Source organism: Porphyromonas sp. oral taxon 275, assembly GCF_018127745.1.
GTDB lineage: Bacteria > Bacteroidota > Bacteroidia > Bacteroidales > Porphyromonadaceae > Porphyromonas.
Map to the genome: position 1 here is coordinate 1,095,296 of NZ_CP072333.1, position 57,671 is coordinate 1,152,966.

At 61.3% G+C, this 57,671-nt stretch carries 48 protein-coding genes and 1 tRNA gene (2 of these 49 running past the window's edge); 17 read left to right on the top strand and 32 right to left on the bottom strand.

The genetic code is table 11. The annotated features are described in order from the left end of the window. The 5 genes from J4862_RS04360 to J4862_RS04380 form a co-directional block, all read left to right on the top strand. Positions 1-1,474, top strand: the final stretch of a protein-coding gene (locus J4862_RS04360; RefSeq protein WP_211787919.1) for a hypothetical protein. 2,297 nt of this gene lie to the left of the window's left edge; the window shows 1,474 of its 3,771 coding nt (coding positions 2,298-3,771); the start codon falls outside the window, past its left edge; its stop codon occupies positions 1,472-1,474. 116 nt (positions 1,475-1,590) lie between these two features. Beyond that, positions 1,591-2,100 carry a phage holin family protein gene (locus J4862_RS04365; protein WP_211787920.1) on the top strand — a complete coding sequence of 170 codons (510 nt, stop codon included), beginning with the start codon at positions 1,591-1,593 and terminating at the stop codon, positions 2,098-2,100. Next, entirely contained in the window at positions 2,090-2,503 is a 414-nt protein-coding gene (locus J4862_RS04370) for a D-Ala-D-Ala carboxypeptidase family metallohydrolase (RefSeq protein ID WP_211787921.1), read from the top strand. The genes J4862_RS04365 and J4862_RS04370 overlap by 11 nt, the downstream gene beginning before the upstream one ends. A 15-nt stretch (positions 2,504-2,518) precedes the next feature. Continuing rightward, positions 2,519-5,080, top strand: a complete 2,562-nt coding sequence (locus J4862_RS04375) for a hypothetical protein (protein WP_211787922.1) — start codon at positions 2,519-2,521, stop codon at positions 5,078-5,080. A 2-nt stretch (positions 5,081-5,082) separates the two neighbouring features. Continuing rightward, on the top strand, positions 5,083-5,517 hold the full coding sequence (locus tag J4862_RS04380; protein ID WP_211787923.1) for a hypothetical protein: 435 nt from the start codon (positions 5,083-5,085) through the stop codon (positions 5,515-5,517). Positions 5,518-5,637: 120 nt separating this feature from the next. Here the strand turns inward: J4862_RS04380 and J4862_RS04385 are convergent, their stop codons facing one another. The 4 genes from J4862_RS04385 to J4862_RS04400 all read right to left on the bottom strand — a co-directional run bounded on the left by J4862_RS04385 (position 5,638) and on the right by J4862_RS04400 (position 9,139). After that, positions 5,638-6,792 (bottom strand): site-specific integrase, encoded by a 1,155-nt coding sequence (locus J4862_RS04385; RefSeq protein WP_211787924.1) that lies wholly within the window; start codon positions 6,790-6,792, stop codon positions 5,638-5,640. A 195-nt stretch (positions 6,793-6,987) separates the two neighbouring features. Then, positions 6,988-7,061 (bottom strand) — tRNA-Arg (locus J4862_RS04390). A gap of 65 nt (positions 7,062-7,126) precedes the next feature. Next, positions 7,127-7,780 carry an MBL fold metallo-hydrolase gene (locus J4862_RS04395; RefSeq protein ID WP_211787925.1) on the bottom strand — a complete coding sequence of 218 codons (654 nt, stop codon included), beginning with the start codon at positions 7,778-7,780 and terminating at the stop codon, positions 7,127-7,129. A 30-nt stretch (positions 7,781-7,810) separates the two neighbouring features. Further along, a complete protein-coding gene (locus tag J4862_RS04400; RefSeq protein WP_211787926.1) occupies positions 7,811-9,139 on the bottom strand; it encodes a DUF4476 domain-containing protein in 1,329 nt (442 codons plus the stop codon). 585 nt (positions 9,140-9,724) lie between these two features. On the opposite strand from J4862_RS04400, the gene gltA reads away from it, so the two are divergent. Beyond that, positions 9,725-11,224 carry an NADPH-dependent glutamate synthase gene (gene gltA, locus J4862_RS04405; protein ID WP_211787927.1) on the top strand — a complete coding sequence of 500 codons (1,500 nt, stop codon included), beginning with the start codon at positions 9,725-9,727 and terminating at the stop codon, positions 11,222-11,224. A 107-nt stretch (positions 11,225-11,331) separates the two neighbouring features. Here gltA and J4862_RS04410 read toward each other — a convergent pair whose 3' ends face one another. From J4862_RS04410 to J4862_RS04450, 9 genes are all read right to left on the bottom strand, one after another. Further along, entirely contained in the window at positions 11,332-11,979 is a 648-nt protein-coding gene (locus J4862_RS04410; RefSeq protein ID WP_211787928.1) for an O-methyltransferase, read from the bottom strand. Next, positions 11,976-12,878 carry a 4-hydroxy-3-methylbut-2-enyl diphosphate reductase gene (locus J4862_RS04415; RefSeq protein WP_211787929.1) on the bottom strand — a complete coding sequence of 301 codons (903 nt, stop codon included), beginning with the start codon at positions 12,876-12,878 and terminating at the stop codon, positions 11,976-11,978. The genes J4862_RS04410 and J4862_RS04415 overlap by 4 nt, the downstream gene beginning before the upstream one ends. Positions 12,879-12,910: 32 nt before the next feature. Then, the gene (gene cmk, locus J4862_RS04420) at positions 12,911-13,612 is read right to left on the bottom strand and encodes a (d)CMP kinase (RefSeq protein WP_211787930.1); all 702 of its coding nucleotides are present in this window, start codon (positions 13,610-13,612) and stop codon (positions 12,911-12,913) included. A gap of 114 nt (positions 13,613-13,726) precedes the next feature. Then, positions 13,727-15,877, bottom strand: a complete 2,151-nt coding sequence (gene feoB, locus J4862_RS04425) for a ferrous iron transport protein B (protein WP_211787931.1) — start codon at positions 15,875-15,877, stop codon at positions 13,727-13,729. Beyond that, the gene (locus J4862_RS04430; protein ID WP_211787932.1) at positions 15,862-16,851 is read right to left on the bottom strand and encodes a metal-dependent transcriptional regulator; all 990 of its coding nucleotides are present in this window, start codon (positions 16,849-16,851) and stop codon (positions 15,862-15,864) included. Before J4862_RS04430 ends, feoB begins: the two co-directional genes overlap by 16 nt. 109 nt (positions 16,852-16,960) lie before the next feature. Beyond that, positions 16,961-17,824: an RNA polymerase sigma factor RpoD/SigA gene (locus tag J4862_RS04435; RefSeq protein ID WP_211787933.1), complete on the bottom strand. Its 864-nt coding sequence runs from the start codon at positions 17,822-17,824 to the stop codon at positions 16,961-16,963. A gap of 105 nt (positions 17,825-17,929) precedes the next feature. Beyond that, positions 17,930-19,219, bottom strand: coding sequence for a glycoside hydrolase family 57 protein (locus J4862_RS04440; protein ID WP_211787934.1), 1,290 nt, complete (start codon positions 19,217-19,219; stop codon positions 17,930-17,932). A gap of 28 nt (positions 19,220-19,247) precedes the next feature. After that, a complete protein-coding gene (locus J4862_RS04445) occupies positions 19,248-20,507 on the bottom strand; it encodes a glycosyltransferase family 4 protein (RefSeq protein WP_211787935.1) in 1,260 nt (419 codons plus the stop codon). After that, complete coding sequence (locus tag J4862_RS04450; protein ID WP_211787936.1) at positions 20,504-22,477, bottom strand: glycogen debranching enzyme N-terminal domain-containing protein; 1,974 nt, start codon at positions 22,475-22,477, stop codon at positions 20,504-20,506. The genes J4862_RS04445 and J4862_RS04450 overlap by 4 nt, the downstream gene beginning before the upstream one ends. Positions 22,478-23,040: 563 nt before the next feature. On the opposite strand from J4862_RS04450, the gene htpG reads away from it, so the two are divergent. Together htpG and fmt are read left to right on the top strand one after the other, a co-directional pair. Next, the gene (gene htpG, locus J4862_RS04455) at positions 23,041-25,098 is read left to right on the top strand and encodes a molecular chaperone HtpG (protein WP_211787937.1); all 2,058 of its coding nucleotides are present in this window, start codon (positions 23,041-23,043) and stop codon (positions 25,096-25,098) included. A gap of 114 nt (positions 25,099-25,212) precedes the next feature. After that, positions 25,213-26,172 carry a methionyl-tRNA formyltransferase gene (gene fmt / locus J4862_RS04460; protein ID WP_211787938.1) on the top strand — a complete coding sequence of 320 codons (960 nt, stop codon included), beginning with the start codon at positions 25,213-25,215 and terminating at the stop codon, positions 26,170-26,172. A 151-nt stretch (positions 26,173-26,323) separates the two neighbouring features. On the opposite strand, the gene fumC is transcribed toward fmt, so the two are convergent. The 11 genes from fumC to J4862_RS04515 form a co-directional block, all read right to left on the bottom strand. Then, entirely contained in the window at positions 26,324-27,721 is a 1,398-nt protein-coding gene (gene fumC / locus J4862_RS04465) for a class II fumarate hydratase (RefSeq protein WP_211787939.1), read from the bottom strand. A gap of 102 nt (positions 27,722-27,823) precedes the next feature. Then, a complete protein-coding gene (locus J4862_RS04470) occupies positions 27,824-28,549 on the bottom strand; it encodes a glycosyltransferase family 2 protein (protein WP_211787940.1) in 726 nt (241 codons plus the stop codon). 23 nt (positions 28,550-28,572) lie between these two features. Continuing rightward, the gene (locus J4862_RS04475; protein ID WP_211787941.1) at positions 28,573-29,904 is read right to left on the bottom strand and encodes a glycosyltransferase; all 1,332 of its coding nucleotides are present in this window, start codon (positions 29,902-29,904) and stop codon (positions 28,573-28,575) included. 28 nt (positions 29,905-29,932) lie between these two features. Continuing rightward, on the bottom strand, positions 29,933-31,453 hold the full coding sequence (locus J4862_RS04480; RefSeq protein WP_211787942.1) for a lipopolysaccharide biosynthesis protein: 1,521 nt from the start codon (positions 31,451-31,453) through the stop codon (positions 29,933-29,935). Between the two features lie 8 nt (positions 31,454-31,461). Next, the gene (gene aroC / locus J4862_RS04485) at positions 31,462-32,574 is read right to left on the bottom strand and encodes a chorismate synthase (protein ID WP_211787943.1); all 1,113 of its coding nucleotides are present in this window, start codon (positions 32,572-32,574) and stop codon (positions 31,462-31,464) included. Positions 32,575-32,654: 80 nt separating this feature from the next. Further along, positions 32,655-33,242: a peptidylprolyl isomerase gene (locus tag J4862_RS04490; RefSeq protein ID WP_211789551.1), complete on the bottom strand. Its 588-nt coding sequence runs from the start codon at positions 33,240-33,242 to the stop codon at positions 32,655-32,657. A gap of 262 nt (positions 33,243-33,504) precedes the next feature. Continuing rightward, complete coding sequence (locus tag J4862_RS04495; RefSeq protein WP_249107389.1) at positions 33,505-33,852, bottom strand: GntR family transcriptional regulator; 348 nt, start codon at positions 33,850-33,852, stop codon at positions 33,505-33,507. Between the two features lie 8 nt (positions 33,853-33,860). Beyond that, a complete protein-coding gene (locus tag J4862_RS04500) occupies positions 33,861-34,640 on the bottom strand; it encodes a hypothetical protein (protein WP_211787944.1) in 780 nt (259 codons plus the stop codon). A gap of 12 nt (positions 34,641-34,652) precedes the next feature. Further along, positions 34,653-35,504 (bottom strand): ATP-binding cassette domain-containing protein, encoded by an 852-nt coding sequence (locus tag J4862_RS04505; protein WP_211787945.1) that lies wholly within the window; start codon positions 35,502-35,504, stop codon positions 34,653-34,655. A 378-nt stretch (positions 35,505-35,882) separates the two neighbouring features. After that, the gene (fabG, locus tag J4862_RS04510) at positions 35,883-36,629 is read right to left on the bottom strand and encodes a 3-oxoacyl-[acyl-carrier-protein] reductase (protein WP_211787946.1); all 747 of its coding nucleotides are present in this window, start codon (positions 36,627-36,629) and stop codon (positions 35,883-35,885) included. 14 nt (positions 36,630-36,643) lie between these two features. Further along, positions 36,644-37,246 (bottom strand): TetR/AcrR family transcriptional regulator, encoded by a 603-nt coding sequence (locus tag J4862_RS04515; protein WP_211787947.1) that lies wholly within the window; start codon positions 37,244-37,246, stop codon positions 36,644-36,646. A gap of 1,559 nt (positions 37,247-38,805) precedes the next feature. Here J4862_RS04515 and pncB point away from each other — a divergent pair. The 8 genes from pncB (at position 38,806) to ffh (ending at position 47,551) form a co-directional block, all read left to right on the top strand. Beyond that, complete coding sequence (gene pncB / locus J4862_RS04520) at positions 38,806-39,984, top strand: nicotinate phosphoribosyltransferase (protein ID WP_211787948.1); 1,179 nt, start codon at positions 38,806-38,808, stop codon at positions 39,982-39,984. A gap of 10 nt (positions 39,985-39,994) precedes the next feature. Further along, entirely contained in the window at positions 39,995-40,612 is a 618-nt protein-coding gene (gene nadD / locus J4862_RS04525) for a nicotinate (nicotinamide) nucleotide adenylyltransferase (RefSeq protein ID WP_249107390.1), read from the top strand. A gap of 7 nt (positions 40,613-40,619) precedes the next feature. Beyond that, on the top strand, positions 40,620-41,690 hold the full coding sequence (locus tag J4862_RS04530; RefSeq protein ID WP_211787949.1) for an agmatine deiminase family protein: 1,071 nt from the start codon (positions 40,620-40,622) through the stop codon (positions 41,688-41,690). A 23-nt stretch (positions 41,691-41,713) separates the two neighbouring features. Beyond that, complete coding sequence (locus J4862_RS04535) at positions 41,714-42,586, top strand: carbon-nitrogen hydrolase (RefSeq protein ID WP_211789554.1); 873 nt, start codon at positions 41,714-41,716, stop codon at positions 42,584-42,586. Positions 42,587-42,592: 6 nt separating this feature from the next. Beyond that, positions 42,593-44,575 carry a DNA topoisomerase IV subunit B gene (locus J4862_RS04540; RefSeq protein WP_249107391.1) on the top strand — a complete coding sequence of 661 codons (1,983 nt, stop codon included), beginning with the start codon at positions 42,593-42,595 and terminating at the stop codon, positions 44,573-44,575. A 97-nt stretch (positions 44,576-44,672) separates the two neighbouring features. Next, positions 44,673-45,800: a hypothetical protein gene (locus J4862_RS04545; protein WP_211787950.1), complete on the top strand. Its 1,128-nt coding sequence runs from the start codon at positions 44,673-44,675 to the stop codon at positions 45,798-45,800. Positions 45,801-45,808: 8 nt separating this feature from the next. Continuing rightward, positions 45,809-46,162, top strand: a complete 354-nt coding sequence (panD, locus tag J4862_RS04550) for an aspartate 1-decarboxylase (RefSeq protein ID WP_211787951.1) — start codon at positions 45,809-45,811, stop codon at positions 46,160-46,162. A 33-nt stretch (positions 46,163-46,195) separates the two neighbouring features. Beyond that, positions 46,196-47,551, top strand: coding sequence for a signal recognition particle protein (gene ffh, locus J4862_RS04555; RefSeq protein ID WP_211787952.1), 1,356 nt, complete (start codon positions 46,196-46,198; stop codon positions 47,549-47,551). A gap of 465 nt (positions 47,552-48,016) precedes the next feature. On the opposite strand, the gene J4862_RS04560 is transcribed toward ffh, so the two are convergent. From J4862_RS04560 to J4862_RS04595, 8 genes are all read right to left on the bottom strand, one after another. Next, on the bottom strand, positions 48,017-49,285 hold the full coding sequence (locus tag J4862_RS04560) for a 3-phosphoshikimate 1-carboxyvinyltransferase (RefSeq protein ID WP_211787953.1): 1,269 nt from the start codon (positions 49,283-49,285) through the stop codon (positions 48,017-48,019). Beyond that, positions 49,275-49,778, bottom strand: coding sequence for a GAF domain-containing protein (locus J4862_RS04565; RefSeq protein ID WP_211787954.1), 504 nt, complete (start codon positions 49,776-49,778; stop codon positions 49,275-49,277). The genes J4862_RS04560 and J4862_RS04565 overlap by 11 nt, the downstream gene beginning before the upstream one ends. A 27-nt stretch (positions 49,779-49,805) precedes the next feature. Beyond that, the gene (locus tag J4862_RS04570; RefSeq protein ID WP_211787955.1) at positions 49,806-51,020 is read right to left on the bottom strand and encodes a PAS domain-containing sensor histidine kinase; all 1,215 of its coding nucleotides are present in this window, start codon (positions 51,018-51,020) and stop codon (positions 49,806-49,808) included. A 41-nt stretch (positions 51,021-51,061) separates the two neighbouring features. Then, positions 51,062-52,162 carry a DUF2891 domain-containing protein gene (locus J4862_RS04575; RefSeq protein WP_211787956.1) on the bottom strand — a complete coding sequence of 367 codons (1,101 nt, stop codon included), beginning with the start codon at positions 52,160-52,162 and terminating at the stop codon, positions 51,062-51,064. A gap of 21 nt (positions 52,163-52,183) precedes the next feature. Then, positions 52,184-52,960, bottom strand: a complete 777-nt coding sequence (locus J4862_RS04580; protein ID WP_211787957.1) for a polyprenol monophosphomannose synthase — start codon at positions 52,958-52,960, stop codon at positions 52,184-52,186. A 200-nt stretch (positions 52,961-53,160) separates the two neighbouring features. After that, positions 53,161-53,766 (bottom strand): ribonuclease HII, encoded by a 606-nt coding sequence (locus tag J4862_RS04585; protein ID WP_211787958.1) that lies wholly within the window; start codon positions 53,764-53,766, stop codon positions 53,161-53,163. Positions 53,767-53,771: 5 nt separating this feature from the next. Further along, complete coding sequence (locus J4862_RS04590; RefSeq protein ID WP_211787959.1) at positions 53,772-54,992, bottom strand: aminotransferase class V-fold PLP-dependent enzyme; 1,221 nt, start codon at positions 54,990-54,992, stop codon at positions 53,772-53,774. A 566-nt stretch (positions 54,993-55,558) separates the two neighbouring features. After that, a complete protein-coding gene (locus tag J4862_RS04595) occupies positions 55,559-56,602 on the bottom strand; it encodes an endonuclease/exonuclease/phosphatase family protein (protein ID WP_211787960.1) in 1,044 nt (347 codons plus the stop codon). Between the two features lie 161 nt (positions 56,603-56,763). Here J4862_RS04595 and J4862_RS04600 point away from each other — a divergent pair, with 161 nt between their 5' ends. After that, positions 56,764-57,671, top strand: partial view of a carboxypeptidase regulatory-like domain-containing protein gene (locus J4862_RS04600; RefSeq protein ID WP_211787961.1) — the 5' end (the start) only. Its footprint extends 1,858 nt past the window's final position; 908 of the gene's 2,766 nt are visible here — the first part of the coding sequence; it begins with the start codon at positions 56,764-56,766; its stop codon lies off the right edge, out of view.

Genomic DNA, 57,671 nt, shown 5'->3' on the forward strand with positions numbered 1-57,671 from the left:
GACCAAGGAGGCAAAGGATGAGGCGGCGAAGAAGGCGAAGGAGCAGGACGGCAAGCTGAAGACGCTTGAGGAGGCACGCGCGGAGCAGGCGAAGGCACTGCAGCAGCTGGGAGTGCGCCTTGATGGACAAGGAGAGGAGCTCAAAGCGGCACATCGCGGGCTAGAGAGTTATCGCTACCTCACCGAGGTGCTGGGCAAGGGTGACACGCTCATATCGGGCGGTCTGGTGCTCTCGAACATCATCGCCGCACGAGACTCAACGGGCGGCGTACGCTCTTGGATCTCGGGACTCATCAAAGACGCCCACGGACGCAATTACCCTGCCTTCGCCGCTGGAGTCACGGGATACGGCACGTCGCAGGAGCGCCGCATCGTGGAACTTAACCACGACGGAAGCGGACATTTCGGGCTCATGTATATCGACGACAACGGGCGTGTCCTCCGCTTTCGCCCTGAAGGGAGCAAGGCGGGCGAGGTGCTGCGTATCGGTGGCGAGCAGCCCTCTCTCGAGCAGCTGCTGGCGCAGCGCCCCTTCAGTGCTGGCCTTCTCCACTCAGGCGGCTTCGACAGGCGCAATCTCGCCGAGACGCTTGGGGCGGAACTCTGGCGCAGCTCGGAAACCTTCCACGCCCCCATGGGGGCACATCTGAGCTATCGCATGAGCGTGAGGGGGCTTCGCTGCTTCGTTACAGGAGGTGACCCTGCAGCGTATCCGTACATACGCCCGGAAGAATGGGCTACAGATGTAGAGCTGAATTTCACTGTATGGAGGTCCGGTGACCCCTTTGACCCTGTAGCGGAGGTCACCCGCTACATCCGGGCGAACGCCTCCATGGGGGAGAGGGAGCAGTCGGTGGAGGATGTACGCCTTGAGCTAGACCTCCCTGCCACGGATACGTACTATACCAAGGTGACTGCCACGCGCAAGCAGCTCTACCACGTAACTGTCTCAAGCAAAGAGCAGGTGGACAAAGCCCCCTCGGGGCTGGCGGTAATTCTGGAGCTGACGGTACAGGAATGCACGGGCACGGTGCGCAAGGCTTCGGATGTGGACCAAGAAACAGTCATCTCCACTCGAGGAATCTCCGTGGTAGGAAGTGCGCAGCGCCTCTTCGCCGTGGACAGCTCGGCGGGCAGCTCTAGCCCTGTGCTGGCTGTGCGTGGTCGTACGGACATGCCTGGTATCCTCGCTGCTGCGGAGATTAAGGTGCATCCACGACTGGAGATCGCCACACGCTGGGGCATGCACGCCACGCGCCTCAAGGTGGAGCGCATCGGTGGCGGGCGATACCGCGTGACGCACCTACTGAACCGCCTAGACTACATCGTGCAGCTCACACCCTACGCCAACGGTTACGGAGGTATGGCGGTGGAGAATAAGCGCGCCTCCTCCTTCGAGGTGGTGACCTATGACCGCACGAGCGGAACGGATGGTACACCCTTCGCTCTAACTATTATCGGCGACAACGCCTAGTAGGCCATGCTTAGATTACGCCCTCCCCCCTCACTCCCTCGCCTTTGCCTAGTTCCTCCGACGGCTAGGCGCGACAATAACCGACAGACCAACCATTAACCAAGACCAAGACAACTATGCTTTATCACTTTATGCACCGCCTGCCCATGGAGGGCTTAGTGGCGGATTCCCTACTCTTCGCTCTGCTGCACGCTATGGTGCTGGTGGCGATCTTCGTTGACCTAGCCGCGGGCTGGCGCAAGGCCAAGCGCCTCGGTCAGGCGCGCACTTCTAAGGCGCTGCGTCGCACCGTCAGCAAGATAAATAGCTACTACAGCTGCCTCTTGCTGCTCTCCATGGTGGACGTGGCGCTCTACCTGATAGACGTCTGGGAGCGCTTCGGCGTGCCTGAGCTACCGTACTTTGCGGCTTTGGGCACGGTCTTCATCCTCATCATTGAGCTACGCAGTGTCTATGAGAACAGGAGCTTTAACGATCCCCAAGCCCCCGACGAAGACGAGGCGATCCTGAGCGATAAGGTCAAGGCGCTAGGCATGACACTGCGCGACGTGGCAGCCTTTGCTAAGGAGCACAGAGAGCTGCTGGATGAGGTACTCAAGGGAAAGGAGGCGAGCGATGGAAAGTAGGCACAAGTATTTTAGCCTCGCCGAACTGATCAGGAGCGAGACGGCGGAGAAGCGCGGCATCCCCAATGTCCCCGGCGCCGACGTCGTGGCGGAGCTGCACCGACTGATGGACTACCTTGACAGTGTGCGCGAGAACTACGGCGCTCCGATACGCATCTCCAGCGGCTACCGCAGCCCTGCCCTCAACGCGGCGGTCGGAGGCAAGCCCACGAGCCAGCACCTCAAGGGACAGGCAGCCGACCTAGTCACCGACGATCTGAAGAAGCTGGGCAATGTCATCCGTCGCATCGGAGGCTTCGACCAGCTCATCTACGAGCATGTGGGCGGGGCTCGGTGGATCCACGTGTCCATAGCCCCAGAGGGTAGACCACCTCGAGGCGAAGTTCTATATATCACGAAGTAACAAAAGTATCTGACTATGCATTGCATCAAGCAGAACGCAGATCAGCTCTACCGCGTGCGACGTGGCAACGACCAGCCGTTTACGCTGGTCGTCCGCCGCTCGCCCGAGGGCTACGAACTCGGGGAGGGTAAGGGTGAACAGCTCAGCCCTGAGGAGCTCCACGAGCTGAGCGTTACCATCTATGAGCCCAACTTTGGAGAGGGCTTCACGCCTGACATCCGCACCTTTGGTGATGCTCTAGGATTCGAGCTCCGCCGAGTACACACCGAACGCTACGGTCTGGGCATCTACGAGGTGGAGGTGTCGTTTACCCTCGACGGTGAGGGCGGAAGAACGCTGCGTGCGCCCCTATGCCTTGTCGTCAAGGAGGGCGCGCACATCACCGCTCAGAATCATCAGATAGTCCTCGATCTCGCTCCAATAGCCAAGGGCGACCGAGGCGACCGAGGACAGAGCTCCTACGAGGTCTACCTAGACAACACGGACGATGACCCTAAACTCACGGAGTCCGAGTGGATCGACTCGCTCAAGAGCGCGGCGGCCAAGCTGCGGGAGGCCAAGGAGTACACGGAGGAGGTCGCTCGCGAGGGTTACAGGGGACGGCTTACCAAGTACCAATTTGACCTAACGGACAAGGATCGCTCTATGTGGTTCGCCGTCGCTGTGATATACGGGGAGGGGCAGGATGACCCCAAGCCGAGCTGGGTCGGAAAGGTGATAACTATCCGAGCATCATGCCCCAGAGCTTATCTAGAGTGGGAGGTCTTCCCCTACAGCAACGAGCGAGTAGTTATGAGCGAAGACGTTGTTACGACAAGAGTGACACGCCAAGCTATGTTGAGCCACTCGGCGTCGTCTCACATTTCAAAGCCCGAGGGGAGCAATGGGGAAGGCTTTCGATACGAGAGTGTCTACCTTCGCGGAGGCGAATTGTGGACGGTCTCTGTGTGGGCTGAAGGAGGTGTCCGCGTCCTGGGGATGAAGGACTATCGGACAGCTGAATACGAGGAGCTCAATAGGATGAGGTGGCAGAATGCTGACAACTATCAGCCAGGAGCATACGCCCGTCTGCCGATTGATGGCTATACAGAGCCGTTGTGGCTTGCGCCTCGAGAGTCTCTTAGGGATACGGATAAAGCCGTTACGCTCTGGGACTCGATTGTCGACGATGTGCGAAAGACAGCCGCGAGGACGTTAGAGGGGGCTAAAACGTATGCCAAGTCCTGTGCTCAAGAGGTGCGCGGAGAGGTATCTCTGCTTGGGGAGAAGGTGTCTACTAAGGCGCAGAGCTTTTTGTCAGACACGTGTCCGATAAGCTACAAGGAGGGCGATCTGTGGACACTAACTGCGGACTGGACGACCCACAAGCGCGGCACGGTGCTGATCGCTATCAGGGACTCGCGTGCTGGCATCTACTCTCCCGAGGACTGGGCGGAGCTGTGGCGGTACTCGCAGCTGATCGAGGAGGCCAAGCGCTGGAACATCCATACCCATACGTTCGACCTCACCCAACTCGATCCTAGCAAATACTACGCAGCGGTTATCCATCTTACAGGTACTAAGGGCATCCCATACAAGCAGCCCGCGTATTTTGAGGTCTCGCTGTACGCTGGGCTCGACCCGAGTGTGCCTAAGCCTCCCTACGCGACGCACCCTGATGGCTTTGGCGTAGACTTGCGCTGGAGCGTCAACGCCTCGGGATATGGAGGGCGCAGCGAGGACAGGCTGGTCAGCGGCTACAGCAAGGTCTGGGTGGCTCAGGGAGAGGAGGTCGTGAGCGCACCGAGGCAGCTCACGGCGATGAGTGCCGAGTACGTGTACCTGCGAGGCGGCGGCCGCTACATCGCGGAGGTCAAGTCAGACTATAAGCCCACCTTTGCCCTTGCGACCGAGAGCTGGGCGCTCAAGGGCTACGAGCGACACGTTATCCCCTCCCCAGTCGACAGCATCATGCCACCGAAGAGCGACGTAGAGCGCCTCAGGGATGATATGCGCGAGGGCGACCGCGCCACGCTCGAGGGAGCGAAGAACGTGGCAACTGCCAAGGCTAAGGAGGCGGTAGACGCCCTGCAGCTGGGTGGCGTGCAGCTGCTGCGTGCCCCGTGGTCAACGTCCGAACGCGAGCAGGATGGCGACGCGTATGCTATTAAGTTCGGATTCGAGCTGCCCGCGGGGACGTACACGCTTAGCGGCGATATGGAGGTCAAGCGCAAAGGCAATGGCATGCGCGTTATACCCACGCCGCTAAAGGAGTACTTCGAGGGGCATAGGGACGAGTGGGGGGTATTATCAACCTTCCCCGAGGATGGGCGCTTCATCATGACCTTTACAACCAAGCGATCGTTCGACGGCCTCCTCCTCTACCCCAATCAGTCTTGGGCTAAGCCAGGCGAGCCATCTACGGGCGCGGGGGTCTTCCGCCGCCTCAAGCTCGAGCGCGGCAACAAGCCCTCCGATTGGTCGCTCGCGCCAGAGGACACGGATAACGCAATAACCACCCTACGCACCTCCACAGAGGCCGCTATAGCCGCGCTCGTGCAGCGTGTGGCGGCGCTAGAGGCAGCTAGACAGTCATAACTATGAGAGATACTAAGATACAAGCAATATGGGCAGCGCTGGCTGTGGCCGCGCTCGCCCTGCTGCTCCTGCTCGCGGGCTGCGGCAGGCGCATCGTCACCGTGCCAGTGGAGCGGGTGCGCATAGAGTGGCGAGACAGCCTACGGCGAGACAGTGTCATTATCCGCGAGCGCGACAGCGTCGTAGTCGACCGATACGTCAAGGGTGACACCGTACACGTGGATAGGGTGATCACCCGCTGGCGCGACCGAGAGAGCCACAGCGACGCCTCGGGCGTGAGGGTACGTGTCGATAGCATCCCCGTCGTGCAGGAGGTCATTAAGGAGGTGCCCAGGCACTGGGTCAAGGACGTGCGCGCGGCGGCTCTGTGGTGCTGCCTGCCGCTAGTGGTCGCCGCCCTCGCCCTCTGGCTCCGACGCAGGATCGCATGTAAGTAACTGGCGTAAAATAAGCAAAGAGCCCCGAGGCACAGCGTCCCCACCCAGTAGCCGTACTGAGTGGGGGCGCTGCCTATTCTTAGTCCTCCGACAGTGTCCGTGAGGTGGACGAGACTGCCTCTATCTGGGATATAGGGAGGATAGCCTGCTAAACTCCCGCTCGACGTCCTCGGCGAGGACCTTGGCATATATCTGCGTGGTCTTGATGTTTGTATGCCCCATCATCTTTTGCAGGACGTGCATCGGTACGCCCTGCGCCAGCGTGATAGTCGTAGCAAAGGTATGGCGTGCAACGTGAGAGCTAAGGCCGCGCTTCAGTCCACATATAGCGGCTAAGGCCTTTAGCCTCATATTATATTGCTGAGCGCAGACAATGGGGAGCTTGTACGCATACTTGCGCAGCACCTCCACTGCGGGTGGTAGTAGGTACACGAAGTACTCCGTGCTCGTCTTCTTTCGCTGGTCTCGAAGGTACATCATCCCCCCTCGGTCTTCCACCTTGCTGAAATCGAATCTTGAGAGGTCTGCGTAGGCCAGCCCCGTGTAGCTCTGAAATATAAATAGGTCGCGCGTACGGATCATGACCTCATCGTGTAGCTCGGTGTGCTGTATGGCACTCAGCTCTTCCTTGTTTAGGAACTTACGCCCCTTGCTTTCACCTCGGTGGACCTTGAATCCATCGTAAGGGTTCTTGCTGATGTGCCCATAAGTCATAGCCTCTCGTACATAGATCTTAAGCCGCTTGTGGTAGTTGGCTATGGTCACTTGATGCCTTAGTCCTCGTTCCTTCCTAAGCCATGCGTCGAATTTTGACAAGTTTAGAGGTGTGAGGTCTGAGAATCGTGAGAGCAGATCACTCTGTATTACTGCACCTATTATCACTTTGTGCTGGCGCCGTGTAGCCTCCGACATAGGGCGCTCCTCGATTCGTTGCAGCAGGAAGTCTGTGAACAACTCCATGGAGCAGGTGTCCGATTTTGCGGCCTGCATTATGTCATCAAGGGTGTATTTCACATTTCCACGCTCTTCGAGGTCTCCAAGGACATCGAACACGCGCGCCTCCGCTAGCGCTATGTCTTGGTTGATCTTGCTCGTCCCTTGAACGCGCTGAGCCATGCGGGTCGTCGGATTCCACTGGTCGGCTGTCAGACGGACACCCGTATCTAGGTATCTTTTTCGCCCACCCATTCTCACCTCGATAACGACGGGAGCGGGAATATCCTTCGTGGCGACTTTGCGCCTGTCAAATACTCGGCTGGTGCTTACTTTCTGCATATTGTTGGTTGCTTTGCGCCACTTCCCCACCTCCAGCAAACTTGCGCACGCTATTTTGTGCGTGCGCAAGTTTGTGCGAATAAGAGGTAAAAAATGGCGGTTATACATTTTCTGGTCGTGCAACCAACCAACAATGCAAATCGCTGTTTTATAGCGTATTATCGAAAACCCAACATTAGGGATTTATTTTCTCGGTGACCCAGGAGGGACTCAAACCCTCGACCTTCAGAACCGGAATCTGACGCTCTATTCAACTAAGCTACTGAGCCATGCGCGACTAGGGGAGATCCCCTAGTGACAGCGCTGCAAAGATACGAATATTCGCCCGTCTATCCTAGCGGAGGAAGCTATTATGACGGCGTTCGTGGCCTATCGTCGTCTCGGGGCCATGCCCACTGAAGACGATGGTCTCATCGGGCAGCGGCATGTACTGCGCCTTGATGGCAGCCAGCAGCTGGTCATAATCGCCGTACCAGAAGTCCGTGCGGCCTATCGTACCGAGCAGTAGCGTATCCCCTGAGAGCAGGATCCCCGAGTCCGCCGCGTAGAAGGCGATATGCCCTGGGGCGTGTCCTGGCACGAAGAGCACGCGCAGCGTCTCCCCCCCGAGCTGTATCGTGTCGTCCTGCTCGACCAGCGTATAGCGGCTCTCTGGGACGTCCTCCAGTGGCAGCGGGATGCCGTAGCCCTTGAGCTGGTCGGAGGGCAGCGGGAGCTTCTCGAAGTCTATACGATTGGCGTAGGCTAGGAGCCCAGGCCAGGTACGCAGCACATAGGCTGCTCCCCACACGTGGTCAAAGTGCTGGTGGGTGCACAGCAGGAGCTTGGGCTCGAGGCCCTGCTCCTCGATGAAGTCCCTGAGCTGGTCCTCCTCTGAGTGCCGCATGCAGCCTGGGTCGACGATAGCGGCCTCACGGCTCGCCTCATCGTAAAGGACGTAGGTATTCTCTTGTACGGGTCCGAAGGTAAATTGCTTAATCTTGAGCATGATGTAGTGATGGGCTAGGGCGCGGTGCTCCTATCGGCTACGATAGCCGAGGATCTGACGTGCGCGCTCCTTAGCGCTGGAGAAGGTAAAGAGGTCGACGAGCTGATGGGCATTGAAGCCATCGCGCAGGCGCGGGGCCAAGGCCTCCAGCACCGTGAGCTTGTCATCGTCCCAGGTGAAGAGCTGCAGCACACGCCGAGCCTGATCCGTGGTGAAGTAGTTGCGGCGTGCGGCGTCCTGTATGAAGCGGATCTTATCGTCCTTGAAGGGCTTGCGCTGAATATCGCGGATGAATTCGGCGAAGGCCTCCTCCGCACGCTGCGACTCGTACGGGCCATAGCCCCCACCAGGATAGACCTCACCCTGCGGGAGGCGAGAATTAATGATCTGACGTGCGCGCTCCTTGCCGCTGGAGAAGGTGAAGAGGTCTACGAGCTGATGGGCGTTGAAGCCATCGCGTAGGCGTGGAGCTAAGGCCTCCAGCACCGTGAGCTTGTCATCGTCCCAACTGAAGAGCTGCAGCACCCGTCTAGCCTGAGCCGTGGTGAAGTAGTTGCGGCGCGCGGCGTCCTGTATGAAGCGGATCTTATCGTCCTTGAAGGGCCTCCGCTGGATATCGCGGATGAACTCATCGAAGCCCTCCTCTGCACGCCGTGACTCCTCCCGTCCATAGCCGCCCCCAGGAGGAATCGGAACTGATGGAGGGCAGGACTGAAGGATCTTGCGTGCACGAGCCTTATCATCGTCCCAGGAGAAGAGGTCGATGATCCGATGAGCATTAAAGCTATCACGTATGCGTGGAGCTAGGATCCTAAGTACCTTAAACTTCTCGTCATCCCAGGAGAAGAGCCTCAGGACGCGTATGGTCTGCTCTGTGGTGAAGTAGTTGCGCTGCGCTACATCCCGAATGAGACGGAATTTATCCTCGTCGAAGGGCTTACTCTGAATATCGCGGATGAACTGCGAGAAGGCCTCCTCCGCACGTCGCTCCTGCTCGGCCTCGTAGCTCCCCCTCGGGTAGCCACCACCCTGCTGGGGACGGCTCGGATCGGGCGTACCCTCAGGGAGCCTCTCTATCTCTCTACGATTGTCCATGCGTGTGACCCGCCCCTCATTGAAGGAGATCTGCGCGACATAGGTTACGCCTCCCGCATAGAATTCTCTATACTCCCACAGCTCGCTACCATCCGCGGCGAGGCTGCGGGTATTGGGGCGTCCCATCACCTGAATAACTTGCTCGCGGGTCATGCCGCGCTCTATACGCTCAATCCCGGGCTGCGGGCTGTATCCGGTCGCGATGCCACAGGAGCTAAGCCCGAGCACCAAGGCTAGTGGGAGAAGTCTGATGAACTGCTTCATACTGGTAGCTTAACTAAGTGTCGGGGCGGGCAGAGCGCCCTCGGCGTCTCCCCTACCCTGTTGATTCCTTAACGCCAAAGATACGAGGAATCATACAATTCCTAGGCCGCGCGTGAGCGCCCAGTGCCTGGAGCGGACCTGTCAGCCACCTAGTGGCGCGTAGCCCCCCTTAGCTCCAAGGCTTCGTTCCCCTTAGTTCGTCCCTGCCGTGACTGATATCCCTCAGCGCGGCCACTGGCCTCCCTCAGCCTCCTGACGGATATCCCTCAGCGGGCTGACTGATATCCATCAGGACGCTCCCCCTTAGGGAGCAGCTCCGCGCGCCGAGGCTGCGGGAGCGGCTTCGGAGGATTGCGCGGCTTTACTTATATTTGTTCTTGCTACTCCGAAGCACTTAGATGGTATACACCTTGATGCAGCTCTGTAGATCGCGCATTCTACCGATAGATCTCGAGGGGACTTCCCTGTACGCTAGGCCCAGCAGGCCCAGCGCGCCTCCCCCTACGCTACGCTCTGCCCGAGAGGGGCGGCCTAGCGAGCTGGCACAGCCCATCCCGCCGAGGAGCTAAGTAGCATCAGCCCACTATGACAAGAGAAGAATTGATCAAGGAACGCCGCGCCCAGCCCTGGCGTGCCGAGCTACGCAAGGCGACTCCCAATAAAGAACGTATCACCGCACCCCGCACCCCTATGCCTACGCTCGGCCTAGAGGAGCGGCTCAGCGCCTTCCACCACGAGGTCGCTCTAGGCTATACAGCCGAGCTGGCCATGGAGGAGGCACGGCGCTGCCTCGACTGCCCTAGCCCGGGCTGCGTCTCGGGCTGCCCCGTAGGGATCCATATCCCCTCCTTCATCAAGCTCATCGAGCGGGGGGAGTTCGTTGATGCCCTAGGGATCATCCGCGAGACCAGCAGCCTGCCTGCCGTCTGTGGGCGCGTCTGCCCGCAGGAGAAGCAGTGCGAGAGCCAGTGCATCTACACGCTGAGCCTCAAGAAGCCTGCCGTCTCCATCGGTAACCTCGAGCGCTTCGTCGCCGACTACGAGCGTCTGCATCCCGAGGAGGCCAAGCCCTTAGCACCGCCCATGCCCCCCAATGGCCTACGCGTCGCTGCTATCGGCAGCGGCCCTGCAGGGATCTCCTTCGCCACCGATATGGCCAAGTGGGGCTATGAGGTGACGGTCTACGAGGCCGCCGAAGAGCTCGGAGGCGTCCTGCGCTATGGAATCCCCGAGTTCGTCCTCCCCAATAGCATCATCGAGCACGAGCTGGCGAAGCTCCGCCAGCTGGGCGTGCACTTCGTCCCCAGCACCTATGTCGGGGAGGATATCACCGTGCAGCAGCTCCAGGAGGAAGGCTTCGCGGGGATCTTCGTCGGCACAGGCGCTGGCGTGCCCAACTTCATGCATGTCCCAGGCGAAGACCTCAAGGGCATCCACTCAGCCAGCGACTATCTGGCGCGCCTGAACATGATGAGCCCCGAGGAGATCGACGAGGAGAAGCTGCGCTATGCTGGCAAGCGCGTGGCCATCATCGGAGCGGGGAATACCGCCATCGATGCCGTACGCTCGGCGCTGCGTCTCGGTGCCGCGGAGGTGATGATCGTCTACCGCCGCAGCCGTGAGGAGATGCCCGCCCGTGCCGAGGAGCTCCACCACGCCGAGGAGGAGGGAACACGCTTCCTGACGCTGCACAATCCGATTGCCTACCTCGCCGACGAATCGGGGCACGTCGCCCGCATGCGCCTGCAGCAGATGCAGCTCGGCGAGCCCGACGCGAGTGGACGCCGCAGCCCCCAGCCCATAGAGGGCGCTATCGTGGAGCTGGAGGTCGATGAGGTCATCGTGAGCATAGGCTACTCCGCCAGCCCGCTCGTACCGCAGTCGCTGCCCGAGCTCTCGGTCTCCCGCTCGGGGACCATCGTCGTCGATGAGGAGCAGCGCAGCTCCATCCCTACGATCTACGCGGGGGGCGACATCGTACGCGGCCCCGCCACCGTGATCCTCGCCATGGGTGACGGGCGCCGTGCCGCCACCGCGATGCACCGATCGCTGACGGGACGCACCGAGCTGGGCGCCTTGGTCTAAGGCCTCCCCTAGCCGAGCCCACCTAAGCAAAAGCCCCAAGCACTACGCCCCGCTAAGTCTCTAGGCTTAGCGGGGCGTAGTGCTTGAGGCGCAGTGAGGGAGAGGCGCTACTTCTTGTAGATGATGCTCAGCCCATCACGTAGGGGGAGGATGAGGTTCTCCACGCGAGGATCCTCCTGCACGTGGCGGTTGAAGGACAGGATACTCTGCGTCTGGGCATCCGTCGGCAGCGGGTCGGCTACGACCTTGCCATCCCAGAGCGTATTGTCGGCTAGGATGATGGCACCACTAGGCAGATGCGGCAGGAGGAGCTCGTAGTAGTCGAGGTACTGGCGCTTGTTGGCATCGATGTAGACGAGGTCGAAGGCGTAGCGCTCCACCAGCGCCGGCAGCAGCTCGAGGGCATCGCCCAGGTGCAGCTTGATCCGCTCACCCCAGGGCGCCTCTGCGATGAAGCCGCGGATGAAGTCCTCCATCTCATCGTCCGACTCTATAGTGTGCACCTCTCCGCCTGGGGGGAGCACCTCGGCCATGCAGTGCGCCGCATAGCCCGTATAGGTACCGAGCTCGAGGACATAGCGGGCGCCCTTCATGCGGCAGAGCATCTGCAAGAGGCCTCCCTGCAGCGGTCCCGAGAGCATACGCGCCCTGAGGAGCTGCACGTGCGCCTGTCGGGCGAGCCGCTGACGCAGCTCACTCTCGGGCGTCGTATGCGCTAGGATATAGTCCTCGAGGCGCTGCTCTAGGAGCGTCATGCCTGCGTCGTGGGGCTAGGCATACCGAGGAGCTCGCGTATGCGCGCTGCTACCTCCTCCATCTGCCACATAGGCGTGGAGGTGGCGCCACAGATGCCGATGCTCGCCGGCAGCGGCTGCAGCATATCGGCCGTCAGTTCGTCGGGGGAGGAGACGAAGATGCTGCGCTCATTGCCCTTGAGGCAGTAGCTGAAGAGCACCTTACCATTGGAGCTCTTAGCCCCAGCGACGAAGAAGACCAGCTCATGCCGCGAAGCGAAGTCCTGGATATGCGGCATACGATTGGACACCTGGCGGCAGATCGAGTCCTGATACTCGAAGCGAGCCCCCTCCTGCATACGATCACGCAGCGTGTCGATCAGCTCGAGGAAGCCCGTCAGCGACTGCGTCGTCTGGGAGAAGAGCGCCACGGGACGTGCGAAGTCGATCTGCTCGACATCCTCGGGGTACTGCACGATGATGGCCTTGCCCTCCGTCTGCCCGACCAGGCCATTGACCTCAGCGTGGCCCTTCTTGCCGTAGATAACGATCTGCCCTCCGATGGGATCCAGCTCGACGAACTTCTTGCGCACCTTCTTCTGCAGCGCGAGCACCACGGGGCAGGTAGCATCGACGAGCTCGATATTACGCTCGCGTGCCATCTGATAGATCGCAGGCGCCTCACCATGCGCACGGAAGAGGACGCGCTTGCCCTCTAGCTGGCGGAAGGTGTCGTAGTCGATGGTCTGCATGCCCTTGGCCTGCAGGCGGTCGACCTCCTGGCTATTGTGGACGATGTCGCCGAGGCAGTAGAGCTCCTTCTTGTCCTTCTCGAGCTGCTGCTCGGCATGCTTGACAGCGTTGATCACGCCGAAGCAAAAGCCCGACTGCTGGTCTATCTCTATCGTGGGGTAGGTCATATCTAGATGTTGATGGGATGTGTAGGCAGCGGCTACCCTCTACGGGCAAGCGCAGCCTGATAATAGGAATGTAGCAGGGCGTCCTGCTCGGGGATGGTGAGGTGGGAGTTGTCCAGTACCAGCGCATCGGGCGCCTGGGTGAGCGGTGCCACCTCGCGGTGGGTGTCGATATAGTCACGCTCTTGCAGGTTCGCCAGCACCTCCTCCATGGTGATGATGTGGTCGCCTTTGCTGCGCAGCTCCGCCAGTCGGCGCTCCGCACGCACCTGGGGGTCGGCCGTGACGAAGACCTTGAGCTCGGCGTCGGGGAAGACAGCCGTACCGATGTCGCGGCCATCCATGACGATGCCCTTATGCCGCCCCATCTCCTGCTGCTGTGCGGTGAGGAAGCTGCGCACGAAGCTGAGGGCTGCCACGGGGCTTACCTGCGAGGCGACCTCCATAGAGCGGATGGCCTGCTCGACACGCTCGCCATTGAGGTAGAGCTCGGGGCGTGGGCTCTGCTCCGCCAGCCGGAAGGCCAGCTCTAGGTCGCCCAGGGAGCGCTCCAGCGAGGAGGCGTCGATGAGTCCATTCTCGATGAAGCCCTTACGCATGGCCCAGAGGGTGACGCCTCGATACATGGCCCCCGTGTCTACGTAGATATAGCCGATGGCCTCGGCCAGCGTGCGTGCCATGGAGCTCTTGCCGCAGGAGCTGTAGCCGTCGATGGCTACGATGATCTTATCCTTCATTGATTATACTAGCTTGTTGGTCTTCAGCAGGGTGAGGTGATACAAAAGGATCGCCCTGCGCTGCTATAGCCACCAAAGAGGCTAACAGACACAGGGCGAAGAATGTTGCGCGAGCTAAGCGACAAGACGCCAGATGCCCGCCGTGATCATGGTCACGAGGATCCCGAGACCGAGGGGAAGGAAGACGGAGAGCAGTGTCCAGCGTAGGCTGCCTGTCTCCTTGTATATGGTGTAGATCGTCGTGCTACAGGGGTGATGCAGCAGGCAGAAGAGCATGAGGCAGACGCCCGTCATCAGCGTCCAGCCTCCCTGCTGCAGGAGGGCAAAGGTCTCAGCCTCCCCTCCCTCCATCAGGACGCCAGCGCCAGCAGGATCACCACCGCCTAGCACCAGCGTCGTGAGCATGAGCACTGTGGGTATGACGACCTCGTTGGCAGGGATCGCCAGGAGGTAGGCTAGGAGGATGACGCCATTGAGTCCCATCAACATCCCTGGGTAGTCCAGCAGCTGGATGAGGTGTGCGGCGACGCTAGCTCCCCCGATATGTACATTGCACGAGAGCCAGATGAAGGCCCCCGCAGGGGCTGCGAAGACCAGGGCACGCCAGAGGACGATCAGCGTGCGGTCGATGAAGGAGGTGTAGAGCGTGCGCCAGAACTGCGGCGGCCTATAGGGCGGCAGCTCGAGGTGGAAGGTAGAGACCTCCCCGTGCAGCACCGTATGGGAGAGCGCCCAGGAGGCGCCAAACATGACCAGCACGCCCAGCAGCACGATCGCTAGCACCGCGCCGATGCTTGCCAGCCCCGCATAGGCAGGCGGCACGGCCGCGCCGATGAAGAGCGAGGACAGGAGGATGATGGTAGGCCAGCGCCCATTGCAGAGCGAGAAGTTATTGGTGATGATGGCGATGAGGCGCTCGCGCTCGCTGTCGATGATGCGTGTGGAGACGACACCCGCAGCATTGCAGCCGAAGCCCATGCTCATCGTCAGCGCTTGCTTACCATGCGCCCCACTACGACGGAAGAGCTCATCGAGGTTGAAGGCCACACGCGGCAGATAGCCGAAGTCCTCCAGTAAGGTGAAGAGCGGGAAGAAGATCGCCATCGGCGGCAGCATCACCGACACGACCCAAACGGTAGTGAGATAGATACCGTCCGCCAGTAGCCCCGTGAGCCACCAGGGGCTACCGAGCGTGACTAGCGCCGAGCGGAAGAGCGGGTGCACCCGCCCCACCAAAAGGTCACTCAGGAGCGAGGAGGGATAGTTCGACCCGACGATGGTGAGCCAGAAGATCACCCCGAGGAGGAGCAGCATGATGGGAAAGCCCCAGCGACGCGAGGTGAGGATGCGGTCGAGCCGCACGTCCAGCGGCAGGCGTCCCTCGACATGGGCCTGCAGCAGAACCTCGGAGCAAATGCGGTAGGCGTCGGCATAGATAGACTCCGTCCATTGGTCGTGGAAGTTCTCCCCGATCTCGAGGTGCACCTGGCGCGCCAGCTCGAGGAGCTCAGGGGCATCGAAGCGTGCGGTGATCGAGGGATCGTCCTCGATGAGGCGCGTGGCGATCCACCAGCTGTTAGCAACCTCGGGATAGAGCTCCTCGACCTTGGCCTGGAGCTTCGCGACGAGCTGTGCCGTGTGCTCCGGGAGGCTCTGCCCGCGGTAGGGACGGCAGACATACTCACCAAGCGCTACGGCCCGTATCTGTACGAGCAGCTCGGGGATACCCTTGCCCGAGCGGGCACTGGCCCCTATGACAGGGATGCCGAGGCGGCGGGAGAGCGCCTGGAGGTTGATCTCGATCTTATTGCGGCGCGCCTCGTCAAGGAGGTTCACGCAGAGGACGACCTTATCGGTGATCTGCAGCACCTGCAGCAGAAGGTTCATGTTACGCTCCAGGCGGGTGGCGTCAGCGACGATGACCGTGACGTCGGGGCGGTCGAAGAGGATGAAGTTGCGGGCGATCTCCTCGTCCTCGCTCGTCGAGGAGAGGGAGTAGGTACCTGGGAGGTCTACGATCTTATAGCCCTCGCCAGCGTAGTCGAAGGCGCCCTCGGCCTTACCGACCGTCTTGCCAGGCCAGTTCCCCGTATGCTGCTTGAGCCCCGTGAGGGCATTGAAGACGGTGCTCTTACCCGTATTGGGGTTCCCCGCCAGAGCTATGGTATAGCGCGTCTCGGCGAGGTGCTCCCCACGACGCTGCAGGGCAGCAGCCTGTGCGGAGGCAGAGGAGCAGGAGGTATCAGGACTTACTCTTGAGGGCATAGCTTGGGGTCTTGGATAAGGATATAGCGAGCTTGGTCGCGACGCAAGGCGATGGTGGCCCCGCGTACGATGTAGGCCGTAGGATTGCCCAGCGGGCTGCGCATCTCTATGCTGATGTGGCTACCGCGTACGAAGCCGAGGTCCATCAGACGGCGGCGCATCGGTCCACGACAGGAGGGCGAGAGGCCGAGCACCGTGCTGGACTCATCTGGAGCGAGCGTGGAGAGACGCCGCACCTCGGCGGCATGACTCTCCTTGAGCTCCTGCGCAGTCGCCAGCCGTAGGTGTAGCGAGCTGAGGAACTGTACGGGGAGATCATAGGCCTCCCCCTCGTAATAGAGGCGACAGATGCCAGACTCCAGCGTCTGCAGCTGGAAGATGGAGTCGCGCGTCAGGCCTAGATCCGTAAGGTAGTGGTAGGCCTCCACGAGGTCATCCTCGATGTGGAGGACGTAGTACCACGAGCCCGGCTGCAGCGCCTCAAGGGGAAGGGCCTCAGGGAGCTCGGCCTGCACCCCTTCGGCCGTAGGGATGGGATCGCCATGCGGGTCGTAGAGGGGATTACCTAGGAGCGAGGCGATACGCTGGTGCTCGGAGGAGCTGAGCTGGTGCTCCTTGGTATGCGCTAGGCGGTGCCACTCACTAGGCGTGTAGCCCGAGTGCTCCGCCAGATACAGCTCATAGAGGCGGTGGGCACGGATCAGCTCGAGGGCACGCTGCTCCCCACGCTCAGTGAGGGCGAAGGAGTCGGTAGCTAGGTAGCCCTCCTGCCGCAGCTGCTGGAGTAGCTCCGACAGCTCGGGGCCGTGGCGCAGGATGGGGCTAGAGCTGGCCTGCACCCCAGCGGGCTGACGCTGCTGCTCGTAGAGGCTTTTCAGTAGATCCTCGGCCTCGGTATGCCGGACGAGGCGGCGCGGGAGCATCCCCCAGCGCTGCAGCCAGCCGAGCCAATGATGTGCTTGTCGCTTTGTCATCTCTGTAATTATCTATCGGTGCCTAGAGGATCTACACGAGCGCTCATGACCACACAGTCGGGACTGCGTAGCCATGAGCGTAGACGAAGGGAAGAGGGCTAGGGAGGAGCTAGCCGAGGTATGGCTTGAGGGAGGCGCAGTGTATATCGTTGCGCAGCTTGCGTATAGCCTTCTCCTTAATCTGGCGCACGCGCTCGCGCGTCAGATCGTACTTCATCCCTATCTCATCGAGCGTCATCTCGGGGTAGCCGCAGATGCCGAAGAAGCACTTGACGATCTCGGCCTCACGCTCGGTGAGGTTCGTCAGCACCTGGTTGATCTCGCTGCTGAGCGACTCATCGAGCAGTACGCTATCCGTCGAGGGGGTGTCGTCACTGGTCAGTACGTCCAGGAGGCTATTCTCCTCTCCCTCGACAAAAGGGGCATCGACGGAGATATGCCGCCCTGCGACCTTGAGCGTCTCGGTGATCTTGTCCTCGGGGAGGTTAAGCTCCTTAGCCAGCTCCTCGGCCGAGGGGCGGCGCTCGTTCTCCTGCTCGAACTTAGCCAAGGCCTTGGAGATCTTGTTGAGCGTCCCGACCTGATTGAGCGGCAGACGTACGATACGCGCCTGCTCAGCCAGTGCCTGGAGGATCGCCTGGCGTATCCACCAGACGGCGTAGGAGATGAACTTGAAGCCGCGCGTCTCGTCGAACTTCTCGGCCGCCTTGATCAGCCCGAGGTTCCCCTCATTAATGAGGTCGGGGAGGCTGAGGCCTTGGTTCTGGTACTGCTTGGCGACGGAGACGACGAAGCGCAGATTGGCTCGGGTCATCTTATCCAGGGCTCGGCGATCGCCCCGCTTGATCGCCTGGGCAAGCTCTACCTCCTCCTCTATGCTGATGAGCTCCTCGCGACCTATCTCCTGCAGGTAGCGGTCGAGCGAGGCACTCTCTCGATTGGTGATGGACTTCGATATCTTGAGTTGTCTCATAGCGTTCCCTTCTATCTACTGATGGTGAAGTGTCCACTAGATGTCTACATAGCTACAACGCAGGGCTAGGGCCTTTTGTTTGGAGCCGACTCTAGTGGCGCGAGCTCATTGCTTGACTAGCCCCTCGAGGTGCTTGACCTCGGCCTCGAGCTCGGCGATGCGCTCCTGCTGCGCGTGGATCATCTGCTGGTAGGAGTTCAGCTCCTCGGTCTCGATGCTGCTGGGCGCCTGCTCCTCGACGCGGAGGAGTAGGTCGCTCAGGACGTTCATATAGTTATTGAAAGCATCGTAGGGCGAGCTATAGGGGCTGTAGGGATGCCCCCCCCAGTTGATCGTATTCATGTAGTAGAAGTGGTCGGCACTCTGTAGATAGAGCCAGTCCTTCAGGAGGCCGCGGTCCTCGAGGGCGTGGACACGCTCGCCCCACTGGCGGAGTTTCTCGATCACCCCCTGCTGGAGGATATTGCCGTTCCATTCGTTGGTGCTCTTCTCCTCACCCGCCCAGCTAATCGGATAGGCTACCGAGATCAGCCCGACGGGGCGCTGGCTGTCCAAGAGCTGCGAGGGCGTGGCGAAGCCGACGCCGTAGTCGGCGGCGAGCTTGGGCAGGGCACGGAAGAACTCGAAGATCCCCGTCTCTGCACGATTCATCTCCCCGAGTACCTCATAGTTCATATAGAGGAGGGTGAAGTCCTCACCCTCGGGGAGGTGCTGCACACGCCCCAGGAGCTTGTCTGCCGTGACAGGGTATTCGTGAGAGCTGTAGTTGGAGAAGTGGTTCGTCACGAGCTCGCTCAGACCAGCGTTGCGCAGCAGCAGCTTGGTCTCGGGCGAGACGGCCGAGCCGTAGAGGTAGTTGGGGCTCTTCCAGCCGAGGACGTGCTTGGCGCCCTCGGTGATGATGCCCTCGTAGCCTAGAGAGGCGAGCTCTAGAGCGATCTCATCCGAATAGATCAGCTCACTATTACAGAAAACACGGGAGGGCTCGACGCCGAAGAGCTCGCGCAGCTTGGTCTGCTGCATACGCACCTGGTTGCGGAACTCTACGGGATCGTAGAGCGAGGATATAGAGTGCGAATAGGTCTCTGCGACGAACTCCACACGCCCCGTAGCCACAAGCTCCCTGAAGCTCTCGAGGAGCTCAGGCTTGCGGTACTCCATCTGCTCCAGCGCTAGCCCCGAGATCGAGAAGCTGACGTGGAAGTCGGGGTAGGTCTTCAGAAGCTCCAGCAGCATGCGGTTCGCAGGGAAGTAGCAGCTGTCGGTGATGCGATCGAAGACCTCCTCATTGAGGTAGTCATCACTGTAGTAATGGACATTCCCGATATCGAAGAAGCGGTAGCGACGGAGTCGGATGGGCTGGTGTATCTGGAAGCAAAGGCAAATCTTCTTCATAGCTCTAGTGTATAGCGTGTGTCAGAGTTTAGCGTACGTAGCGGTCGTAGATGGCGCGCACCTTGCGCCCAGCGGCCTCCCAGGTGATGCTGTTCACCTCGCGCAGCCCCTCCTCCTTGAGGAAGGCGTGCATCTCGGGGTAAGTGATCAGGGCATAGATGGCGTCGGCCATGGCGTCGATGTCCCAGTAGTCTACCTTGATGGCGTAGTCGAGGATCTCGGCACAGCCCGACTGATAGGAGATGATGGAGGGGACGCCGCACTGCATGGCCTCCAGCGGGGAGATCCCGAAGGGCTCGGAGACCGAGGGCATGACGTAGACGTCGCTGGCCTTGAAGACCTCGTAGACCTGCTGCCCCTTCATGAAGCCCGTGAAGTGGAAGCGGTCGGCGATGTTGCGCTGCGCCGCCAGGCGTATCATCGCATCCATCATATCGCCACTGCCGGCCATGATGAAGCGCACGCCCTGCGTACGCTCCAGCACCTTAGCCGCAGCCTCGACGAAGTACTCACAGCCCTTCTGCATCGTGATACGCCCGAGGAAGGTCACGACCTTATCCTTGACGCCGCGCTTGTCGGGCAGGGCGAGGATGGCGGGCGAGAGGGGCGTGACGGCATTGTGCACCGTCGTCACCTTGGCAGGATCCTGATGGTACTTCTCGATGACGGTACGGCGCGTCAGCTCGCTCACGGTGATGATGTGGTCGGCATGGTTCATCCCGTCCATCTCGATGCCGAAGACCGTGGGGTTGACATTCCCGCGGCTGCGGTCGAAGTCAGTAGCGTGGACGTGTACCACCAGCGGCTTGCCCGTGATCTGCTTGGCATGGATCCCCGCGGGATAGGTCAGCCAGTCATGCGAGTGGATGACGTCGTAGCCCTCACTGCGGGCGATGACGCCCGCCACTATGCTGTAGTTATTGATCTCCTCGAGGAGGTTGTCTAGATACTTGCCCGAGAACTCGAAGCAGCCTAGGTCATTGGTCCTGTAGTGCGAGAAGTCGGCGTAGATATGATCCCGCAACTGGTAGTAGAGCTCGGGCGTCATCTTGCCCGCCAGGCGCTCACGTACGTAGTCGTAGCTCACATCGCGCCACACGACGGGCGTATCTCCTGCGCCGATGATGCGCAGGAAGCTCGTATCCTCATCGCCCGAGGGGCGGGGGATGACGAAGGTAATATCCATATCGCCCTGCGCGGCCATCCCCTTCGTCAGTCCATAGCTAGCTGTGCCGAGTCCCCCGAGGATGTGAGGGGGGAACTCCCAGCCGAACATCAATGCTCTCATTCGTATCGTATCATGGGGAGTGTCTGTGTGTCGTATGCCGCCTGGGCCTGCTTGAGCAGATGCAGCGAGCGCAGGATCTCCCCGACGCTCATGGCGAAGGAGATAGCGCCTCTACCCTTGAAGGGCGGATTGCCGTCGAAGAGCTCGCTGATCGTCCCTACGCCGTGCTCCTGCAGCTCCTCCTCCATCCCGATGAGCGTACGCTCGATGAAGGAGAAGGCGCCACGGCCGTAGAGCTTGAGGTAGGCCTCGAAGTAAGCCCCGAGCAGCCACGGCCATACCGAGCCGTTGTAGTAGGCGCGCTCGCGCTGCAGCTGGGTGCCGTGGCACTGCGGCTGGTAGCCCTCGCTCTTGGGGCTGAGGCTGCGCAGCCCCTTGGGCGTGCGCAGCTCACGGGTGATGATCTCGACGACGGAGCGGCGTGTAGACTTAGGTAGCGGGGAGTACGGGAGCGAGGCGGCGAAGATCATGTTCGGTCGCACGCTCCAGTCCTGAGGATGGTGAGGCAGGACGTAGTCGAAGAGGTAGCCATGCTCGTTGATGAAGGTGCGGCAGAAGCTCGTCTGCACCCGTTCTACCAGCTCCTCGAGCTCGGGCGTCCACCTGCTGGGCAGCACCTCGCGGTAGAAGCAAAGGGCATTATACCACAGGGCATTGACCTCCACGAGGTAGCCCTCACGGCGTACGACGGCCTGCCCGTCGATCTTGGCATCCATCCAGGAGAGGGGCTTGCCATCGCCCAGGATGTAGCAGAGCCCTGTCTCGTCGATACGGAGATTGGGGTGCACATTGCGCAGATAGTAGTGGATCAGCTCGTCGAGGAAGTCCCCGTAGCGGCTGACCATATCGGCAGGGCTCGACCAGGAGGCATACTGCTGCAGCGCCCACACCGCCCAGAGGCCTACATCGGGCTCGTTGATGCCACGTATCTCCTCGGAGATGCTGACCTGGTTCATGAAGTTGCGCAGCTCGGGGATCGCCGTATCCATGATCCTATAGTAGCGCTCGGGCGCGTCGGCATAGATAGAGCAGCCCGGGAGGGCGACGAAGAGGTCACGGGCACGCACCCCAAACCAAGGGTAGCCCGCCAGCAGATAGCCGTGGGTCGCGTCGGGGCGGTAGTAGAACTGTAGGGCCGAGTTGAGCAGGCAGCTACGGAAGTCCTCGCGCACGGTACGCATCGCCAGCTCCTCGTCGAAGAGCTGGGCGAAGCTACGTGGATCCGCCTCATCGAGGCCTGCCGAGAAGTAGATGGACTCGCCGAGCTCGATATCGAGCTCGAAGTAGCCCGGCACGTAGAGATCCTCGGTGTACTCGTAGCCGCGTTCGCGCTCCTTGATGTACTCGATGCGCTCATTCCAGTGCGCGTCGGCGACGAAGCGCCCCTGCTTGGATAGCTGCAGATAGAGTCTCGGGTAGCCTGGGTAGAGGCAGAAGCTGACGCCAGACGTCGCCTCCTGATAGCTACCATCGAGCTGATCATTGCGGTGCGTCAGCATCTTCACGTCGCGGAAGGCAAGGAAGGGACTCAGGCGGAGCGTCGTCTGGCTGTGCGCCTCTAGGAGGGTGTAGCGAATGAGCGCCCTATTGACGTAGTGACAGAAGATGAACTCCTTACGTAGCACGACCCCACCGACGCGGTAGGTCGTCGAGGATACGACGTCGACATTGTACTCACGGATATACTTGTGTCCCTTGGGGCTGAAGACATCGCCCTCATACTCGTGGATCCCAACATTGAAGGGCACCCCGTGCTGCACGATCGTCAGGTCGAGGCTGGAGAGGAGTACGTGATTATTGGGACTGAGTGTAGGGATAGGGACGACGAGCACACCATGGTATTTGCGGGTATTGCAGCCGACGATACTGGAGCAACAGTAGGCGCCCTTTCGATTCGTACGGATGTACTCTCGCTGTGTGGACTCATCCAAGTTAGCCATCAGTCGGCGGTCAAACTTGAGGTAACTCATTCGGTTCTTGTTCGTATAGTGCTCAGCGCCCCTCCCCTACCGTCTAGAGGTAGGGCTGCAGCGCTCAGCAGCTGTGTAATATTCTCCCGCTAAGTTACGAATTAAGATAATGCAAGTCAAGCCAGCCAAGGCGCTGCGCGCCCCAAGCATACAGGGTCGGCGGGAGGCCTCCTCAAGGGGGAGAAGCACCCCCAGCAAAGGGGTGCCGCACCTCTGATCTATCCCCGAGGGCGCTGAGGGATATCAGTCAGCAGCCTCAGGGACGTCCACCAGCGAGCCGAGGGGTATCAGTCAGTAGCCTTGAGAGCTATCAGTCAGCAGCCCTTAGGAATAAGGGGGACGAAGGGGAGGCCTCGCTCTAGCCCAAGCAAGTCACTAGGAGCCCCGCTGCTCGCTGCCGCAGCGCACCCCTTCGAGCCGTGGGCTAGCACGCGCCCCGAGGCCAGAGGGAGCGGCATCGCGACAGGCGTCTGTGCCATTCTGTCACGCCGCTCCTCCTGGCACTCCCTTTGCCTAGAGGACTGCAACTAAGTAATCAACGACATACATCCATTGATAGATCTATGAGCAAGCAAGGAAAAATCGGAGTGACGAGCGAGAACATCTTCCCCGTCATCAAGAAGTTCCTCTACAGCGAACACGACATCTTCCTCCGTGAGCTGGTATCCAACGCTGTGGACGCCAGCCAGAAGCTCCGCGCGCTGGCCAGCGCAGGCGAGTACAAGGGTGAGCTCGGGGAGCTCCAGGTACGCGTGAGCTTCGATCCCGAGGCCAAGACCATCACCATCAGCGACAGCGGGATAGGGATGACGGCCGAGGAGGTAGAGAAGTACATCAATCAGATCGCCTTCTCAGGCGCCGAGGAGTTCCTCGACAAGTACAAGGATGACAAGGTAGCCATCATCGGCCACTTCGGTCTCGGCTTCTACTCCTCCTTCATGGTCTCCAGCCGCGTAGAGATACAGACGAAGTCCTACAAGGAAGGCGCTGAGGCCGTCCACTGGAGCTGTGAGGGCAACCCCGAGTACATCCTCGAGCCAGGCAGCCGCAGCGAGCGCGGTACGGACATCATCCTGCATATCGACAGCGAGAGTGAGGAGTTCCTCAGCAAGGACAGACTGACAGCCCTACTCAATAAGTACTGCAAGTTCCTCCCCATCCCCATCATCTTCGGCAAGAAGCAGGAGTGGAAGGACGGCGCCTACGTGGACACCGACCAGGACAACCAGATCAACGACATCCACCCCGCCTGGACCAAGAAGCCCAGCGAACTGGCGAAGGAGGACTACATCGCCTTCTACCATCAGCTCTACCCACAGACGATGGAGGAGCCCCTCTTCTGGATTCACCTCAACGTAGACTACCCCTTCAACCTCACAGGGATCCTCTACTTCCCCAAGGTCAAGAACCAGATGGAGCTGCAGCGCAATAAGATCCAGCTCTACGCCAGCCAGGTCTTCGTCACCGAGGAGGTCGAGGGCATCGTCCCCGAGTACCTCACCCTGCTGCACGGCGTACTGGACTCCCCCGACATCCCGCTGAACGTATCCCGCTCCTACCTGCAGAGCGACGCCCAGGTCAAGAAGATCTCCAACCACATCGCCAAGAAGGTCGCCGACAAGCTGGACGAACTCTTCCGCAACGAGCGCAGCCTCTTCGAGGAGAAGTGGGAGAGCCTCAAGGTCTTCGTCCAGTATGGGATGCTCTCCGACGAGAAGTTCTACGAGCGCGCCGCTAAGTTCAACCTCCTGACCGACCTCGAGGGTAAGCTCTACACCAGCGAGGAGTACCGCACGCTCACCGAGTCCAGCCAGACGGACAAGGACGGGCAGCTGGTATGGCTCTACGCCAATGACAAGGAGACGCAGTACAGCGCTATCCAGCGTGCTACCGCCAAGGGCTACTCCGTCCTCCTGATGGACGGCCCACTGGATGTCCACGTAATCTCCCAGCTCGAGCAGAAGCTGGAGAAGACCCGCTTCGTACGCGTCGACTCCGACTCCATCGACAAGCTCATCGCCAAGGACGAGCAGCGTGAGGTCTCTCTCTCGGATCAGGAGCAGCAGGCCCTCAGCCAGATCTTCCAGGCACGCCTCCCCCGCGAGGAGAAGCGTAACTACCACGTGACCTTCGAGGCGCTGGGTGAGGATGCCGACGCTGTACTCATCACGCAGGGCGAATTCATGCGCCGCATGCAGGAGATGGCACGCCTCCAGCCGGGGATGAACTTCTACGGTGAGCTCCCCGAGGGCTACAATGTCGTCCTCAACAGCGACCACGCCCTCATCAAGCGCCTCCTAAGCGAGGAGCAGACGAGCGTCGAGCCCAAGCTCGGGACGCTGCGTGAGGAGCTGAAGGCACAGACCGAGCTCGTCGAGGCAGCCCGCACGGTACAGAATGCCAAGAAGGCCGACGAGGTCACGGCAGCTGAGCGAGAGGAGCTCGAGAGCCTGAGCTACAAGCAGGCCGAGCTCGAGGGCAAGATCAACAGCGAGCTCCAGCGTTTCGGGCAGGACACTGCGCTCGTGGGTCAGCTCGTAGACCTGGCGCTCCTAGGTAGCGGCCTGCTGAAGGGCGAGGCACTGGCGCGCTTCATCCGCCGCTCGCAGGAGCTGCTCTAAGCCTAGCCTCCTAAGACACTTAGCCTACCACCCTCCCTCGGGGAGCGTGGTAGGCTAAGTCGTTTTCAGCCGAAAGGCCGTACTTTTGTCTCCGTCTAACGCAATCGCTCCCCTATGACTAAGGATCAACTACGTATCGTCTATATGGCGACGGCAGACTTCGCCCTGCCCTCGCTCCAGCTGCTCGTCGAGAGCGGCTACCACATCGTGGCCGTCGTCACGATGCCCGACAAGCCCGCGGGCCGCGGGCAGAAGCTACAGCAGAGCAAGATCAAGACCTACGCCCAGAGTGTAGGCCTCGAGGTGCTGCAGCCCGTACGGCTCAAGGATGAGGCCTTCGTCGGCCGCCTCCGAGAGCTCGCCCCTGACCTCGGGATCGTCGTCGCCTTCCGCATGCTGCCCGAGGTCGTCTGGGCGCTCCCCCGCTTCGGCACGATCAACCTCCACGGCTCCCTCCTACCCCGCTATCGCGGTGCAGCCCCCATACACTGGGCAGTGATCAATGGTGATACGGAGACGGGCGTCACCACCTTCCGCCTCAAGCACGAGCTCGACACGGGCGACATCCTCCTGCAGGCACGCACCCCCATCACCCCCGAGGATACCACGGGCACGGTCTACGAACGCCTCATGCACCTCGGTGCCGAGACGCTCCGTCAGACAGTAGACCTCTTCCTCCAGGACGAGGAGCCCAAGGGGCAGGCGCAGGAGGAGCACGACGAGGCCCCTAGCGCAGCGCCCAAGCTAGACAAGGAGAATACCGAGCTCCTCTGGACGCGTACGGCCCGCGAGCTACACAATCAGGTACGCGGGCTCACCCCCCACCCAGGTGCCTGGTGCACGCTCAGCATCGAGGGACACGAGCCCATCACCTTCAAGATCCATGAGACGGAGGTACTCCCCGAGAGCGAGCTTCCCGCCACGCCCCTAGCGCCAGGCAGCATCGTCATCGGCCCCAAGCAGCGACTCGAGGTCGCCACCGCCTCTGGGCACCTCGTCATCAAGACGCTCCAGCCCCCTGCCAAGAAGGCTATGGCTGCCTCCGCCTACCTCAATGGTCTGAGGAACAAGTAGCCTGCTTCCCTCTCTTGCCACCACTTAGGCTAAGGAGGTAAAGCGCCCACAGCCCGCGCCCGCACGGCTTCCGCTAGGGCACAAAGCAAATCGCCCCCACACTCCAGTATGCGGAGTGTGGGGGCGATGCCTTTAGAGGGGAGCGATACGCTTAGTCGAGGGGATGTACCATGTCCTCGGGACGTACCCACTTGTCGAAGTCCTCAGCGGAGACATAGCCGAGACGCAGCGCCTCTTCCTTGAGCGTCGTGCCGTTGTGGTGCGCTGCATTGGCGATCTCAGCGGCCTTGTAGTAGCCGATGTGCGTATTCAGCGCCGTCACGAGCATCAGGGACTTATTGAGCAGCTCCTGGATGCGGGGGTGATTAGGCTCGATACCCGAGACGCAGTGGATGTCGAAGGAGACGGCTGCATCCCCGAGCAGCTGGGCGCTCTGGAGGAAGTTAGCCGCCATCACGGGCTTGAAGACGTTGAGCTCGAAGTGGCCCTGCATACCTGCCACCGAGATCGTCGTGTCGTTCCCTACGACCTGAGCGCAGACCATCGTCATAGCCTCAGCCTGCGTGGGGTTAACCTTACCGGGCATGATGGAGGAGCCAGGCTCGTTGGCAGGGATGATGATCTCACCGATACCGCTACGAGGGCCAGAGGCGAGGAGGCGGATATCGTTGGCGATCTTGTTCAGCGAGACAGCCACCTGCTTCAGGGCGCCGTGGGTCTCTACGATCGCGTCGTGGGCAGCCAGCGCCTCAAACTTGTTCTGAGCCGTCACGAAGGGCAGCCCCGTGAAGTCGGCGATGTGGCGTGCTACCACGACATCGTAGCCCTTAGGCGTATTGAGCCCCGTACCTACAGCCGTACCGCCGAGAGCGAGCTCTGCCAGGTGAGGCAGCGTATTCTCGATAGCCTTGATGCCGTGCTCGAGCTGTGCAGCGTAGCCGCTGAACTCCTGCCCCAGCGTCAGAGGCGTAGCGTCCATGAGGTGCGTACGACCGATCTTCACCACGTCGGTCATCTCCTTAGCTTTAGCATCGAGAGCCTTGTGCAGCTGGCGTAGACCTGGGAGCGTGACCTCGACGACCTTCTTGTAGCAGGCAATGTGCATACCCGTGGGGAAGGTGTCGTTGGAGGACTGGCTCTTGTTGACGTCGTCGTTGGGGAGGAGCGTCTTCTCACCCTCGCCGATCTTCTTCCCAGCGAGCTGGTGCGCGCGGTTAGCGATGACTTCGTTGACGTTCATATTGCTCTGCGTCCCCGAGCCCGTCTGCCAGATGACCAGAGGGAACTGATCGTCGAGCTTACCAGCGAGGATCTCGTCACAGACAGCGGCGATAAGGTCGCGCTTCTCGAGGGGGAGTACCCCGAGCTCATGGTTGGCATAGGCTGCGCCCTTCTTGAGGTAAGCGAAGCCACGCACTACGTCCAGAGGCATGGAGGCCGCGGGACCGATCTTGAAGTTGTTGCGCGAGCGCTCGGTCTGTGCGCCCCAGAGCTTGTCGGCAGGCACCTGGACTTCGCCTAGAGTGTCCTTCTCAATTCTGTATTCCATTGTTGATCGTGTTGATAGGTGTATATCTAGTTCTTGGTACAAATGTAAGGGAGAATTCCTAAAGAACCACATAGGCCGCGCTAAGGCTCTTAGAGCGAGCTGCTAGCGCTGGCGCTGCAGGACGAAGGTGAGGTGTCGCAGCAGCGTGCGCCCTAGGCCGTAGTGGCGGCGCATCACGTCGAAGCGCTCCAGGAGCGAGGCGCGGTGGTTGGCCGTCGTCGTCCCCTCATTGAGGTAGAGGGCTATGACCTCGGGGTAGAAGTAGTAGCTGCGCGCCTCCTTCATAGCGCGTATGCACCAGTCTACATCGGCCGAGAAGCGGTAGCGCAGGTCGTACTCAGGGGCTAGCGTCCGCTTGACGATGAAGGCCTGATGGCAAACCAGCATCCCTCGCTCGAAGCTCCGCCAACCGAGCTCCCGCGGTGGACGGAGGCGGCGCAGCCCCAGATCTCTGTCCTCGCTGTCGATGAGACGTGTGTCGCCGTAGATGATGTCGGGGAGGGAGCTCGTGCAGCTCGCCGCTACGAGCTCGGCCACTGTATCGGCACTCGGCAGAGCGTCGCCAGCATTGAGGTACCACAGGTAGTCCCCCGTGGCTCGAGCTCGGCCTTTATTCATCGCGTCATAGATCCCCTTGTCAGGCTCGCTATATACCTTAGCCTGGGGAGCCAGCTCTGCCACGAGCTGTAGGGTCGCATCCTTGGAGGCACCGTCGATGATGAGGTACTCTATATGAGGATAGGTCTGCGTCGCGACGCTGCGAAGCGTGCGCTCAATGCAAGAGGCGGCATTGTAGCAGATGGTGATGATGGTGATACGTGGAGTCATATATACTAAGGTATAGCCTGGAGCTAAGGCATAGGCTGGAGTGAGGCAGCATAGAGCTGGCTTAGCTCGGTCGCGATGCGGGCAGCACCGAAGCGCTGGACAGAGCTGCGGCAGGTCTCTGGGTCGAAGGCGCCCTGCCCTCGACACTCCAGCAGCTCGATGAGGCGCGCGGCGTATTGCTCGGGGTCAAAGGCATCGACGAGGTAGCCCGTACACCCGTCCTCGATGATGTCCTCGGGGCCACCGCAGCGGAAGCTAAGGACAGGCGTACCCACCGCGAGCGCCTCGGAGAGCGTCTGCCCGAAGGTCTCGTAGACACTCGTCGAGAGTACGGCATCGCTGTGTGCGTAGATCGCTGCGAGCTCACGACGATCGCTGACCCGCCCTAGACTGATGTGGCTGAGGGCAAGGTCATCGAAGTAGCCCTGCCGCTTGGTCTCCCCGACGAGGAGAAGGGTCGTGCGTGCCGCGAGCTCGGGGGACTGGGCACGGAAAGCACGTGTGACCTTCTTCAGCAGCTCGGGGCCCTTCACCACATCGTCCAGCCGCGCGGCTACGAGGGTAAAGTAGTAGCGTCCCGCCTCGTACCAGCTGGGCTCGGGCATTGCCTCGGCCGTCTGCGGGGAGAAGAGCTCTAGGTCTATAGGATTGGGGAGGACAAAGGCAGGGCGCGCCGAGCGCATCAGGGGGCTCTCGCCGAAGAGTGCTGCCTCCGCTCGGCTCACTGCTATATAGTGGAAGGCAGGCGAACTAAGGAAGGCCTTGCGCTGCCAGATCTCGCGAGAGAGGTCATGCGCCGAGCGGCTGAAGAGCAGCGGGCAGTAGCCGCAGCCCTCGCGGTAACGCGGACAGAGCTGCGCCCCAAAGGCCGAGAGTTCCAGAGGTAAATGGCAGATGCCCGTTGCCATCCACAGATCGTGCAGCGTGGCGAAGACGGGCTTACCGAGGAGGCTAAGGCGCTGGAGTCCGCGCAGGGAGAGGAAGCCTTGATTGATCCAGTGCAGGTGCAGCACATCCGCCCACTGCACCCAGGGATGGCAGCTCACGTCGAAGCCCCAGCGCGCCGTCGAGACGCGGAAGAGGCGTCCACGGTCGCGGCCATTGCGTAGATAGATCTCTGCCCGCTCCAGGACGAAAGCAGCCTTAGCCCAGAGGCGCGCCCCTGCCCCCTCGAGGACAGAGCGAATAGGTCCCGTCCCCGCACCACCGCCATGCAGCACCAGGAGGCGCGCCTCCAGCCCTATGGAGCAGAGCCCCTCGAGGAGCCTGCGGCAGGCCTCGGCAGCTCCTCCCCCCTGCTCCGAGGTGCAGAGGAGCAGCACCTTGAGCGGACGCTTAGGATTTGGGATGGGCATGCTAAGGGAGATGAAGGAGGGTCAAGGCCTAGCGACGGAACTTGGCGGGGAGTCTCCCCTCCAGCATGCTCATCAGCTCAGGGGTGATGCGCATCACCAGGAGACACAGCAGGAGCAGCAGCCCGATGAGCGAGGAGCGAACGAAGAGGTCGACCCAGACCGAGCTCATGCGCGGTAGGAGGCTATCCGCCCCCCAGGCAAGGAAGGCTATGGGCAGCGTGTAGAGCATACGGAGACTGAAGGGATGCACCCCGATCTTGAGGCTCACGAGGCCCTGCTGCAGGCCGTAGCTGACAAGATTGGTCAGCAGCATCGCCAGCGCCGCACCCATCGTACCGAAGTGTGGGATGAGGTAGATGGTCGAGACGAAGGACATCACCAGCACGCTGATGGTATAGTAGACATTCCAGTAGTAGTAGCGTGAGGTACTCACCACCGTATGGCTGCAGGTCAAGGTCAGCTCCACGAGCTTCGCCAGCCCGAGGAAGAAGAAGATCCACTTGCCACCCGCGAACTGCTCCCCGTTGGGCATGATGGCGAAGATGCTGTCTATGTTCACCCAGATCATGATGAAGATCAAGAGGCCAGAGAGTAGCTGGTAGAAGCCCACGAGGCGGTACACGTCCTCGACGCGCTGCTTATCGCCCTCCTTGGCTGCCTCGGCGATCTTGGGTGCGGCGACGCTGAGGATAGCCCGCATCGGGATCTCGATAATGGAGACCATATAGAAGGCCATCGTATAGACCCCTGCCGAGGAGAGCCCCCCCTTGTCGATGAAGGCGACCATGAAGAGATCCATGCGCCCCGAGAGCGTGATCCCGATCGAGGTCAGCGTATAGAGCGCCGTGTAGCGGTAGAAGCCGCGGCGCATCTCGGGGGAGACATAGGCGGGATTGTGCCTTAGGCTCAGCGGCGTGATGCGCCCGAGGTAGGCTCCACTAGCGAGCATGCAGACGCCGAAGCTGCCGATGAAGCCCCACATCATCGTCGTGAAGTCGATGTAGCCAAAGGCGTAGGCGAGGTAGCAGGCCAGCTGGAGGACGCGCAGCAGCACCTCCTTGATCCCCTTAGGGACAGCCACACGCAGCAGCTGGTAGGTGTAGAGCTCCAGCAGCGTCCAGCCCATCGTGAAGAGCGTGAGGGGGATGACGGCGTAGTAGAAGTCGATGAGCAGCGGGCTATTCGTACTGTAGAGCCCCACCAGCGGCTGACGCAGCAGCACGTAGAGGAGGCTCATCACGGCGGCACCCACCAGGCCTACCACGGTGACGTAGTAGAAGAAGCCGTGGTTGGGCCCATCCTCAGCGCGGTAGGGATTGGTAGGGCTGTCCTTGAAGAAGGGGAAGTAACGACTCAGCGAATAGGTCATCCCGAGGAGCCCCAGCCCCGAGAGCTGGGTCGCCAGCTCGGGCAGGAGGCGCGTCAGCCCGATCTCCTCGGGCGTAAGGTACTTGGCCAGGATGAAGAAGGTCGTCACGAAGCCTATCCCTACGCCGATGTAGGTGACGAGGGTACCGAGTATGCTTTCCTTGGCAGCTAAGCTGGGCATGGACTATACTATATATGTAGGGGACGCGCAGCCTGGCGTCCTAGGTATTCGAGGTAGAGATCAGCCAGGGTCAGCGCAGCCATGGCCGCGACGACAGGCACCGCACGCAGCGCTACGCAGGGATCATGGCGCCCCTCTAGGGTGAAGCTCGTAGGCTGCCCCGAGCGGGTCACCGTCTGCTGCGGCTGGCCGATGGAGGAGGTGGGCTTGAAGGCGACGCGCAGCGTGAGGTCCTCGCCCGTGGTGATCCCCCCAAGGAGGCCCCCCGAGTGATTGGTACGCGTGGCGATCCCCTCGGGGCTGGGGACAAACTCGTCCCGCACGGCAGAGCCACGAGCTGCAGCCAGTGCGAAGCCGCTGCCGAGCTCGAAGCCCTTGGCTGCATTGATGCTCATCATCGCGGAGGCTAGGCGCGCACTACACTTGTCGTAGAGCGGCTCCCCCAGCCCCACGGGTAGGCCCGTGATGCGGCAGCTGACGATGCCTCCGACGCTATCCCGAGCCGCACGCGCAGCCTCGATCTCGGCAAGCATCGCCTCGGCGTAGCGGGGATCAGGGCAGGGGAAGGGGCCCGAGAGTTGCTGGGAGAGCTGCACGCGCTCCGCCTCACTGAGGCTACGAAGCAGCTCAGCCTCGGGGAGCTGCACCCCTCCCACCGCACTAAGATAGGCATAGACCCCCACCCCACGGCTAGCCAGCCACTGCTCACAGAGGGCTCCCGCGACGACACGTACCACCGTCTCACGCGCTGAGGCTCGTCCGCCCCCACGCGGATCGCGAAGCCCGTACTTCGACTCGTAGGTGTAGTCGGCATGCCCTGGGCGATAGAGCTCGGCCAGCGCCTCGTAGTCACGGCTACGCACATCGGCATTGGCGATGACGAAGGCAAGGGGCGTACCCGTCGTACGTCCCTCGTAGAGACCAGAGAGGAAGCGCAGCTCATCGGACTCGGCACGCGGAGTCGTCCCGCGCTGACCACCTCGCCGCTGGGCAAGCCGGCGCTGCAGCAGCTCCTCATCAATGCGAAGCCCCGAGGGGAAGCCATCGAGGACACCCCCTACAGCCTCTCCGTGTGACTCGCCGAAGGTCGTCAGTCGGATCAGTCTCCCTATACTATTCACGCACTCCTGTGTACATAGCGACGGATGCCCTAGGGGAGGTCTTCCTCCCAAGGCATCCGTCCTATCATTTCAATGTATGCTTAGTGGCAACCGCAGCCACCACCGCAGCCGTCGTGCTCCTTGTGCCCATGGTCTTCGTCATCATGACCGCAGCCACAGCCACAGCCGCAGCCACCCTCATGACCACCGAAGAAAGCCTCGATCTCCTCAGGCGTAGCCTCATGGACATCGTAGATCTCCCCGATGAAGTGGAGCTCCTCACCCGCTAGGGGGTGGTTGAAGTCCATGACGACGATGTCCTCACGGATCTCCAGGACGCTACCACGGATCATCTCGCCATCAGGCGTATAGAGCGGCAGCGTAGCGCCCTCCTGTACATTGGCGTCCAGCTCGCCCTCAGGCGTGAGGAACATCTCCTTGGCAAGCTCATGCACTGCCTCATCCACGCGGGGGCCGTAGGCCTCCTCGCTGGTGAGGGTGAAGTCGAACTTATCCCCGGCCTTGAGCCCGAAGATATTCTTCTCAAACTCGGGCAGCATCATGCCCATACCCTGGATATAGGTCAAGGGGCGTTCGGGGCTCGTCTCCTCCATGAGGACGCGTTCCTCGGAGTTGCCTACATAGAGCTCGTAGCCGAGGGACACGAACTTGTTGGGCGCAACAGTCATACTCATATTCTGTCTTGTCTAGTTAAAGGGGCCCTACACTTGGGTAGGGCTAGTCTGTAGGTACAAAGATAGTCATTTTAGCCCTTAGCCACAGCCTCCTGCCTCGTCTAGAGCGCAGGGATGCCAGCCCGCAACGCTCGGGATGAGGGCGAGCCCAAGGACTAGCGCCAGCTCCCCCCAGGGCGTCGTATGACGTACCCCAGAGGATGCTGGCGCTCAGCCTTGCCATCCACATCTAGATGAGTCGAGGAGTAAAGCGGGGCTAGAGGCCGAGCTCCTGCCGCAGCTCCTCATCGGTGATGCCGAGCTGAGCGACGATGCGCTTGAGCCGCGGGATCGTCTCCTCGTGGAAGAGACGACGACGCTGCTGGCGCACCAGCTCCAGCGCTCCTGGAGAGACGAAGAAGCCGATCCCGCGCTGCGTATGGATCAGCCCCTGAGCCCCGAGGCGCTCGTAGGCGTGCACCACGGTATTGGGGGCGACCTGCATCAGCACGGCCATCTCGCGCACGGAGGGGATACGCTGGCCCTCGGTGTACTCGCCATCGAGGATACGCTCAGCGACCAGCTCGATGATGTAGCTGAAGCCTATGTTCTTAGTCATGTTCATAGTTACGTTTACTTGATCTGCAGTGTGTGCAGGCGGTAGTAGAGCCCCGACAGCAGCCCGAGGTCTAGGAGGGAGAAGACGATGCGCTGCACGAGCATGGCGTTCTCCCAGCCTCGGATAAATTCCTCCGGCGTCTCATAGTGTATATGAGCAGTCTGTAGCATAAAGATAGTCACGCCCCAGAAGATCAGGACAAGGATCAGCCCCAGCACGGCGAAGCCTACGAAGACATTGCGGAAGGACATCATACACAGTGCTGCTAGGAAGACGAGGAAGAGCATCCCAGGGAGCGTATTATATAGCCCTTGGCAGATCTGCGCCAGGCTGAGCCCCCTAAAGTCAAAGGGGATAAAGGAGCCATCTACAGGCATCAGCAGCTGCAGCAGCTCCGTCAGCAGCAGTACCGCCAGGCAGGTGATGAGCGTGTAGCAGAGGATCACTAGAGCCATCGAGCAGAGTTTCTCGAAGGTGCTGGAGGGGATCTGCGTGTAGGCGGTAGGCTGCACCTGGTGCACCACACGATTGACCCAGACCATGCTGAAGAGGCTCAGCCCCCCTGTATAGAAGAGCAGCAGGCGACCATCTGCATAGCTGATGACAAAATCCTGAAAGGCCTCCACTAGGTCGAAGTCAGACGTCGCGATAATGAGCAGCAGCGGGATGGCGATAAAGACGATCGCCATGATCAGCTGGAAGAGGAGGAAGGTCGACAGCGTGTCGTAGATGCTCTGGCGGGTCTGTAGATAGATGCGCCCACAGACCGAGCCGTGTAGAGAAGAGGTATTCATAGTCGTAGCTACTTACTTGGTGAGATCCTGTGACTGGAGGGCGGAGAGCACGGCAGGACGTGCCGCGAGCAGCGCGTTGAAGAAGAGCTCCATGCTGAAGTCCTCAGCCTCCTCGTCTTCACCACGGGCGAAGACACCCAATAGGCCCAGTGGAGACTGCTCGGTATAGAGCGGCTGGGTAGTCTCGCCTGGCTGAACGGGGGCGAAGCGCAGGCGCGAGGCGACCTCACTGACCGTAGCCTGGCAGATGATCGCTCCCTGCTCCAGCACCAGCACGCTATCGATGATCTGCTCGAGGTCACGCACCTGGTGTGTGCTGATGATGATCGTCTGCTCGTCGCTGGTGTACTGGGCGAGCACGCGGCGGAATTCGCTCTTGGACGGGATGTCCAGTCCATTGGTCGGCTCGTCCATCAGCAGCAGGGGCACGCGCAGGGCTAGGGCAAAGGCGATCAGCGCCTTCTTCTTCTGCCCCTGCGAGATCTTCTTGAGGTTCATCTCAGGGCTGAGGGAGAAGATCTGCAGCAGTTCGCTCCCCATCGCTGCGTCATAATTGGGGTAGAAGGCACCGTTGACCTCGAAGAACTTGGCGATGCTGATCGAGGGCACGGCGACCTCCTCGGGCAGGAGGTAGACCTGCTGCAGGAAGGGGACCTGGCGGCGCTTGGGGTCATGCCCGAGCACCTCCAGCTGGCCCGACTGCCGCAGCAGCTGACCGGTGAGGAGCTTGAGCAGCGTAGTCTTGCCCTCTCCATTGCGTCCCAGCAGCCCCGTGATCGAGCCCTGTCCGAGCTCGAGTCCCAGCCCTCGGAAGACCTTGCGGCTACGCTTGTAGCCGAACTCTAATCCTTGTACGTGTATCATATCTTAGGCTTGCATTAAGTGTGTTACTTACTAACCACACTGCAAAGGTAATCATTATATCAATACAATGACACACCGAAAGCAAAGAGGCTGTATCCTAGCACACTAATCCCAGAGTACCCCACCTAGAATAAGAACAGCGCCTCGAGCTGCGTGCGACCAGCGCTCCCAGCCTAGGGGGAGTAGTACTCCCGCCCTAGGCGTCTCGGCATCCCCTAAGCAGAAAGCCTCGCATCCCCTCAATAGAATGCGCGCCGCCTCAGTCCTAGCGGCGCAGCAGCAGAGGCATTAAGCGGGATCAATGTACGAGGCCCCCGACTGCAGCGCTGCAGTCGGGGGCCTCGTGTCTTTTCCTTGGGGGAAGCTAAGCCAAGCGGCCTACATGTTCATCCCACCGCAGACGTGGATGGTCTGCCCCGTGACGTAGGAGGAGAGGTCGCTGGCGAGGAAGGTCGCCACGTTGGCCACATCCTCGGGCGTACCGCCACGACGGAGGGGGATCTGAGCCTCCCACTGCTTGCGTACCTCATCGCTGAGGGCGTGCGTCATGTCGGTGATGATGAAGCCTGGAGCGATCGCGTTAGCACGCACCCCGCGCGAGCCGAGCTCCTTGGCGATGCTCTTCGCTAGACCGATCATACCAGCCTTGGAGGCGGAGTAGTTCGTCTGCCCAGCGTTGCCTGAGACCCCGACGACGGAGGCCATGTTGATGATGCTGCCGGCCTTCTGCTTGAGCATGACGGGCGTGACAGCGTGGATGAGGTTGAAGGCAGACTTGAGGTTGACGTTGATCACCAGGTCCCACTGCTCCTCGGTCATACGCATCATCAGGCCGTCGCGCGTGATCCCTGCGTTGTTGACCAGCACGTCGACACGGCCGAAGTCAGCGAGCACCTCCTCGATCAGCTTGTGGGCGTCGTCGAAGTTAGCAGCGTTGGAGGCATAGGCCTTAGCCTTGACGCCGAGCCCCTTGAGCTCCTCGATGAAGGCCTCTACGGTCTCGTCGATCTTGAGGTCAGTGATGACGACATTGGCGCCCTCCTGGGCATACTTCAGTGCTATGGCACGACCGATACCACGACCGGCCCCGGTGACAATGGCCACCTTGTCTTTGAGTAGATTCATAGGAGTATGATGTATTACTGATTGCTATCTAGTGGTGTGGAGGCAGTGGGCTGGAGCTCGTGACGCGGGTCAAGCCCGTGGAGCAGGAGGTGACGCACTACAGCGCGTATCTCCTCTATCGTACCGTAGATGCGGTAGGCCCCGCTGATGAAGGGCACTTCCATACCCTTGACCATATTCTGTAGGAGGTAGGCCATCAGGCGCGCATTGGGGATCTGCAGGACCCCAGCCCTATTCCCCGCCTCGAGGATGTCCTCGAACTGCTGCACCTCCTTGCGGTCGAAGTCGCTACGCACCTGCTCCACGAGCGAGATGTCGCGGAAGAACTCAGCGCGGAGCGACCCGTTGCGCAGCACCAGGTCCTTCATCTTGTAGAGGTGGGTCAGCATCATCGTCATGATCTTCTCCTCGGGGCTCAGGGTCAGGCGGCGCACCAGCTCGAGGTCATGCCACAGGCGATCGAGCTCGCGCTCGATGACGGCGTGGAAGATCTCATCCTTATTGCGGAAGTAGGTGTAGAGCGTGCGGCGACCCTTATTCGAGGCGTCGGCAATATCGTTCATCGTCGTATTGGTGAAGCCAACACGAGCGAAGAGCTGTCTTGCGACTTCGATCATAAGGTCCTTGGTCTTGAGGACGGTCGACATGCCTGAACTGAGTGTAGCCTCCTTGAGTGAGGTCGATAAATGATACTGTGCTGTGATACGAATGGGCGCTCCGATATAGCCTAGCGTCCAATTGCAAAGGTAGGTAAAATTGCGCACATACCCCCGAAACGTGCAATCCTCCACCCCTCGTCCCGTCTCCCGAGCCCCCACTCCCGGCACTGAGTCCCCAGCCCGTCCAGCCCTCACCCTTGCCTAGGAGCGAGCTTCTTGATACGGCCGGCCATACCCCTTATATAAGGTAGACGAAGCTGTCCCACGCCCCTACCGCGGCTGATGCGGCACATACTCCAAAGGCAATAAAGGGATAGAGCCTTCTACGCTTCACGAAGGGGTAGACCGTACTGAATGAGTTGGGCTTGTATTAGCCTTGCTCTGACAAGAAGGACAAGCCCCATCGGGGCGACCCCTTCAAAGCCCAGGGTGCGTAGCCCTGCAAGGGCGACCAAACCCTGGGTAGTCTAGGTAAATAGGTAGAGAGCCCTATAGGGGCGACCCTCAAAACGTTCGTAGCGCTGAGTAGCACCGCTTTGCCTACGATCTTAACTTGCCTTGAGGGTCGCCCCGGTAGGGCTCTCTAAGTATGGGGACGCGTGACCCAGGGTTCCGTCACCCTTACAGCGTTCCCTCACCCTGGGCTTTGAAGGGGTCGCCCCGCTGGGGCTTGCGCAGCCGCTTATCCTTGCCTGAGCGCTGGGCTCACGCTAGGGGAGCTGTATCAGAAGTCCTGCCTTAGAGCTACCCGCAGTCTCTGCGCACGGAGCTGCTTCCGGAAGGGATAGACCGTACTGAATGAGTTGGGCTTGTATTAGCCTTGCTCTGACAAGAGGGACTAGCCCCATCGGGGCGACCCCTTCAAAGCCCAGGGTGCGCAGCCCTGCAAGGGCGACCAAACCCTGGGTAGTCTAGGTAAATAGATAGAGAGCCCTACAGGGGCGACCCTCAAAACGTTCGTAGCGCTGAGTAGCACCGCTTTGCCTACGATCTTAACTTGCCTTGAGGGTCGCCCCGGTAGGGCTCTCTAAGTATGGGGAGGCGTGACCCAGGGTTCCGTCACGCTTACAGCGTTCCCTCACCCTGGGCTTTGAAGGGGTCGCCCCACTGGGGCTTGCGCAGCCACTTATCCTTGCCTGGGCGCTGGGCTCACGCTAGGGGAGCTGTATCAGAAGTCCAGCCTCAGAGCTACCCGCAGTCTCTGCGCACAGAGCTGCTTCCGAATGGGGCGGGCGTATGAGGGATATCAGTAGTGAGGCTGAGGGATATCCCTCACGACGCTGACGGACGTCCCTCAGCGTGCTGACTGATATCGGAGAGGAAGCCCCCGAGCAAGGCGGAGCGAGCCCCTTGCCTGCAGCGAGCGAAGCAGCTCAGGAGGCAGACGGGCGCTTCCTCTAGATCATCGGGAGGCACCAGCCCAGCGCCCGATAGGGAGGCAAGCCGCACGGCTGCGGCCTTTTGCGTACCTTTGTGCTCAAATTACATTTACCCATACTCCACCCAATAGACACGATATGGCGATCATCCGTAGCATCCTCGATACCGACCTATATAAGTTCACCACGAGCTACGCCTATTCCAAGCTCTACCCCAGAGCCTACGGGCAGTTCCGCTTCATCGACCGCGCGAAGACTCGCTACCCTGAGGGCTTCGCCGAGCTACTGCGCCAGGAGCTGCAGCAGATGGCCGAGCTACAGCTGACGCGCGACGAGGCTCAGTTCCTCACCCGCGAGCTTCCTTACCTTCCCCCTACCTATATAGACTTCGTCCGCGGCTTCCGCTTCGACCCCGATGAGGTACACGTCAGTCAGGACGAGGAGGGGCAGCTGAGCATCGTCGCCGAGGGTCTGCTCTACCGCGTGACCCTCTGGGAGACGCCTATCCTAGCCCTAGTGAGCGAGCTCTACTACAAGGTACTGGGTGTGGAGCCCGACCTAGCCTATGCCGAGCAGAGCATCATCGCCAAGGCGCAGCGCCTCAAGGAGGAGGGTATCACCTTCTCGATGTTCGGCATGCGCCGCCGCTTCAGCTCCGACATCGAGGACCGTGTGACGCGTCTCCTCAAGGAATACTCGGGAACGAACTTCTACGGTACGAGCAACGTGTACTTCGCCTACAAGCACGGGCTGCGCGTCTCGGGGACACACCCCCACGAGTGGGTACAGTTCCACGGCGCGATGTTCGGCTACAAGATGGCCAACTACATGGCCATGGAGGACTGGATCAATGTCTACGACGGCGACCTGGGTACGGTACTGACCGACACCTATACGACGGATGTCTTCATGCGCAACTTCAGTAAGAAGCACGCCATGCTCTTCACCAGTCTGCGCCACGACAGCGGCGACCCGCTGCTCTTCGCCGACAAGGTCATCGCCCGCTATCGCGAGCTGCGCGTCGACCCGCAGATCAAGTACATCATCTTCTCCGACAGCCTCGACGCCGAGCGTGCCATCGAGATCGCCAAGCACTGCAAGGGGCGCATCGGCACCAGCTTCGGCATCGGGACGAACTTCTCCAATGACGTCGGCGCGGGCATACAGCCGATGAACATCGTCATGAAGCTGTGGAAGTGCAAGATGACGGAGAAGGACAAGTGGCACCCCTGTGTCAAGCTCAGCGACGTCGATGGCAAGCACACGGGAGAGCCCGAGGAGATCGACCTGGCGCAGCGTACCCTAGGACTGATCTAGCCCTATCCTCGTGCTGCAGCGACAGCCTCAGCCTCGGCGGGTATGCCTCTACTTCGGCTCCTTCAACCCGCTACACCAGACCCACCTCCAGCTCGCCCGCTACGCGCTGGAGCGCCTAGGCTGTGACGAGCTCTGGCTGGTGCTCAGCCCGCTCAACCCCCTCAAGGAGGCGGGCACGCAGCTACCCTTCGACTGGCGCGCGGCCTACATAGAGCGTGCTCTAGCGCATGAGGAGCGCATACGCCTCTGCCTCATCGAGGCCGAGCTAGGAGCGCCGCACTACACGCTGCGTACCCTAGAGGCGCTACGCCAGCGCCACCCCGAGCTGGACTTCTCCCTGCTCATCGGCGGAGACAACCTAGAGGGGATCACCCGCTGGTACCACTGGGAGGAGCTCCTGCGCTCCACCCAGCTCTACGTCTACCCCCGAGGCGAGGAGCGCCTCCTGATGCCCGAGCTCCCCGAGGGCGCCCGCATGCCCATCCTCTGCCAGGATGCTCCGCGCTCCAGCCTCTCCGCCAGCCAGCTCCGCGCGGCTGCCCTCCGCGGTGAGGACAGACGCCATGAGAGCGCCGTCCCCGAGCTGTGGGACGACTTTGTCCACCAAGTACAAGCATTACAGCATTAAGAAATAAATGCCTGCCAAGATTCACTTCATCCCCGAGTGGGCCGAGCTAGACCTCGTGCTCCTCACTTGGCCCAACGACGACATGGACTGGGCCTACATGCTCCCCGAGGTAGAGCGCTGCTATACCGACCTAGCGCGCACGCTCCTCGACTGGGTCGATGTGCTCATCCTAGCCCGTGACCCCGAGCGTGTACGTGAGCTCGTCGCCCCCGAGGGACGCCCTCATCAGCTCTTCCTCATGGAGGCAGAGAACAACGATACCTGGTGTCGCGACTACGCGCCCCTCTCCCTATACGTAGAGGACGAGGAGGGCAAGCGCCATCCACGCATCCTGGACTTCACCTTCAACGGCTGGGGAATGAAGTTCGCCGCCAATAAGGACAACCTCATCAGCCGCGCCCTCTACCTGGCGCGCGTCTTCCGTCCTGAGGTCGGCTACAGCAATGCGCTGAGCGTGACCTTCGAGGGCGGAGGCATCGAGACCGACGGCGAGGGCACTCTGATGACCACCGAGAGCGTCCTCTACGAGCCCAACCGCAACTCGGGCCTCGACGAGGCCGTCCTGCGCGACTATCTCATGAGCCTGCTGGGCGGAGAGCGCCTCATCGCGCTGGAGAACGGCGAGCTAGAGGGCGACGACACCGACGGACATATCGACACGCTAGCCCGCTTCCTCTCCCCCACCCAGATCGCCTATGTAGGCTGCAGCGACGGCCACGACAGCCACTACCATGCGCTGCGTCGTATGCGTGAGGAGCTGGAGGCACTGCGTACCCCAGCGGGGCAGCCCTACGAGCTCGTAGAGCTTCCCCTCCCCCCTGCTATCTATGACGAAGAGGGGCAGCGCCTACCCGCGACCTATGCCAACTTCCTCTTCGCTGGCAAGGCGCTCCTCGTGCCTACCTACGGCGAGGCCACCGACGAGCCCGCACTGGAGGCACTGCGCCGCGCCCTCCCCGAGCATACGATCGTAGGGGTGAACTGCCGCGCCCTCATCTACCAGCACGGTAGCCTACACTGCGCTACGATGCAGTTCCCCAAGGGCTTTATCAACAAGAATAAATGGAGCGAAAACTAAGCATGGCACAGGAAGCACGCACGCTGAAGGTCGGCATCATCCAGCAGGCCAATAGTGCGGATCACGCAGAGAATAAGGAGCGCCTACAGGCCTCCATCCGTCAGGCAGCAGCCCAGGGCGCCGAGCTCGTCGTCCTGCAGGAGCTGCACAATGGCCTCTACTTCTGCCAGACGGAGGACGTCCACGTCTTCGACCAGGCAGAGCCCATCCCTGGGCCCAGCACCGAGGAGTACGGCGCACTAGCACGTGAGCTGGGCATCGTGCTCGTCCTCTCGCTCTTCGAGCGCCGTGCCGCAGGCCTCTACCACAATACCTCTGTCGTACTGGAGCGTGACGGCTCCATCGCAGGGAAGTACCGCAAGATGCACATCCCCGACGATCCCGCCTACTACGAGAAGTTCTACTTCACCCCTGGCGACCTCGGCTTCGAGCCCATAGAGACCTCCGTCGGCACCCTCGGGGTGCTGGTCTGCTGGGATCAGTGGTATCCCGAGGCAGCGCGTCTGATGGCTCTGGCAGGTGCCGAGCTGCTCATCTACCCCACCGCGATCGGCTGGGAGAGCAGCGATGTAGCCAGCGAGCAGCAGCGTCAGAGCGACGCCTGGCAGCTCGTACAGCGCGGACACGCCGTGGCTAATGGCCTACCCGTCATCACCGTCAATCGCGTGGGGCACGAGGAGGATCCCTCGGGGCAGACAGGGGGCATACAGTTCTGGGGACGCAGCTTCGTCACGGGTCCTCAGGGCGAGCTCGTCACGGAGCTCGGGCAAGAGGAGGCCATCGCCGTCGTCGAGGTCGACCTCAGCCGCAGCGAGCGCGTACGTCGCTGGTGGCCCTTCCTGCGTGACCGCCGTATCGACGCCTTCGAAGACCTCACCAAGCGCTACCGCCGCTAAGCCACGATGAAGGAGACCAAGGACATGGAGCTACTAGCGGCGGGGACGACCGTCGGCTATAGCGACAGCGACATCAAGACCCTAGAGTGGGACGAGCATATCCGCCGCCGTCCAGGGATGTACATAGGCAAGCTGGGCGACGGCTCGCATGCCGATGATGGGATCTACGTGCTCCTCAAGGAGGTCCTCGACAACTCCATCGACGAATACGTCATGGGCGCGGGCAAGCGTATCGAGATCAGCATCCAGGACGGGCTGGTGACGGTGCGCGACTACGGCCGTGGCATCCCCCTAGGCAAGCTCATCGACGCCACGAGCAAGATGAACACTGGAGGTAAGATCGACTCCAAGGCCTTCAAGAAGTCCGTCGGCCTCAACGGCGTAGGGATCAAGGCCGTCAACGCCCTCTCCATCCACTGCGAGATCACCGTCTGGCGCGACGGCCTGACCAAGACCGTACGCTACTCCCACGCGCGTCTCCTAGAGGAGACTGAGGCCGTGCCGAGCGATGAGCCCTCAGGGACGCAGGTCACCTTCCGCCCCGACGCCGAGCTCTTCAAGGGCTATGCCTACAAGGACGAGTACGTCGAGGCCATGGTGAAGAACTATGCCTTCCTCAACGCCGGCCTTACCCTCCTATATAATAAGCGACGCTACCTATCCAAGCGCGGCCTAGCTGACCTCCTCGAAGAGAACCTCACCGAGGAGGCCCTCTACCCCATCATCCACCTCAAGGACGACGACGTGGAGATCGTGCTGACGCACACGGCGCAGGTGGGCGAGGACTTCTACAGCTTCGTCAACGGGCAGAACACCACGCAGGGCGGTACGCACCTCTCGGCCTTCAAGGAGGCGGTAGCACGCGTCATCAAGGACTTCTTCGGGAAGAACTACGACTACCGAGACATCCGCTACGGCATGAGTGCCGCCATCAGCATCAAGATCGAGGAGCCCGTCTTCGAGAGCCAGACCAAGACTAAGCTCGGCTCCAAGGAGATGGAGCCCGACGGGCGGAGCATACAGAAGTTCCTCAACGACTTCCTCGGCAAGGAGCTGGACAACTACCTGCACATGCACCCCGAGGACACGGCGGCCGTCATGCAGCAGAAGATCCAGGAGAGCGAGCGCGAGCGCAAGAGCCTCAGCGGCGTGGCCAAGATCGCCCGCGAGCGAGCCAAGAAGGCCAGCCTGCACAACAAGAAGCTCCGCGACTGCACCGTCCACCTCAACGACCCCAAGGCCAAGGAACCCGAGCGTACCAGCATCTTCATCACCGAGGGGGACTCTGCTAGCGGCTCCATCACCACCTGCCGCGACCCGAACTATCAGGCCGTCTTCAGCCTCCGAGGGAAGCCGCTCAACAGCTACGGTCTAGGCAAGAAGGTCGTCTATGAGAACGAGGAGTTCAACCTCCTGCAGGCGGCGCTCAACATCGAGGACGGCCTCGATGGCCTGCGCTACAATCGCGTGATCATCGCCACTGATGCTGACGACGACGGGATGCACATACGCCTGCTGCTCATCACCTTCTTCCTCCAGTTCTTCCCCGAGCTGGTGCGCCGCGGTCATGTCTTCATCCTCGAGACGCCGCTCTTCCGCGTCTTCCTCCCTAAGGAGCAGCGCAAGTCTGACAACTTCATGCACGCCGCCAGCGCCCCTGCCAAGAAGAAGGGACGCAGCCGCAAGAAGACGGGTGAGGAGCAGCCCAGCCAGGAGCCCGAGGTAACCAATATCTACTGCTACAACGAGGCTCAGAAGCAGGAGGCCCTGCGCCAGCTCGGCCCGCGCGCCCTCGTCACCCGATTCAAGGGGCTCGGGGAGATCTCGCCCGAGCAGTTCAAGGACTGGATCACGGAGGAGAATATCAAGCTCGACCCCATACGCCTACGCAAGGAGGACAATCTGAGCAACCTCTTGATGTTCTACATGGGTAAGAATACCCCCGAGCGTCAGGGCTTCATCATCGACAACCTCGTCATGGACGAGTGAGCGGCAGCGGGGCATCGCCCCTTTTGCCGTATCTTTGTCGCTCAATAGAAGGATATCCGCGTCTGCCCTCGGGCGGGCGCCCAGCCAGCAATACACTATGTCAGTTGAGATACGACAGATCACGGAGAAGTCTGATATGCGCAAGTTCGTGCGCTTCAACCTCCAGCTATATCGTGGCAATCCCTACCACGTCCCTGGGCTCATCGAGGATGAGCTGCTGACGCTCGACCCCGCCCGCAACCCCGCATTCAAGTTCTGTGAGGCGGCCTACTTCCTCGCTTATCGTGAGGGCAAGATCGTCGGTCGTATCGCAGGGATCATCAACCACCGCGCCAACGAGACGTGGAATCAGAACAATGCCCGCTTCGGCTTCGTCGACTTCATCAACGACGCCGAGGTCGTCGATGCCCTCTTCAAGGCGGTAGCGGACTGGGCGCGCGCTCGCGGCAAGGAGATGCTGCAGGGCCCCATGGGCTTCTCGGACCTCGACCACGAGGGGATGCTCATCGAGGGCTTTGACCAGCTCGGCACCATGGCCACGATCTACAACTACGCCTACTACCCCAAGCACATGGTACGTATGGGCTTCGTCAAGGATCAGGACTGGCACGAGTTCAAGATCATCATCCCCGATGCCATCCCCGAGAAGCACCAGCGTATCGCCGAGCTCGTACGTAAGAAGTACGGCCTCAAGGTCCTCAAGTTCAAGAACCAGGCGGAGATCATGCCCTACGCGCACCGTATCTTCGACACGCTGAACCAAGCCTACTCCGTCCTCTATGGCGTCTCCGAGCTCTCCCGTGACCAGATCGACTACTACGTACGGATGTATATCCCGATGCTGCGCTACGACTTCGTCACGGTCATCGTCCGCGAGGCGGATGACAAGGTCGTAGGCTTCGGCATCACGCTGCCCAACCTCAGTCGTGCGCTGCAGAAGGCTAAGGGCAGCCTCTTCCCCTTCGGCTGGATGCACCTACTGCGGGCGCTGAAGATGAAGAACCCCATCGTCGACCTCTACCTCATCGGCGTCATCCCAGAGTACCAGAATAAGGGGGTCAACGCCCTGCTCTTCGATGACCTCATCCCCATCTTCCACAAGAATGGGGTCAAGTACGCCGAGAGCAACCCCGAGCTAGAGACCAACGCCGCCGTACAGATGCAGTGGAACTATTTCGAGCGCAAGCACCACAAGACCCGCCGCGCGTGGATCAAAGAACTCTAATCTGAATTATGCTCATCGAACTACTCAAGTCGAAGATACACCGAGTCACCGTCACCGAAGCCAACCTTAACTATATAGGGAGCATCACCATCGATGAGGAGCTCCTCGAGGCTGCTAACCTGATCCCAGGCGAGAAGGTACAGATCGTCAACAACAACAATGGCGCACGCCTGGAGACCTACGTCATCCGTGGCGAGCGTGGCTCGGGCGTCGTCTGCCTCAATGGAGCGGCAGCACGCCTCGTACAGCCTGGCGATATCGTCATCATCATGGCCTACGCCTGGATGGATGCCGAGGAGGCCAAGACCTTCCAGCCCGCAGTAGTATTCCCCGACAGCACGACCAATAGGCTCGTGCGCTAGTGTCATCACGGATCCCCTTAATAAGAGATAGATATGTTTGAGAACCTGAGTGAGCGCCTAGAGCGCTCCTTCAAGCTCCTCAAGGGTGAGGGCAAGATCACCGAGCTCAACGTCGCCGAGACCCTCAAGGACGTACGCCGCGCCCTCCTCGAGGCCGACGTCAACTACAACGTCGCTAAGAAGTTCACCGAGGACGTCAAGGAGAAGGCCCTCGGGCAAGACGTCCTGACCGCCGTCCGCCCAGGCGAACTGATGGTCAAGATCGTCCACGACGAGCTCGCCAAGCTGATGGGTGGTGCCGCCTGCGAGATCCGCCTCGAGGGCTCCCCCGCCATCATCCTCATGTCGGGCCTACAGGGCTCGGGGAAGACGACCTTCTCGGGTAAGCTGGCCACCCTGCTGAAGACGAAGCAGGCCAAGAAGCCCCTCCTCGTAGCGGCCGACGTCTATCGCCCTGCTGCTATCGAGCAGCTGCGTGTACTGGCAGAGCAGATCGGCGTCCCCGTCTACTACGACCTGGAGAGCAAGGACCCCGTGGCGATCGCTCGCCGAGGGATCGCTGAGGCCATGAGCCAGGGCTGCAATGTCGTGATCATCGACACCGCGGGCCGCCTCGCAGTAGACGAGGAGATGATGCGCGAGATCCAGGCGATCAAGGAGGCCGTACGCCCCAGCGAGACGCTCTTCGTCGTCGACTCCATGACGGGGCAGGACGCGGTGAATACGGCCAAGGCCTTCAACGACCGCCTCAACTTCGACGGCGTCGTCCTCACCAAGCTTGACGGGGACACACGTGGCGGGGCAGCCCTCTCCATCCGCACCGTCGTCGATAAGCCCATCAAGTTCGTCGGGATGGGCGAGAAGATGGACGCACTGGATGTCTTCCACCCCGAGCGTATGGCCGACCGCATCCTCGGCATGGGGGATATCGTCTCGCTCGTGGAGCGCGCACAGCAGATCTACGATGAGCGCGAGGCACGTCGTCTCGAGGAGCGCATCGCCAAGGATCAGTTCGACTTCAACGACTTCCTAGCCCAGATCCAACAGATCAAGAAGATGGGCAACATCAAGGATCTGGCAGCGATGATCCCCGGCATAGGCAAGGCGCTCAAGGATATCGACATCAAGGACGATGCCTTCAAGAGCATCGAGGCCATCATCTACTCGATGACGCCCGAGGAGCGCAGCAAGCCCCACATCCTCGACGGGCACCGCCGCAAGCGTATCGCTGCAGGGAGCGGCACCTCGGTGCAGGATGTCAACAAGCTGCTCACGCAGTTCACCCAGACGCGCAAGATGATGAAGAGTCTGCAGGGCTTCAAGGGCGGCAAGATGCCCAAGCTCCCCAAGCTCCCCAAGATGCCTGGCGGCGGTCGCTTCGGCTTCTAAGCCGCCCCGCCTCGGACTCCGGTCACGACCGAGCCCCACACATCGTCAGCCCAAGTACTCCTCGCCTCCAGTGCGGGCAGTGCTTGGGCTGAGCCTTTTTCATAGTCCCGTATCGCTGCTCCCTTACTTAGCCCGAGCCTCTCCCTTGGCTGACAAGTAGCCCCCCGTCCAATACAAGCGCGCCCCTAGTCCTCGAGACCAGGGGCGCGCTTACTTTATAATGCTAAGATAAAGGAGGGCTAGGAAGGACGACAGCGAGGGTCCAGCCTCGTGAGGGGTATCCCTCAGCCTCCTGACTGATAGCCCTCACGAAGCTGACTGACGTCCCTTACGGAGCTGACGGATATCCATCAAAGACCTCGCCCTTATACTGGAGTCCGCTGGGGTAGCTTCTTCCCTTCGCCCTGTCTTAGGTGTAAGATGGCAGCGGAACGCAAGGGACTGCAGCAGCCTTGGGCGACACAGCTAGCGCAGCTGCAGGACGGGATCGAGCTGCTGCCAGTAGCTGGGGAAGCTCTTCGCGACGACCTCCGCATCTGCGATCCCAAGCCCAGGATGCTTCAGCGCCAGCAGCGCCAGTGCCATAGCCATGCGGTGATCGCGGTAGGTGGCCAGCGTGGGAAGGGGAGCACCCGCGGTGAGCTTCGTCGGACGCCCATCGTAGCTCAGACTATCCCCAGCGAGCTCGAGGCTGTAGCCGAGCTTCGCGAGCTCAGTCACCAGTGCTGAGAGGCGGTCGGACTCCTTGAGCCGCAGGTGCGCGACGCCCGTAAAGTGAAAGGGAAGGCCTAGGGCGCAGCCAAGGACTGCAAAGCTCGGGACGAGGTCAGGGCAGCTGTTGAACTCCCAGCTCATTTCTCTGATGCTTGGGGCAGACTCATGGCGTAGGAGCATGCCCTCCACCTGAACTTCGCTCTGCACCCCAAGCAGGGCAAAGCGACCCAGCAGCGCCTCACTATCTCCCTGCAGCGAAGGGTAGCGCAGCCTGCTGAGGAAGCAGCTGGAGCCCAGGGGAAGGAGCTTCGTCAGGACGTAGGCATAGGAGGCGGCACTCCAGTCTGCTTCGTCTCGGAGCGGCTGGAGTCCTGCACCCCGCTCCTTACCGAGATAGCGGTAGCGCGTCCCCTCTTGCTCCCAGCGATAGCCAGCCTCCCCGAGGAGCTGCAGGGTCATCGCCGCATAGGGAGCAGAGGCAAGCGGCTTATTCCCCAGCTCTATACAGCAGCCTGGGCTGAGTCGCGGGGAGAGGAGCAAGAGGGCACTGAGGTACTGCGAACTAGAGGAGGCGTCCAGCTCCAGCAGCTCGCCCTCCAGCCGCGCAGGAGCGATCGCGAGGGGCGGGAAGCCCTCCGCCTCTAGATAGGTGATGTCTGCGCCCGCTCCACGGAGGGCCGTGACCAGCGGCGCGATCGGGCGCTCGTGCTGTCGGTCCGCGCCCTCGAGGCGTAGCGGGTAGTGTGTCGTCGCCGCGAGATAGGCGGTCAGGAAGCGCATAGCCGTGCCCGAGGCGCCCACATGGATGACGGGCTCGCCGCGGCGATGCGCCTCGAGGGCCGAGACGAGTACCCGTATGTCCTCTGGCGTATCGGCGTCGAGCTCGAGGGGTAGCAGAGCCCCACCCTCCTCCAGCGCATGGAGCAGGAGGCGCCGAGCGGTGAGGCTCTTGGAACTCGGCAGGCTCCAGCTAAGTTGCTGCGGGGCTGTGAGCTCTCGAGGCTGTAGTCTAAGTGTCATCGCGCAAGGGGAAGAGTGGACTAAGGAGCCTCACGTAGCGCTCCAGCTCGGGGGCATCGAGCTCGGCAGTGAAGTCATCCAGCTCGTCGCTGTCGATATCGAGGACGGCGACGACACGCCCCGAGGCATCGTGCACGGGGACGACGATCTCGCTACGAGAGGCCGAGCTGCAGGCGATATGCCCAGGGAAAGCCTCGACGTCAGGGACGACGAGCGTCCTATCCTCCACCCAGGCCGTGCCGCAGACCCCACGGCCACGACAGATACGCGTGCAGGCGATGTCTCCCTGGAAAGGGCCTAGGATGAGCTCCCCACCCTCGACGAGATAGAAGCCTACCCAGAAGAAGCCGAAGGTCTGACGTAGGGCGGCGGCAAAGTTCGCAAGGTTCGGTAGGAGCAGCGGCTCACTAGAGAGGAGCGCGGCGAGCTGCGGGTAGAGCTCTTCGTAGCGCGTGCGACGATCGATGCCGCTTAGCTTGAGTTCTTCGGCCATATACTTGAGGGGGAATGGTGATGGGCTTCAGCTGGGGAGGCGATCCAGCTCGATGCGGAAGGTCGTGCCCACGCCAGGCGTGGAGCGCAGGACGTAGATGCGCCCCTTGTGGTACTCCTCTATGATGCGCAGCGCCAGCGAGAGCCCGAGCCCCCAGCCACGCTGGCGGGTCGTCACCCCAGGCCGGAAGATACGGCGCAGCTCGCCCTTAGGGATCCCCTTGCCTGTATCCGTGATATCGACAAAGACGCGGTCCGAGCCCAGCTGGTAGGCGAAGCTGATCGTACCCTTGCCCTGCATGGCGTCGACAGCGTTCTTGATCAAGTTCTCGAAGACCCAGGCGATCAGCGGCTCACTGAGTGAGACGAGGATAGGTTCCTCGGGCGCTTTGGGCGGGACGAGCTCTACCTGGCGCGAGATACGTGGCTGCATGTAGTGCAGGGCACGCAGCAGCACCTCGTGGAGGTCGAGGGTCTGGAGCTTGGTCGCCGAGCCGATCTTCTGGAAGCGGTCGGCGATGATGCCGAGACGCTCGATGTCCTTCCCCATCTCCTCGGTGACCATGGGCTCGGTGCCCATGCTCTCTAGGTACTCCTTCCAGGCCATGAGGGAGGAGATGGGCGTACCGAGCTGGTGGGCTGTCTCGCGGGAAAGCCCCTCCCAGAGGCGGTTCTGGTCGGAGCGCTTGAGGGAGATGATGGCCACGAGTGCCACGAGGAGGAAGAGGACGAAGCCCCCCAGCTGAATGTAGGGGAAGATTGTCAGGTAGCGCAGGCCGTTGCTATCCGAATAGTAGACGTACTGCGGGGAGGCCGTCTCGGAGATGACAATCGGGGGATAGCCGCCGCGCATGCGGGCCAGCTCGCGCTGTAGGTAGCGCTCTGCGCCCTCCTCGGGCAGGTCGATATTGTTGTAGCTGATGATGACGCCATCCTGGTCGGTGACGATGATGGGGATGGCGGTATTAGCCTCCAGGATACGATAGAGGTAGGTCATCGTCATATCCTGGTCGTAGGAATTGGTGGCGCGCACCGCGTTGGTCCACATCTCCAGCTTCTCATGCTCCTCGAGGGCGATCTTGGCCACGAGCCGATCGGAGACGAAGAGCGAGAGGACGGAGAAGAGGACGGAGGAGATGATCAGCGCGATGCGTATGTAGCTATGCCTATTGATCCATAGGCCTCCGCCTCGTAGCCAGCTCTCGAGGAGACGCCGGGCGCGCTGGTATAGGGAGTGCTTCACGCTAAGGGGGAGCTTACGTCCAGGCTAAGGTTGTCGCGAGGCTACTGCTTGCCCTGGAGTACCTCATCGGCATAGCGGGCGAAGCTCGCCAGCCAGTGGTCGCCGCCATAGCCCGAGGCGAAGATCTGCTCCATCCCCTGGCGGTAGATGATCGGGGCCATACGCTCCAGGCGCTGACGCAGCTTGTCACGCAGAGGCAGGGCACGCGCCACACGCGCCATCGTCCAGGCGCGGGTGAAGGAGAGGCCTACGAGGTGGACGATCGTGTAGTCCGTCAGGTCCGTGATCACCAGCGGCTGGCAGAGGCGGTCTAGCCCCTCGGGGGTAAAGTAGCGGCTCAACCAGCGGCGGTACTCGCGAGGCTCGAGGACGCGTGTCATGAGGTCGGCCGTCATCAGCGCGGGGGAGATGAAGTCCGTCGCGTTGGGCTCTAGGTGCGCTGGGATGCGCTTGTCCCCGAGGTAGAGCTCCCGAGCCTTGGCCATCAGCGCGGCCTCGAAGTCTCGGTCTCCACGCTCACGGGCATAGTCTAGGGCGAAGCCGAGGGCGAAGGCGGAGTTGGAGTGCGTGCCGATGCGATTGGGGTAATGCATCTTCGGCAGGTAGGCCTTCCACTTGGCGACGATCTTGTCGGCTAGGATGTCTACCGCCTGGCTCCAGCCCTTGGCCTTGTCCCTGAGCTCGGCGTCCTCGGAGCGTGTGAGCAGGTGTAGCTGGCGTGAGAGCTGCAGCAGCCAGGCCCAGCCGTAGGTGCGCTCGTAGGTACCCGCCAGCTTGCGGTCGAAGTAGGCGGCCTCGCCGCGCATCTTCTCCGCCGTCAGGTGGGCGTCTAGGGCAGCGATGATCTCACGACGTAGGCCGAGCTGGGGCTGGGTCGCCAGCACCTCCACCAGCATCCAGTGGCTGTGCACCGAGCTGTGCCAGTCGAAGCTGCCGTAGAAGGCGGGATGCAGATCCCGCGGTGACAGGCCGAGCTCCGTGCTGTCGAGCTGGATGTGGCTCGTCTTATTGGGGTACTCGACGAAGATATTCTTGAGCGGCATGGCCACCAGGCGCTGCAGCTCATCGGCACTCGTCAGCTGCTGGGCTAGCCCAAGCTGGGGCAGCACGAGGAGGGTAAGGAGGGAGGCGAACTTCTTCATAGGGCAGAGTGTAGTGTAGGCCTAGGGGTAGAGCGCTAGCGTCGTGCCTCGAGGATCAGCGGCGACGCAGGGGGAGGTGCCACGGCTGTGCCAGTAGCGAAGCTTGACGACACCGACGAAGGCCTCCTTGAAGATCGAGGTATTCATCTTCGACGTCCCCAGCACGCGGTCCTCGAAGGTGATGGGCACCTCCGTGATCTTGTAGCCGAGGCAGTAGGCCGTGTACTTCATCTCGATCTGGAAGGCGTAGCCCTTGAAGTGCACCTCACTGAGCTCCATCGTCTCCAGCACCTCGCGGCGGTAGCAGACGAAGCCCGCCGTGGGATCCATGACGGGCATGCCCATGATGAGGCGCACGTAGAGCGAGGCTCCACGGCTCATCATGATGCGGTCCAGGGGCCAGTTCTTCACCGCGCCGCCAGGCACGTAGCGCGAGCCGACCGCCACGTCTGCCCCGCGCTCGTGGCAGGCAGCGCGCAGCTCCAGCAGCTTGATCGGCGGATGGCTGAAGTCGCAGTCCATCTCGATGATGTAGGCGTAGTCGCGCTCCAGCGCCCAGCGGAAGCCCGCGATATAGGCAGTGCCGAGGCCTTGCTTGCCCGAGCGCTCAAGCAGGTGCAGCGCCTCGGGGTATTCAGCTTGCTTCTCGCGTACGATGGCGGCGGTGCTGTCGGGCGAACCGTCGTCGACGACGAGGAGATGAAAAGCGTGAGGCAGGGCAAAGACCGTATCGATCATCTGCGCTATGTTCTCACGCTCATTGTAGGTGGGTATGATGACTAGGCTGTCGCTATGCATATAGATCTTGAGTAGGGGCAGGCACTCATAGCCCTGCCCTGGGTATCGTTACTTATACAAATATAGCTCTAATCCGCGTGCCACGAAGCCACCGCCTACGATTGGTAGGACACAGAGGCTCAAGGGGAAGGGGGGAACTAAGGCCTGCCCCTAGGGGCAAGGTGCAGCGGACAAGATGCTAGCAGCGGACGAGCCCAAGGCTAGAGCAGGCGGAAGCTCAGGCGATGCACGGGGCTCGGGCCAAGCTCAGCGAGGGCGGCGCGATGCTGCGGCGTCGGGTAGCCCTTATGCTCGGCGAAGCCATAGCCAGGGTACTGCTCCTCTAGCTCCAGCATCAGCCGATCGCGCTCCGTCTTCGCCAGGATCGAGGCGGCTGCGATGCTGCGGTAGGTGGCGTCGCCCTTGACGATGCACTCATGCGGGATCCCAGGATAGGGACGGAAGCGGTTACCGTCGATGAGCAGCAGCTCGGGGCTCAGCACGAGCTGATCGATAGCGCGGTGCATGGCCGTGATGGAGGCCTGCAGGATGTTCATCTGGTCGATCTCCTCGGGGCTGCAGACGCCTATTCCCCAGCTCAGCGCCTCAGCCTCGATGATGGGGCGAAGGAGCTCGCGCTGGGTCTCGGTGAGCTGCTTGGAGTCGTTGAGCAGCGGATGGGCGAAGCGCTTGGGCAGGATCACCGCGGCGGCTACTACGGGTCCAGCCAGGCAGCCCCGCCCCGCCTCATCGCAGCCGCACTCCATGATCCCCAGCGGGGAGAAGTGTGCGCGGAGTGCCTGGCGCTCCTTTCCTTCTCGAGCCATAGCCCTTAGCGGAGCATGGGTACGACCCTATGGAGCGCCTCGAAGAAGCGATCGACCTCCTCACGCGTGTTGTAGAGAGCGAAGGAGGCGCGTGCCACGGCCTCATGCCCTAGGCTACGCAACAGCGGCTCGGCGCAGTGATGCCCCGTGCGTATGGCGATGCCGAGGCGATCCAGCAGCGTGCCGAGGTCGAAGGGATGGATCTGCCCGATGCCGAAGGAGAGGATGCCTCCCTTCTCCCGAGCTGTGCCGAGGATGTAGCTGTCCTCGAACTCCCCCCTTAGCCGCTCCGTAGCGTAGTGCAGCAGCTCCTCTTCATGGGCGGCAATCTCGTCCAGCCCGAGAGTACTGACGAAGTCCAGCGCAGCGGCAAAGGCCGTCGAGCCGACGTAGTCAGGCGTGCCGGCCTCGAACTTGAAGGGCAGCACGTTGTAGGTCGTACGCTCCCAGCTCACCCGCTCGATCATCTCGCCACCTCCCATATAGGGCGGTAGCTCATCCAGCAGCTCAGGGCGCCCGTAGAGCGCCCCTATGCCCGTGGGGCCGTAGACCTTGTGCGCGCTGAAGGCGTAGAAGTCCGCCCCGAGTGCGGCGACATCCACCGAGGTGTGCGCCACAGCCTGCGCTCCGTCGAGGAGGACCAGCGCCCCAGCCTCGTGGGCTAGGCGTACGCACTCCGCCACGGGATTGACCGTGCCGAGGACATTGCTCACATGCGCCAGCGCCACGAGGCGCGTCCGCTCACCGAGCAGCTCGCGGTAGGCCTCCATATTCAGCTCGCCCGTAGGCGTCAGGGGCACGACACGCAGCTCGGCCCCACGGCGCGCGCACATCAGCTGCCAGGGGACGATATTGGCGTGGTGCTCCATCGTCGAGACGAGGATCTCATCGCCAGGCTTGACGTAGCGCTCGCCGACGCAGTAGGCCACGAGGTTGATCGCCTCGGTCGTACCGCGGGTGAAGATCAGCCCCTCGGCGCTGGGCGCACCGACGAAGTCCGCCACGCGACGGCGTGCCGCCTCGTGGTGCTCTGTGGCTATCTGACTGAGGTAGTGCACGCCGCGGTGCACATTGGCATTGGCCGAGGTATAGGCGCGCTCTATGGCCTCGAGGACGCAGCGCGGCTTCTGCGTCGTGGCGGCATTATCTAGATAGACCAAGGGCTTGCCGTAGACCTCTTGGCTCAGGATGGGGAACTCCTGACGTATCGCTGCTATATCGTACATAGACTTATTCTTTGCTTGGGGATCAGCCCCCTAGGGGGCTCGGGCAAAGATAAGGAAAGGAGCTAAAAGCGCTGCGCTGCCCCGCGAAGCTAGCCGCCCCGCACCCTAGCGATCGGCTGGACTTTCCCCTGCCCCTCTCCCCTACGCAGGCACTCGAGGAAAGGAATAGACTGCGACCGCTCAGCGAAGTTCAAGCCTAGAGAGAGCCCTCCTAGGGGATATCCATCAGCCGCCTGAGGGACGCCAGTCACGAGCCTGAGGGCTATCAGTCACGCTGCTGAGGGATATCCCTCAGCAAGGCTTGCCGAGGCTATCGCCCTGCCCCACCTTTGCTGCACCCCAAGTAGAGCGCAAGGACTTGGAGCCTTCCCCCTTACAAGTCAAGACCGATACTTCTTTCCCCAAGCTAGGTGAGGAGCCCATGCCGCGAGGCCGTGCCCAAGCAGCGACGCGCCTAGGACAAAAGAGGCAGCCCCGCCCCGAGGACAAGTGTACTGTCCTCGGGGCGGGGCTGTCTGGCGATGTCACTAGCTCTAGCACAAGGGTGCTAGCAGCAGTAAGGGCTGCTACTTCACCGTGCGCGTCAGATAGATATAGGTGGGGAAGTGGTCGCTATAGCCGCCCTGGAAGCGACCCGAGGAGAAGGTGCGGAAGGGGTAGCCCTTGAAGTGACCCGTCTTCTGAATAAGGAAGTCGGCGTCGAAGATATGCCCGTAGTCTCCCGTCTTGGCATCCTGCAGCAGGTGGAGGCTCTCGGGGGAGCTCTTCAGAAGGCCTTGGCTGACGATGATGTTATCGAAGAGGTTCCACACATCACGGTAGGCCAGCGTGCCGCGCCCAGAGAGGTAGTGCTTGGCCAGCGGGTTGAAGAGTTCGCCTGGCTGCAGGCCTTCGGTGCTATTCCTACTGCGCAGTCCCTCCATCACACTGGGGGAGGTGGGGTCGTCATTGAAGTCCCCCATGAGGATGACCTTAGCCTGGGGATCCTGCTGGAGCAGGGAGTCCGTGACCGAGCGCATTACCTTAGCCGCCTGCATGCGACGACGTAGCGAGGCCTGCTCGCCCCCGACGCGGCTCGGCCAGTGCCCGACGAGGATGCTCACCGGTTCGCCTAGGAGCTTACCTGTGACCTCCAGCACATCACGTGTCTTGATATACTCCTCGCCCACTAGGATCACGGGGTGAGGCTCGGCGGAAGTCATCTGGAAGACGGAGCTGCGGTAGAAGAGCGCGCAGTCGATCCCACGCTTGTCGGGCGAGTCGAAGTGTACGATCTGGTAGCCCGCATCTCGCAGCTCGGGCTGACGCAGCAGGTCTTCGAGGACGCCCCTATTCTCGATCTCCGCCAGGCCGATGATGTCGGGGCCGCGCTGCCCGCCGATCTGGCTAATGGCGTAGGCCATGTTGTGGAGCTTCTGCTGATACTTCTCCATCGTCCACTGATTAGAGCCGTCGGGGAGGAAGTCAGCGTCGTTATTCTCCCCGTCAATGGTGTCGAAGAGGTTCTCTAGATTGTAGAAGGCTACCGTCAGACGTATCTGACGCTGAGCCGATAGCGCTGGCGCCACGAGGAGCAGCGCCACGAGGAGCGTTGTGAGTTTGCGTACCATGGGGTCTTACTCTTACTTTGATGAATTGCTTGAGAATGCCTACCTTTAAGATGCAAAAGTAATAATTATCGCACGGCAGGGCAGGGGGCCGCACTATGCCGCGTGCCGCAGCAGCCTCCTCGGAGGCCGTCCGCCGTGCCGCCTTTACCTAGAGCCATCCTATGAACAAAACGATTACTGTCCTCGCCCTAGCCAGCTGTCTCAGTCTAGGGGCCGTGGCGCAGAATAGCAGCAGCGGCGCCCTCGTACGGGACAGCAAGAGCGGGCTATCTGTCCCTGGGGCACGAATCAGCCTCCACGGACCTACGACACGCCAGATCGTAGTCGACGCGCGGGGTCTCTATCAGCTACCCCAGCTCCCCGAGGGACGCTATACCCTGACGGTCACCGCCCCAGGCTACGAGGCTAAGCAGCTCGTCTATATCCACAGCCTGGGCAAGGCACTGCCTCTGCTGGAGCTCGTGCCCCTGCCCACCACAGCTGAGCGCTACGACGAGCTCCTGATCAGTGAGGATAGCGACGATGCCGTCAGCGGCAGCGACCGCGTCGCCCTGCTGACCTCCTCACGTGACCCCTTCCTCTCGGCCTCCAGCTATGTCTTCAGCGCGGCGCGCTTCAGAGCCCGCGGCTACGACAGCCCCTACAGCAGCCAGATGCTCAATGGCATCGAGATGAACGACCTCAACAGCGGCTACTCCGCTTGGTCCCTGTGGGGCGGGCTCAACGATGTCACCCGACAGCAGCAGACCTCCCAGTCCTTCGAGCCCATCGTCTCGGGCATAGGCAGCGTAGGCATCACGAACAATGTGACGATACGCCCCTCGCAGCTCGGGGCCCAGCGCCGCTTGACCTACTCCAATAGCAACCGCACCTATTCCAACCGCTTCGCCTTCACCTGGTCGACGGGAGAGAATAAGCGCGGCTGGTCGCTCCTGGCGAGCGTCGTGCGCCGCTCGGGGGACGGACAGTACAGCTATGTACGCGGACAGTTCTACGACGCGTGGAGCTACTTCCTCGGCATAGAGAAGCGCCTGGACGAGTCGAATCACATCAGCCTCATGGCCCTCGG

Excerpts from the sequence above, each read along its gene's own strand:
- J4862_RS04365 (WP_211787920.1), top strand. The coding sequence starts at position 1,591 with ATGCTTTATCACTTTATGCACCGCCTGCCCATGGAGGGCTTAGTGGCG.
- J4862_RS04370 (WP_211787921.1), top strand. The coding sequence starts at position 2,090 with ATGGAAAGTAGGCACAAGTATTTTAGCCTCGCCGAACTGATCAGGAGC.
- J4862_RS04375 (WP_211787922.1), top strand. The coding sequence starts at position 2,519 with ATGCATTGCATCAAGCAGAACGCAGATCAGCTCTACCGCGTGCGACGT.
- J4862_RS04380 (WP_211787923.1), top strand. The coding sequence starts at position 5,083 with ATGAGAGATACTAAGATACAAGCAATATGGGCAGCGCTGGCTGTGGCC.
- J4862_RS04385 (WP_211787924.1), bottom strand. The coding sequence starts at position 6,792 with ATGCAGAAAGTAAGCACCAGCCGAGTATTTGACAGGCGCAAAGTCGCC.
- J4862_RS04395 (WP_211787925.1), bottom strand. The coding sequence starts at position 7,780 with ATGCTCAAGATTAAGCAATTTACCTTCGGACCCGTACAAGAGAATACC.
- J4862_RS04400 (WP_211787926.1), bottom strand. The coding sequence starts at position 9,139 with ATGAAGCAGTTCATCAGACTTCTCCCACTAGCCTTGGTGCTCGGGCTT.
- gltA (WP_211787927.1), top strand. The coding sequence starts at position 9,725 with ATGACAAGAGAAGAATTGATCAAGGAACGCCGCGCCCAGCCCTGGCGT.
- J4862_RS04410 (WP_211787928.1), bottom strand. The coding sequence starts at position 11,979 with ATGACGCTCCTAGAGCAGCGCCTCGAGGACTATATCCTAGCGCATACG.
- J4862_RS04415 (WP_211787929.1), bottom strand. The coding sequence starts at position 12,878 with ATGACCTACCCCACGATAGAGATAGACCAGCAGTCGGGCTTTTGCTTC.
- cmk (WP_211787930.1), bottom strand. The coding sequence starts at position 13,612 with ATGAAGGATAAGATCATCGTAGCCATCGACGGCTACAGCTCCTGCGGC.
- feoB (WP_211787931.1), bottom strand. The coding sequence starts at position 15,877 with ATGCCCTCAAGAGTAAGTCCTGATACCTCCTGCTCCTCTGCCTCCGCA.
- J4862_RS04430 (WP_211787932.1), bottom strand. The coding sequence starts at position 16,851 with ATGACAAAGCGACAAGCACATCATTGGCTCGGCTGGCTGCAGCGCTGG.
- J4862_RS04435 (WP_211787933.1), bottom strand. The coding sequence starts at position 17,824 with ATGAGACAACTCAAGATATCGAAGTCCATCACCAATCGAGAGAGTGCC.
- J4862_RS04440 (WP_211787934.1), bottom strand. The coding sequence starts at position 19,219 with ATGAAGAAGATTTGCCTTTGCTTCCAGATACACCAGCCCATCCGACTC.
- J4862_RS04445 (WP_211787935.1), bottom strand. The coding sequence starts at position 20,507 with ATGAGAGCATTGATGTTCGGCTGGGAGTTCCCCCCTCACATCCTCGGG.
- J4862_RS04450 (WP_211787936.1), bottom strand. The coding sequence starts at position 22,477 with ATGAGTTACCTCAAGTTTGACCGCCGACTGATGGCTAACTTGGATGAG.
- htpG (WP_211787937.1), top strand. The coding sequence starts at position 23,041 with ATGAGCAAGCAAGGAAAAATCGGAGTGACGAGCGAGAACATCTTCCCC.
- fmt (WP_211787938.1), top strand. The coding sequence starts at position 25,213 with ATGACTAAGGATCAACTACGTATCGTCTATATGGCGACGGCAGACTTC.
- fumC (WP_211787939.1), bottom strand. The coding sequence starts at position 27,721 with ATGGAATACAGAATTGAGAAGGACACTCTAGGCGAAGTCCAGGTGCCT.
- J4862_RS04470 (WP_211787940.1), bottom strand. The coding sequence starts at position 28,549 with ATGACTCCACGTATCACCATCATCACCATCTGCTACAATGCCGCCTCT.
- J4862_RS04475 (WP_211787941.1), bottom strand. The coding sequence starts at position 29,904 with ATGCCCATCCCAAATCCTAAGCGTCCGCTCAAGGTGCTGCTCCTCTGC.
- J4862_RS04480 (WP_211787942.1), bottom strand. The coding sequence starts at position 31,453 with ATGCCCAGCTTAGCTGCCAAGGAAAGCATACTCGGTACCCTCGTCACC.
- J4862_RS04490 (WP_211789551.1), bottom strand. The coding sequence starts at position 33,242 with ATGACTGTTGCGCCCAACAAGTTCGTGTCCCTCGGCTACGAGCTCTAT.
- J4862_RS04495 (WP_249107389.1), bottom strand. The coding sequence starts at position 33,852 with ATGAACATGACTAAGAACATAGGCTTCAGCTACATCATCGAGCTGGTC.
- J4862_RS04500 (WP_211787944.1), bottom strand. The coding sequence starts at position 34,640 with ATGAATACCTCTTCTCTACACGGCTCGGTCTGTGGGCGCATCTATCTA.
- J4862_RS04505 (WP_211787945.1), bottom strand. The coding sequence starts at position 35,504 with ATGATACACGTACAAGGATTAGAGTTCGGCTACAAGCGTAGCCGCAAG.
- fabG (WP_211787946.1), bottom strand. The coding sequence starts at position 36,629 with ATGAATCTACTCAAAGACAAGGTGGCCATTGTCACCGGGGCCGGTCGT.
- J4862_RS04515 (WP_211787947.1), bottom strand. The coding sequence starts at position 37,246 with ATGATCGAAGTCGCAAGACAGCTCTTCGCTCGTGTTGGCTTCACCAAT.
- pncB (WP_211787948.1), top strand. The coding sequence starts at position 38,806 with ATGGCGATCATCCGTAGCATCCTCGATACCGACCTATATAAGTTCACC.
- J4862_RS04530 (WP_211787949.1), top strand. The coding sequence starts at position 40,620 with ATGCCTGCCAAGATTCACTTCATCCCCGAGTGGGCCGAGCTAGACCTC.
- J4862_RS04540 (WP_249107391.1), top strand. The coding sequence starts at position 42,593 with ATGAAGGAGACCAAGGACATGGAGCTACTAGCGGCGGGGACGACCGTC.
- J4862_RS04545 (WP_211787950.1), top strand. The coding sequence starts at position 44,673 with ATGTCAGTTGAGATACGACAGATCACGGAGAAGTCTGATATGCGCAAG.
- panD (WP_211787951.1), top strand. The coding sequence starts at position 45,809 with ATGCTCATCGAACTACTCAAGTCGAAGATACACCGAGTCACCGTCACC.
- ffh (WP_211787952.1), top strand. The coding sequence starts at position 46,196 with ATGTTTGAGAACCTGAGTGAGCGCCTAGAGCGCTCCTTCAAGCTCCTC.
- J4862_RS04560 (WP_211787953.1), bottom strand. The coding sequence starts at position 49,285 with ATGACACTTAGACTACAGCCTCGAGAGCTCACAGCCCCGCAGCAACTT.
- J4862_RS04565 (WP_211787954.1), bottom strand. The coding sequence starts at position 49,778 with ATGGCCGAAGAACTCAAGCTAAGCGGCATCGATCGTCGCACGCGCTAC.
- J4862_RS04575 (WP_211787956.1), bottom strand. The coding sequence starts at position 52,162 with ATGAAGAAGTTCGCCTCCCTCCTTACCCTCCTCGTGCTGCCCCAGCTT.
- J4862_RS04580 (WP_211787957.1), bottom strand. The coding sequence starts at position 52,960 with ATGCATAGCGACAGCCTAGTCATCATACCCACCTACAATGAGCGTGAG.
- J4862_RS04585 (WP_211787958.1), bottom strand. The coding sequence starts at position 53,766 with ATGGCTCGAGAAGGAAAGGAGCGCCAGGCACTCCGCGCACACTTCTCC.
- J4862_RS04590 (WP_211787959.1), bottom strand. The coding sequence starts at position 54,992 with ATGTACGATATAGCAGCGATACGTCAGGAGTTCCCCATCCTGAGCCAA.
- J4862_RS04595 (WP_211787960.1), bottom strand. The coding sequence starts at position 56,602 with ATGGTACGCAAACTCACAACGCTCCTCGTGGCGCTGCTCCTCGTGGCG.